45 protein-coding genes are annotated in these 49,400 nt (G+C 69.1%); 28 read left to right on the forward strand and 17 right to left on the reverse strand.

All coding sequences use genetic code 11. The annotated features are described in order from the left end of the window. From PMI14_RS30265 to PMI14_RS30280, 4 genes are all read left to right on the forward strand, one after another. The coding region (locus tag PMI14_RS30265) for a sensor histidine kinase (RefSeq protein WP_007860966.1) at positions 1–1,492 on the forward strand (1,492 nt) is incomplete at its 5' end. Next, positions 1,489–2,121, forward strand: a complete 633-nt coding sequence (locus PMI14_RS30270) for a response regulator transcription factor (protein WP_007860968.1) — start codon at positions 1,489–1,491, stop codon at positions 2,119–2,121. The genes PMI14_RS30265 and PMI14_RS30270, both read left to right, overlap by 4 nt. Positions 2,122–2,238: 117 nt before the next feature. Next, positions 2,239–2,730: a heme-binding protein gene (locus PMI14_RS30275; protein WP_007860970.1), complete on the forward strand. Its 492-nt coding sequence runs from the start codon at positions 2,239–2,241 to the stop codon at positions 2,728–2,730. A gap of 28 nt (positions 2,731–2,758) precedes the next feature. Further along, the gene (locus PMI14_RS30280; protein ID WP_007860971.1) at positions 2,759–3,475 is read left to right on the forward strand and encodes an ankyrin repeat domain-containing protein; all 717 of its coding nucleotides are present in this window, start codon (positions 2,759–2,761) and stop codon (positions 3,473–3,475) included. Here the strand turns inward: PMI14_RS30280 and dbpA are convergent. Next, a complete protein-coding gene (gene dbpA, locus PMI14_RS30285; RefSeq protein WP_007860972.1) occupies positions 3,465–4,868 on the reverse strand; it encodes an ATP-dependent RNA helicase DbpA in 1,404 nt (467 codons plus the stop codon). The genes PMI14_RS30280 and dbpA overlap by 11 nt on opposite strands. 123 nt (positions 4,869–4,991) lie before the next feature. Here dbpA and PMI14_RS30290 point away from each other — a divergent pair, with 123 nt between their 5' ends. The 4 genes from PMI14_RS30290 (at position 4,992) to PMI14_RS30305 (ending at position 10,806) form a co-directional block, all read left to right on the forward strand. After that, positions 4,992–7,073, forward strand: a complete 2,082-nt coding sequence (locus PMI14_RS30290; protein ID WP_007860973.1) for a bifunctional diguanylate cyclase/phosphodiesterase — start codon at positions 4,992–4,994, stop codon at positions 7,071–7,073. Between the two features lie 110 nt (positions 7,074–7,183). Next, a complete protein-coding gene (locus PMI14_RS30295; RefSeq protein WP_007860974.1) occupies positions 7,184–8,665 on the forward strand; it encodes an AMP nucleosidase in 1,482 nt (493 codons plus the stop codon). Positions 8,666–8,693: 28 nt separating this feature from the next. Continuing rightward, entirely contained in the window at positions 8,694–9,827 is a 1,134-nt protein-coding gene (locus PMI14_RS30300; RefSeq protein ID WP_007860975.1) for a GGDEF domain-containing protein, read from the forward strand. A 37-nt stretch (positions 9,828–9,864) separates the two neighbouring features. Beyond that, the gene (locus tag PMI14_RS30305; RefSeq protein WP_007860976.1) at positions 9,865–10,806 is read left to right on the forward strand and encodes an ATP-binding cassette domain-containing protein; all 942 of its coding nucleotides are present in this window, start codon (positions 9,865–9,867) and stop codon (positions 10,804–10,806) included. A gap of 154 nt (positions 10,807–10,960) precedes the next feature. Here PMI14_RS30305 and purT read toward each other — a convergent pair whose 3' ends face one another. Continuing rightward, on the reverse strand, positions 10,961–12,172 hold the full coding sequence (purT, locus tag PMI14_RS30310; RefSeq protein WP_007860978.1) for a formate-dependent phosphoribosylglycinamide formyltransferase: 1,212 nt from the start codon (positions 12,170–12,172) through the stop codon (positions 10,961–10,963). A gap of 117 nt (positions 12,173–12,289) precedes the next feature. Between purT and PMI14_RS30315 the strand changes: the two genes are divergently transcribed. From PMI14_RS30315 to PMI14_RS30350, 8 genes are all read left to right on the forward strand, one after another. Further along, positions 12,290–13,888: a sigma-54-dependent Fis family transcriptional regulator gene (locus PMI14_RS30315; RefSeq protein WP_007860987.1), complete on the forward strand. Its 1,599-nt coding sequence runs from the start codon at positions 12,290–12,292 to the stop codon at positions 13,886–13,888. A 233-nt stretch (positions 13,889–14,121) separates the two neighbouring features. Then, complete coding sequence (locus tag PMI14_RS30320; RefSeq protein ID WP_007860989.1) at positions 14,122–15,021, forward strand: sulfurtransferase; 900 nt, start codon at positions 14,122–14,124, stop codon at positions 15,019–15,021. Positions 15,022–15,093: 72 nt separating this feature from the next. After that, complete coding sequence (locus PMI14_RS30325) at positions 15,094–15,663, forward strand: OsmC family protein (RefSeq protein WP_007860992.1); 570 nt, start codon at positions 15,094–15,096, stop codon at positions 15,661–15,663. Positions 15,664–15,695: 32 nt separating this feature from the next. After that, positions 15,696–16,850, forward strand: a complete 1,155-nt coding sequence (locus tag PMI14_RS30330) for an acyl-CoA dehydrogenase family protein (protein ID WP_007860994.1) — start codon at positions 15,696–15,698, stop codon at positions 16,848–16,850. Continuing rightward, positions 16,847–18,133 (forward strand): FAD-dependent oxidoreductase, encoded by a 1,287-nt coding sequence (locus tag PMI14_RS30335; RefSeq protein ID WP_007860996.1) that lies wholly within the window; start codon positions 16,847–16,849, stop codon positions 18,131–18,133. Before PMI14_RS30330 ends, PMI14_RS30335 begins: the two co-directional genes overlap by 4 nt. Positions 18,134–18,275: 142 nt before the next feature. After that, positions 18,276–18,854 (forward strand): DUF3455 domain-containing protein, encoded by a 579-nt coding sequence (locus PMI14_RS30340; RefSeq protein ID WP_007860998.1) that lies wholly within the window; start codon positions 18,276–18,278, stop codon positions 18,852–18,854. A 156-nt stretch (positions 18,855–19,010) separates the two neighbouring features. Beyond that, positions 19,011–19,577: a sigma-70 family RNA polymerase sigma factor gene (locus tag PMI14_RS30345; protein WP_007861000.1), complete on the forward strand. Its 567-nt coding sequence runs from the start codon at positions 19,011–19,013 to the stop codon at positions 19,575–19,577. Then, positions 19,574–20,326: an anti-sigma factor domain-containing protein gene (locus PMI14_RS30350; RefSeq protein WP_007861001.1), complete on the forward strand. Its 753-nt coding sequence runs from the start codon at positions 19,574–19,576 to the stop codon at positions 20,324–20,326. The genes PMI14_RS30345 and PMI14_RS30350 overlap by 4 nt, the downstream gene beginning before the upstream one ends. A 24-nt stretch (positions 20,327–20,350) precedes the next feature. On the opposite strand, the gene cynS is transcribed toward PMI14_RS30350, so the two are convergent. The 6 genes from cynS to PMI14_RS30380 form a co-directional block, all read right to left on the reverse strand. Then, the gene (gene cynS, locus PMI14_RS30355; protein WP_007861003.1) at positions 20,351–20,794 is read right to left on the reverse strand and encodes a cyanase; all 444 of its coding nucleotides are present in this window, start codon (positions 20,792–20,794) and stop codon (positions 20,351–20,353) included. A 106-nt stretch (positions 20,795–20,900) separates the two neighbouring features. After that, a complete protein-coding gene (locus PMI14_RS30360) occupies positions 20,901–21,767 on the reverse strand; it encodes an ABC transporter ATP-binding protein (RefSeq protein WP_007861005.1) in 867 nt (288 codons plus the stop codon). Next, positions 21,757–22,626, reverse strand: coding sequence for a nitrate ABC transporter permease (gene ntrB / locus PMI14_RS30365; RefSeq protein WP_007861007.1), 870 nt, complete (start codon positions 22,624–22,626; stop codon positions 21,757–21,759). The genes PMI14_RS30360 and ntrB overlap by 11 nt, the downstream gene beginning before the upstream one ends. Position 22,627: 1 nt before the next feature. Beyond that, positions 22,628–24,031, reverse strand: coding sequence for a CmpA/NrtA family ABC transporter substrate-binding protein (locus PMI14_RS30370; RefSeq protein WP_007861010.1), 1,404 nt, complete (start codon positions 24,029–24,031; stop codon positions 22,628–22,630). 146 nt (positions 24,032–24,177) lie between these two features. Further along, the gene (locus PMI14_RS30375) at positions 24,178–24,864 is read right to left on the reverse strand and encodes a response regulator transcription factor (protein WP_007861012.1); all 687 of its coding nucleotides are present in this window, start codon (positions 24,862–24,864) and stop codon (positions 24,178–24,180) included. Next, positions 24,861–26,072, reverse strand: coding sequence for a PAS domain-containing sensor histidine kinase (locus tag PMI14_RS30380; protein WP_007861014.1), 1,212 nt, complete (start codon positions 26,070–26,072; stop codon positions 24,861–24,863). Before PMI14_RS30380 ends, PMI14_RS30375 begins: the two co-directional genes overlap by 4 nt. A 53-nt stretch (positions 26,073–26,125) precedes the next feature. Here PMI14_RS30380 and PMI14_RS30385 point away from each other — a divergent pair, with 53 nt between their 5' ends. Next, positions 26,126–26,971: an ABC transporter permease gene (locus PMI14_RS30385; RefSeq protein WP_052024550.1), complete on the forward strand. Its 846-nt coding sequence runs from the start codon at positions 26,126–26,128 to the stop codon at positions 26,969–26,971. A 9-nt stretch (positions 26,972–26,980) separates the two neighbouring features. Here PMI14_RS30385 and PMI14_RS30390 read toward each other — a convergent pair whose 3' ends face one another. From PMI14_RS30390 to PMI14_RS30400, 3 genes are all read right to left on the reverse strand, one after another. Continuing rightward, positions 26,981–27,313, reverse strand: a complete 333-nt coding sequence (locus PMI14_RS30390; protein WP_007861018.1) for an STAS domain-containing protein — start codon at positions 27,311–27,313, stop codon at positions 26,981–26,983. Positions 27,314–27,401: 88 nt separating this feature from the next. After that, positions 27,402–28,469: an ABC transporter substrate-binding protein gene (locus PMI14_RS30395; RefSeq protein WP_007861020.1), complete on the reverse strand. Its 1,068-nt coding sequence runs from the start codon at positions 28,467–28,469 to the stop codon at positions 27,402–27,404. 20 nt (positions 28,470–28,489) lie between these two features. After that, a complete protein-coding gene (locus tag PMI14_RS30400) occupies positions 28,490–31,108 on the reverse strand; it encodes an MFS transporter (RefSeq protein ID WP_007861022.1) in 2,619 nt (872 codons plus the stop codon). Positions 31,109–31,248: 140 nt separating this feature from the next. Between PMI14_RS30400 and PMI14_RS33855 the strand changes: the two genes are divergently transcribed. Further along, positions 31,249–31,986: a GNAT family N-acetyltransferase gene (locus tag PMI14_RS33855; protein ID WP_146187878.1), complete on the forward strand. Its 738-nt coding sequence runs from the start codon at positions 31,249–31,251 to the stop codon at positions 31,984–31,986. Here the strand turns inward: PMI14_RS33855 and PMI14_RS33860 are convergent. The 3 genes from PMI14_RS33860 to PMI14_RS30420 are packed head-to-tail and all read right to left on the reverse strand — an operon-like array spanning position 31,965 to position 36,797. Next, the gene (locus tag PMI14_RS33860) at positions 31,965–34,049 is read right to left on the reverse strand and encodes a PP2C family protein-serine/threonine phosphatase (RefSeq protein WP_007861030.1); all 2,085 of its coding nucleotides are present in this window, start codon (positions 34,047–34,049) and stop codon (positions 31,965–31,967) included. The two genes, PMI14_RS33855 and PMI14_RS33860, sit on opposite strands and share 22 nt — an antisense overlap. Then, positions 34,039–36,006: a hypothetical protein gene (locus PMI14_RS30415; RefSeq protein WP_007861032.1), complete on the reverse strand. Its 1,968-nt coding sequence runs from the start codon at positions 36,004–36,006 to the stop codon at positions 34,039–34,041. Before PMI14_RS30415 ends, PMI14_RS33860 begins: the two co-directional genes overlap by 11 nt. Continuing rightward, on the reverse strand, positions 36,003–36,797 hold the full coding sequence (locus PMI14_RS30420) for a hypothetical protein (protein WP_007861034.1): 795 nt from the start codon (positions 36,795–36,797) through the stop codon (positions 36,003–36,005). The genes PMI14_RS30415 and PMI14_RS30420 overlap by 4 nt, the downstream gene beginning before the upstream one ends. 95 nt (positions 36,798–36,892) lie before the next feature. Between PMI14_RS30420 and PMI14_RS35185 the strand changes: the two genes are divergently transcribed. Together PMI14_RS35185 and PMI14_RS30430 are read left to right on the forward strand one after the other, a co-directional pair. Beyond that, the gene (locus PMI14_RS35185; protein WP_007861036.1) at positions 36,893–37,339 is read left to right on the forward strand and encodes an ATP-binding protein; all 447 of its coding nucleotides are present in this window, start codon (positions 36,893–36,895) and stop codon (positions 37,337–37,339) included. 288 nt (positions 37,340–37,627) lie between these two features. Continuing rightward, complete coding sequence (locus PMI14_RS30430; RefSeq protein ID WP_007861040.1) at positions 37,628–38,383, forward strand: GGDEF domain-containing protein; 756 nt, start codon at positions 37,628–37,630, stop codon at positions 38,381–38,383. A gap of 48 nt (positions 38,384–38,431) precedes the next feature. Here the strand turns inward: PMI14_RS30430 and PMI14_RS30435 are convergent, their stop codons facing one another. Together PMI14_RS30435 and PMI14_RS30440 are read right to left on the reverse strand one after the other, a co-directional pair. Beyond that, a complete protein-coding gene (locus PMI14_RS30435; RefSeq protein WP_007861045.1) occupies positions 38,432–39,187 on the reverse strand; it encodes a hemerythrin domain-containing protein in 756 nt (251 codons plus the stop codon). A 178-nt stretch (positions 39,188–39,365) separates the two neighbouring features. Continuing rightward, entirely contained in the window at positions 39,366–40,955 is a 1,590-nt protein-coding gene (locus PMI14_RS30440) for a GMC family oxidoreductase (RefSeq protein WP_035206338.1), read from the reverse strand. 129 nt (positions 40,956–41,084) lie between these two features. Here PMI14_RS30440 and PMI14_RS30445 point away from each other — a divergent pair, with 129 nt between their 5' ends. The 8 genes from PMI14_RS30445 to PMI14_RS30480 all read left to right on the forward strand — a co-directional run bounded on the left by PMI14_RS30445 (position 41,085) and on the right by PMI14_RS30480 (position 47,088). After that, on the forward strand, positions 41,085–41,933 hold the full coding sequence (locus tag PMI14_RS30445) for a 3-hydroxybutyryl-CoA dehydrogenase (RefSeq protein WP_007861053.1): 849 nt from the start codon (positions 41,085–41,087) through the stop codon (positions 41,931–41,933). 83 nt (positions 41,934–42,016) lie between these two features. Next, positions 42,017–42,838, forward strand: coding sequence for a crotonase/enoyl-CoA hydratase family protein (locus PMI14_RS30450; RefSeq protein ID WP_035206339.1), 822 nt, complete (start codon positions 42,017–42,019; stop codon positions 42,836–42,838). Between the two features lie 179 nt (positions 42,839–43,017). Beyond that, the gene (locus PMI14_RS30455; RefSeq protein WP_007861056.1) at positions 43,018–43,485 is read left to right on the forward strand and encodes a MarR family winged helix-turn-helix transcriptional regulator; all 468 of its coding nucleotides are present in this window, start codon (positions 43,018–43,020) and stop codon (positions 43,483–43,485) included. A gap of 70 nt (positions 43,486–43,555) precedes the next feature. Then, positions 43,556–43,972 (forward strand): organic hydroperoxide resistance protein, encoded by a 417-nt coding sequence (locus PMI14_RS30460; protein WP_007861058.1) that lies wholly within the window; start codon positions 43,556–43,558, stop codon positions 43,970–43,972. A 3-nt stretch (positions 43,973–43,975) separates the two neighbouring features. Further along, on the forward strand, positions 43,976–44,356 hold the full coding sequence (locus PMI14_RS30465) for a DUF1304 domain-containing protein (RefSeq protein ID WP_007861059.1): 381 nt from the start codon (positions 43,976–43,978) through the stop codon (positions 44,354–44,356). A 136-nt stretch (positions 44,357–44,492) separates the two neighbouring features. Next, positions 44,493–45,578 carry a DUF2855 family protein gene (locus tag PMI14_RS30470; protein ID WP_007861061.1) on the forward strand — a complete coding sequence of 362 codons (1,086 nt, stop codon included), beginning with the start codon at positions 44,493–44,495 and terminating at the stop codon, positions 45,576–45,578. 33 nt (positions 45,579–45,611) lie between these two features. Continuing rightward, positions 45,612–46,643: a serine/threonine protein kinase gene (locus PMI14_RS30475; RefSeq protein ID WP_007861067.1), complete on the forward strand. Its 1,032-nt coding sequence runs from the start codon at positions 45,612–45,614 to the stop codon at positions 46,641–46,643. A gap of 139 nt (positions 46,644–46,782) precedes the next feature. After that, the gene (locus PMI14_RS30480; protein ID WP_007861069.1) at positions 46,783–47,088 is read left to right on the forward strand and encodes a hypothetical protein; all 306 of its coding nucleotides are present in this window, start codon (positions 46,783–46,785) and stop codon (positions 47,086–47,088) included. Between the two features lie 67 nt (positions 47,089–47,155). On the opposite strand, the gene htpG is transcribed toward PMI14_RS30480, so the two are convergent. Continuing rightward, the gene (gene htpG / locus PMI14_RS30485) at positions 47,156–49,132 is read right to left on the reverse strand and encodes a molecular chaperone HtpG (RefSeq protein WP_007861071.1); all 1,977 of its coding nucleotides are present in this window, start codon (positions 49,130–49,132) and stop codon (positions 47,156–47,158) included. Positions 49,133–49,400: the final 268 nt, after the last annotated feature.

The raw sequence follows: 49,400 nt of genomic DNA on the forward strand, positions 1-49,400 counted from the left end.
GGCCCCCGCCGGTGCCGGCTGGCTGGCGCATGCGCGCGTGGAGCAGTTGCGTGCGGCCTTCGACACCGACGCGCGCATCGTGCACCGGCTGCTGAGCCAGCGGGTGGTGCAGCACGATGCCGTGATGGCCACGCTGGCGCTGCTGCAGCCCCCGGTGCCCGGCGCCGTGGCCGACACGGCTGCCGCCTCGACCCTGCCGCGCCTGCCCTCGGTCTACCCCCAGATCCTGGCCGTGCTGCAGCGCCCGGCCGGCGGTGCCTGGCCTGCCGCGCAGAAAGCCGCACTGGATGCGGCCGAGGCCGCGTCGCGCCGCTCCGGCCGCGCCGAGATGGCCCTGGCCGACCTGGCCGCCGGCCGCTACCACCTGGTGCTGGCAGGCACGCCGGCCAGCTATGCCCTGCAGATCGACCTGGCGGCGACCGTGCCGCTGGAGGAATGGCCGATGAACCCGGTGACCAGCCCGGTGCGCGTGGCGCTGGACTGGGCCGGCCAGTCCTTCGTGGTGCAGCCGGGGCGCCGCCTGGACCGCATGGGCTGGCATTTCAACGTGCACAAGCTGCTGGCATCGCCGAGCCAGCCCCTGGACGTGGTGGCCGAACGCACCGTGACCCCGGCCGAGCTGCCCTGGTGGACCATGCTGGGCTGGTGCGTGCTCACGGCCGCCCTCTGGGCCGGTGCGCTGGCCTGGTGGCGCCAGCGCGTGGCGCGCCAGCGGGCCGAGGAGCTGCTGCGCCTGGGCCAGGTGGCCCGGCTCAACACCCTGGGCGAGCTGGCCGCCGGCATGGCGCACGAGCTCAACCAGCCCCTCACGGCCCTGCTGGCCAGCACCCAGGCCGCCAAGCGCCTGCTGGGCGAATCGCCGCCCGACCTGGACACCGCCTTCGACGCCATGGGCCGCGCCGTGGAACAGGCACGCCGCGCATCGGCCGTGGTGGGCCGGCTGCGCCGCCTGGTGGAGCGCCCCGACCTGGCCGGGCAGGCCCAGCCGCTGGCCCTGCCGGCCGCCGTGCAGGACGTGCTGCACCTGGTGGAGCCCGAGCTCAAGCAGCGCGGCGTGGCGCTGGACCTGGCCGCCGAACCCGACCTGCCCGCGGTGCTGGCAGAGCCCGTGGCCCTGCAGCAGATCGTGCACAACCTGGTGATGAATGCCCTGCAGGCCATGGAGCAGGTGCCGGCAGGCGAGCGCCGGCTGGAGCTGCACCTGGCCCGGCAGGACACGGGACAGGTGGCGCTGACCGTGCGCGACCATGGCCCGGGCATACCGGCCGAGGCGCGCGACCGCCTGTTCGAGCCCTTCTACACCACGCGCGAAGGCGGCCTGGGCCTGGGGCTCACGCTGTGCGAAAGCCTGGCCCAGGCCATGGGTGCACAGCTGTGGCTGGCGCCCGCGGCCGGCCGGGGCGCGGCCTTCGTGCTGGTGCTGCCGGTCACGGCGCAGGCGCCCGCGGCAGCGCACCCGGCTGCACCCATCCACACTCCCGTGCTTCCATGACCGACCATGCCACGCCCCTGTCCCCGCTGATCCACCTGGTGGACGACGATGCCGCCGTGCGCGAGGGACTGTCCCTGCTGATCGGCACCGTGGGCCTGCGCGTGCAGGCCTGGGCCGACCCGCTGGCCTTTGCCGCGGGCTTCGACCGTGCCGGCATCGGCGCCATCGTGCTCGACGTGCGCATGCCCGGCACCAGCGGGCTGGCCCTGCTGGAGCAGCTGCTGGCGCAGGGCGTGGACCAGCCGGTGATCATGCTCACCGGCCATGGCACGGTGGACATGTGCCGCCGCGCCTTCAAGACCGGGGCCGCCGAGTTCCTCGAAAAGCCGGTGGACGACGAGGTGCTGCTCGAAGCGCTGCAGAACGCCGTGCGCCAGCACGTGCGCTCACGCGAGCGCCACCAGGCCGACCAGCAGGCCCGCGAGCGCCACGCCCAGCTATCGGCACGCGAGCGGGAGGTGCTGGGCCTGATCGTCGAGGGCCTGACCAACAAGGAGATCGGCCGCGCGCTGGAACTCTCGCCGCGCACGGTGGAAACCCACCGCGCCAACCTGTTCGCCAAGCTCGGCATCGAGTCGCTGGCGCAGCTGATACGGCGCTACGCCGCGCTGGTGGACAGCGCTCCGTAGTTCTACGGAGGCGCGCGCGTAGCCGCACGAATGGTGCCGGCGGCCCGCATTTTTTACAGTTCTCCCACGGCCCGACACCCTGCCAGGCCGGCCTTCCACACCACCGGAGAACACACCATGCAACGCCACTTCAAGACCGCCGCCATCGCCCTCGCTTTCGTCGCCACCGCTGCCAGCGCCGAAGGCGTTCGCACCGAAAAGAACATCTCGCTGGACCTGGCCACGCAGATCGCCGCCCAGACCGTGGCCACCTGCACCGCCAACGGCTATGCCGTGACCGCCACCGTGGTGGACCGCGCCGGCACCGTGCGCGCCGTGTACCGCGCCGACAACGCCGGCCCACACACCCTGGAAGCCAGCCGCCTGAAGGCCTACACCTCGGCCTCGGCCAAGAACACCACGCTGGCCATGATGGAAGGTGCGCAGAAGAACCCCGCAGCCGCCAACCTGGTCAACATCCCCGGCTATCTGCTGCTGGGCGGCGGCGTGCCGGTGAAGGTGGGCAACGAAGTGATCGGCGCCGTGGGCGTGGGCGGTGCGCCCGGCGGCCACCTGGACGAACAATGCGCTGTGGCCGGCATCGCCAAGGTGCAGGACCAGCTCAAGTAAGCCTCAGGCAACCGACGGAGACAAAGCCATGGCCCACCGCACCGCCCCTTCTTTCGCGAGCACGGCGCGTGCGCTGTGCGCCATCGCCGCAACCCTGGCCTGCGCTGCGCTGCAGCAGGCCCAGGCCCAGGTGCCGCCCAGCCCGGCGGACGCCGCCGCCTACCAGGGGGTGCATGCGGCGGCGGCCCAAGGTGACAGTGCGGCCCTGCAGCGCCTGCTTGCAGGAGCCGGCGCCGCCCAGGTCAATGCCCGCGACGCCCATGGGCGCACGCCCCTGCACGTGGCCACCTTTGCCCGCCAGCGCGAGGCCATCCGCGTGCTGGCCAAGGCCGGCGCCGGGCTGGACCTGCTGGAGAACGACCGCTACGACGCCGTGACGATCGCCGCCGTGGCGGACGACGAGGACACCCTGGCCCTGCTGCTCTCGCTGGGCGCCAGTGCCAAACAGGTGACCAGCCGCTACGACGGCACGGCCCTGATCGCCGCCGCCCACCTGGGCCACGATGGCGTGGTGCGCCAGCTGATCGCGGCCGGCGCCCCGCTGGACCATGTGAACAACCTGCACTGGACGGCATTGATCGAGTCCATCGTGCTGGGCAACGGCGGGCCGCGCCACCAGGCCACGCTCAAGGCCCTCGTCAAGGCCGGCGCCAGCCAGGCACTGACCGACCGGCAGGGCAACACGCCGCTGCAACTGGCGCGCCAGCGGGGCTACGATGCCATGGTGCAAATGCTCAGTCGGTAACGAGCCTGGCCTTGACGGCCTTGCCCTTGACCCGGCCGCTGTTGAGGCGGTCTGCCGCCTGACGGGCGATGGCCCGGTCCACCGCCACGTAGGTGGAAAACTCGTTGACGTTGATCTTGCCGATCTGTTCGCGGGTGTAGCCCATGTCGCCGGTGAGCGCGCCCAGCACGTCGCCGGCGCGGATCTTTTCCTTGCGCCCACCGATGATCTGGATCGTGGCCATGGGCGGCACCAGGGGGCCGCTGCCCGTGGGAGTGAGCTCGGCCACCGGGTACCAGCGCGATTCGCGGCCTTGCAGCTGCTCGATCTTGCCCACGCTGCCCATCTCGTCCATGCTCGCCAGGTTCAGCGCCAGGCCCTCGGCATCACCGCGACCGGTGCGGCCGATGCGGTGGATGTGCACCTCGGGGTCGGGCGTCACGTCCACGTTGATCACGGCCGCCAGGTTGGCGATATCGAGGCCGCGCGCGGCCACGTCGGTGGCGACGAGCACCGAGCAGCTGCGGTTGGCGAACTGCACCAGCACCTGGTCACGCTCGCGCTGCTCGAGCTCGCCATAGAGCGCCAGGGCGCTGAAGCCCTGGGACTGCAGCACGGCCACCAGGTCGCGGCACTGCTGCTTGGTGTTGCAAAAGGCCAGCGAGGATTCGGGCCGGAAGTGGTCGAGGATCTGCGAGACGGCGTGCAGGCGTTCGGAGGTCTTGACTTCGTACCAGCGCTGCTCGATCTTGCCCTCGGCATGCTGTGCCTGCACCGTGATCTGCTCGGGCGCCTTCATGAACTGCTGGCTGAGCTTGGCGATTCCCTCGGGGTAGGTGGCCGAGAACAGCAGCGTCTGGCGCTCCTTGGGGCACTGGCGCGCCACGGTGGCGATGTCGTCGAAGAAACCCATGTCCAGCATGCGGTCGGCCTCGTCGAGCACCAGGGTGTTGAGCGCCTCCAGGGAGAGGTTCTGCCGCTCCAGGTGGTCCATCACCCGGCCGGGCGTGCCGACCACGATGTGGGCGCCGTGCTCCAGGCTCACGGTCTGGCCGCGCAGCGGCACGCCGCCGCACAGGGTCACGACCTTGATGTTCTCTTCGGCCCGCGCCAGGCGGCGGATTTCGGTGGTCACCTGGTCGGCCAACTCGCGCGTGGGGCACAGCACCAGCGCCTGCACGGCAAAGCGGCGCGGGTTGAGGTAGGCCAGCAGGGCCAGGGCGAAGGCGGCCGTCTTGCCGCTGCCGGTGCTGGCCTGGGCGATCAGGTCCTTGCCGAGCAGCGCGGGCGGCAGGCTGGCCGCCTGGATGGGGGTCATCTGGGTGTAGCCCAGCTGCTGCAGATTGGCCAGCGTGGCGGGGCTGAGGGCCAGCGCACTGAAATCGGTGGCGGCTTGGTTTTCTTTGGAGGTCATGGGGCGATTATCCGGGGAGGGCCGGAAATGCCCTATTTGATGCCGCTCAGCATAGGTGCAACTACCTGCGCCAGCGCCGGATGAATCGGCTATAACGAAGACAGTGCAGGAACCGGGTGGTACATGCCAGAAACGATCAACGCAGCCAGCACCGCCGAGCAAGGCCGCTCCAGCGACCTGCTGTTGCGCCTGATCGCGGACTCCGTGCCCGCGCTGATGGCCTATTTCGACCTGCCCGGCCTGCGCTGCCTCTTCGCCAACCAGGGCTACGCAGCCTACAACGGCCATTCCACCGAATCCATCCTGGGCCTCACGGTGCAGGAAGCCATCGGCGACAAGGCCTGGCAGGCCATACAGCCCCATGTGGAGCGCTCCAGCCGGGGCGAGCACGTCAAGTACGCGCGCGAGCAGACCCTGCCCAATGGCGAGTCGCGCATGATCGAGGTGAATCTCATTCCGCATTTCGAGGATGCGCAAAAGCTCCGGCAGGTCGGATCCTTCGTGCTGATCACCGACATCACCGAGCGCTGGCGTGCCGAACGCTCGGTGCGCGAGAGCGAAGAGCGCATGCGCAAGTTCACCGAGGCGACGGACGAAGCCATCGTGTTCCACCGCGACGGGCTGATCTCCGACGGCAACGAGGCGCTGTACCGGCTCACCGGCTACGCGCTGCACGAGGTGGTGGGCCTGTCCATCTTCAACTTCATCAGCCCCGAATGGCGCGCCGTGGCGCTCGACTACACACGCAGCGGCCGCGAGGACCCTTACGAGGTCACCATCCGCCACAAGGACGGCCACGCCATTCCGGTGGAGGTGGTGGGCAAGACCATGCCGTTCCACCATGCGGATTACCGCATCGTGGTGGTGCGCGACATCACGGCGCGCAAGCAGGCGCAGGAGCGCGAGGCCTTCAATGCCCTGCACGACTCACTCACGCAACTGCCCAACCGGCGCCACCTGATGGACCGGTTGTCCCAGGCGCTGGCCCGCCGCCAGGGCCGGTTGGCCGTGCTGTTCGTGAACCTGGACCATTTCAAGACCGTGAACGATTCGCTCGGACACCACGCGGGCGACCAGTTGCTGCGCGAGGTGGCCGACCGGCTGCGCCACTGCGTGGGAGAAGCCGACATGGTGGCCCGCCTGGGCAGCGACGAGTTCGTGCTGGTGCTCACCGGCATCCATGCGCCCGATGATGCGGCCCAGGTCGCCGACGCCGTGCTGCAGGCCATGCGCACCGTCTTCACGGTGGGCCACCTGCCGCTGACCATGTCGCCGTCCATCGGCATCAGCTTGTTCCCGGACGACGGGGCCAGCGGCGATGCGCTGCTGCGCTGTGCCGACGCGGCCATGCAGCAGGCCAAGGACAGTGGCCGCGGCAACCGGCAGTTCTACCAGCCCGGCATGGACCTGCGCGCCATGGAGGTGCTGCAGCAGGAGCGCCTACTGCGCGAGGCCATCGCGGACAACGCCTTCGTGCTGCACTACCAGCCGCAGATCTGCCTGAAGGACGGTGCGCTGCGGGGCTTCGAGGCCCTGGTGCGCTGGCGCCACCCGGTGCGCGGCCTGGTGGGGCCCAGCGACTTCATCACCTTTGCCGAGTCGCGCGGGCTGATCACACCGATCGGCCGCTGGGTGCTGCACGAGGCCTGCCGCCAGCTCAAGGCCTGGCAGGACGAGGGCCTGGCCCTGGTGCCGGTGGCCGTCAACCTGTCGGCGCTGGAATTCCGCCAGCGCGACGTGGCCGGCGAGATCGCCGCCGCCCTGGAGGCCACGGGCCTGGCGCCGCAGTACCTGGAGATCGAGTTGACCGAATCGGTGCTGATGCACCAGACCGGCCAGGTGCTTGGTACGCTGCAGGCCCTCAAGGACCTGGGCGTGGGCATTTCCATCGACGACTTCGGCACCGGCTACTCATCGCTGGCCTACCTCAAGCGCTACCCGATCGACAAGCTCAAGATCGACCGGTCCTTCGTGATGGACACCCCGGACAGTGCCGATGACGTGGCCATCGTCACCGCCATCGTGCAGATGGGCCGCAGCCTGCAGCTCCAAACCGTGGCCGAAGGGGTGGAGACCACCGAACAGATGGCGCTGCTGCGCAGCCTGGACTGCGACCTGGCCCAAGGGCACCTGATCTCGGTGCCCATGGACGCCCCCGCCATCCGCCAGTGGCTCCTTGCGCACTCCACGCGGACGGCGGCCTGAACGCCTGCCCGGCGCCGCCAAGGGCCGATCGGGAGGCTTTCCCATGAATTTCTGATGCGCGGCAAGCGGCTGTCATGCCAGCCACCCCGCCGCATGTGGACAATAGGGCCATGCCCCTCATTCCCGACTTCATCGCTCCGACCCGCCACACCGACCCCGCCGAGGCCCTGGCCCAGGTGCAGCGCATCTACCAGCAGCAGATCGGCCACCTGCGCGAGGCCATGCACCAGTTCGTGTCTGGCGAGACGCCGGGGGGGCATGTGCGCGCCTTCTACCCCTTCGTGCGCATCCACACCGCCACGGTGGCGCGTGCCGATACCAAGCTGGCCTACGGCTTCGTGGAAGGCCCCGGCCGCTACGAAACCACGCTGACCCGCCCGGACCTGTTCGGCGACTACTACGCCGAGCAGTTCCGCCTGCTGCGCAAGAGCCACAACGTGGAACTGGAGGTGGGCACCAGCGCCCAGCCCATCCCGATCCACTTCTCGTTCGCCGAGCACGACCACATCGAGGGCACGCTGACACAGGAGCGCCGCATGCTGATGCGCGACGTGTTCGACCTGCCCGACCTGGCGGCCATGGACGACGGCATCGCCAATGGCACCTGGGCGCCGCGCGCGGGCGAGGCACAACCGCTGTCGCTGTTCACCGCGCCGCGCGTGGACTACTCGCTGCACCGCCTGCGCCACTACACGGGCACGGCACCCGAGTGGTTCCAAAACTTCGTGCTGTTCACCAACTACCAGTTCTACATCGACGAGTTCGTGCGCCTGGGCCATGCCGAGATGGCCAAGCCCGACAGCGAGTACGTGGCCTTCATCGAACCCGGCAACGTGATCACGCGCCGCACCGGCCTGCCGGCCGCCGAGGCCGACGCCCTGGGCGTGGCCCCGCCGCGCCTGCCGCAGATGCCCGCCTACCACCTGGTGCGCAAGGACCGCAGCGGCATCACCATGGTCAACATCGGCGTGGGCCCGGCCAATGCCAAGACCATCACCGACCACATCGCCGTGCTGCGCCCGCATGCCTGGATGATGCTGGGCCACTGCGCGGGCCTGCGCAACAGCCAACAACTGGGCGACTACGTGCTGGCGCATGCCTACGTGCGCGAGGACCATGTGCTCGACGAGGAACTGCCGCTGTGGGTGCCCATCCCGGCGCTGGCCGAGATCCAGGTGGCGCTGGAGCAGGCCGTGGCCGACGTCACGCAGATCGCCGAGGCGGACTTGAAGCGCATCATGCGCACCGGCACGGTGGCCAGCACCGACAACCGCAACTGGGAGCTTCTGCCCGACAACATGCCCCAGCGCCGCTTCAGCCAAAGCCGCGCCGTGGCGCTGGACATGGAAAGCGCCACCATCGCGGCCAACGGTTTCCGCTTCCGCGTGCCCTACGGCACCCTGCTGTGCGTGAGCGACAAGCCGCTGCACGGCGAGATCAAGCTGCCCGGCATGGCCAACCACTTCTACCGCGAGCGGGTGGACCAGCATCTGCGCATCGGCATGCGCGCCATCGAGATCCTGCGCGAAGGCGGCATCCACCGCCTGCACAGCCGCAAGCTGCGCAGCTTTGCCGAGGTGGCGTTCCAGTAAATCTCCCCTGCCGCAGGGCGGCACCCCCATGCCACTGGACTTTTTGACACTGATGGCGGTGATGGCCGCCAACCTGTTCATGATCTCGGCCACCCTGCCGCTGATCATGGGCCCCGGGGTGAGCCCCGCGGCCCGCCATGTGCAGGCCAGCATGCTGCTGCAGGCCACGGCCTGGGCCGCCATCATCGCAGCGGGCTCGTGGTGGGACCAGGCCCTGTCCACCGTGTCGGTGACCTGCAACGCGCTGGCGCAGTGGATGCTGTACCGCGCTCTGCGCGAATGGCTGGGCGAGCGCCCCTTGAAGTCCTTGCTGCTGGTGCTGGTGGTGATCACCCCGCTGGGCTATGCGCTCGCGTTTGGCAACTATGCCTGGCGCGTGGGCTGGGCCAACCTGCTGATGGCGGCCATCCTGCTCATCGTGGCGCGCGCCACGCTCTACCCCGCGCACTACGCCGACCCACGCTGGCGGCGCCTGCTGATGGCCTGCCTGGTCACCTCTGCAGCCTTCACGCTGGCGCGCGGCCTGCTGGGCGCCTTCACGGACCAGTACCCGAGCTTTCGCACCCCGCACCCCGTGAACCTGGCCGCCGCCGTGGCCACCAACGTGAGCCTGGTGCTGGGTACCGTGGCGGTGCTGGTGGCCTGGCGCTCCGAGGCGGAGCAGAAGCTGCGCGCGCTGGCCATGACCGATGGGCTCACCGGCGTGCTCAACCGGCGCGGCTTCACCAAGCAGGCCGAGAACATGCTTTCCCACGCCTGGCGCCACCACCTGCCGCTGACGGCGCTGGTGCTGGACCTGGACTACTTCAAGCAGATCAACGACACCCACGGCCATGAGACCGGCGACCGCGCCCTGAAACTCTTCGCCCGTCTGCTGGAGGAAACCTGCCGCACCGGTGACCTCGTCGGGCGCCTGGGGGGCGAGGAGTTCGGCGTGCTGCTGCTGCACAACAGCGCGCCCGCGGGCATCGCCTTCGACCGCCGCCTGCGCACGCGCCTGCAGGATGCCAGTGCCGCCGAACTGGGCTTCACGCTCGACTACAGCGCCGGCATGGCCGTGCTGCTGCCCGCCGAAACCCGCTTGCCCGACCTGATGGCGCGGGCCGATGCCGCGCTCTACCTGGCCAAGGCCCAGGGCCGCGGCCGCATGGTCGAGGCATGAGCGCACCCCGGATTCCGGTATCGCACACAATCGGTGCATGACGGATCTATTCGAAGTGCGCGATCTGCGCAAAAGCTATGGCGAGACCACGGTGGTCAACGACGTCTCGTTCGCGATCGCCCCCGGCGAATGCCTGGGCGTGATCGGCCCCAACGGGGCGGGCAAGACCACCACCATCCGCATGTGCCTGGGCCTGACCAACCCCGACAGCGGCAGCGTGCGCTTCTTCCCCACCGCAGGCGCGGCCCCTCTGCACATGCCACACGATGCCCTGGCCATCAAGGCGCAGATCGGGGTGGTGACGCAGTTCGACACGCTGGACCCCGATTTCACCTGCTACGAGAACCTGCGCGTGTTCGGCCGCTACTTCGGCATCAAGGGCCCGGCCATGGACGAGCGCGTGCCCCGGCTGCTGGAGTTCGCTGCCCTCACGCACAAGGCCAACGCCAAGCCGGGTGAATTGTCGGGCGGCATGAAGCGGCGCCTGAGTCTGGCGCGCGCACTGGTCAACGACCCGCGCCTCTTGCTGCTGGACGAACCGACCACGGGCCTCGACCCCCAGGCCCGCCACCTGATGTGGGAACGCCTGCAACTGCTGCTGCAGCAGGGCAAGTCCATCCTGCTGACCACCCACTTCATGGACGAGGCCGAACGCCTGTGCTCGCGCCTGCTGGTGCTCGACCACGGCAGGAAGATCGCCGAAGGCCGCCCGCGTGAACTCATCGCCCAGCACCTGGAGCCCGACGTGGTGGAGGTCTTCGGCGTGGGCGCCGTGGCCCTGGCAGAAGACGCTGCGCTGCGCACCCTGGCGGCGCGCGTGGAGGTCAGCGGCGAAACCGTGTTCTTCTACACCCAGAACGCCCAGCCGCTGCTGCACGCGCTGGGCGCGCACCCGCACCTGCGCACCCTGCACCGGCCGGCGAACCTGGAAGACCTGTTCCTCAAGCTCACAGGGCGCCAGATCCGCGAGGACGGTTGAGCTAGTTTTCCCCGTTGCATGAGGTGCTGCACATCGGAGAAAACTGGCGCGGCTAAGGCCAGTGCCCCCGTGCAAGGGCCGCCCCGCTGCACCGGGGGCGTCCCCCTCCCGCATTGCACAGCAATGCGAGAGAGGGGTGAAGGCGCGAAGCGACTCAGGGGGTGTTCACTTTCCGTGGCTTGACCTTGCTGGCGGCGAGCTTGGCGTTGTCGCGCGCGGTGTGCACGTCGGCCGCACGTGCCAGGGCCACGCCCATGCGGCGCTTGGTGAAGCTCTCGGGCTTGCCGAAGAGGCGCAGGTCGGTGTCCGGCACACGCAGGGCGTCCTCCACGCCATCGAAGACGATGCCCACCGCGTCCACACCGCCATAGATCACGGCACTGGCGCCGGGGTTGCGCAGGCTGGTGTCCACCGGCAGGCCCAGGATGGCGCGGGCGTGCAGTTCGAACTCGCTCTGGTTCTGGGTGCACAGGGTCACCAGGCCGGTATCGTGCGGGCGTGGGCTCACTTCGCTGAACCAGACGTCCTGGCCCTTGACGAACAATTCCACCCCGAACAGGCCCTGGCCGCCCAGGTTGTCGGTCACGGCCTTGGCGATCTGGCGCGACTTTTCGAGCGCCGCCGGGTGCATGGGGTGGGGCTGCCAGCTTTCGACATAGTCACCGCTCACCTGCACGTGGCCGATGGGGTCGCAGAAGTGGGTCTCGATCTGGCCGTCGGCGCCCACGGCACGCACGGTGAGCTGGGTGATTTCGTAGTCGAAGTCGATGAAGCCCTCGACGATCACGCGGCCATGGCTCACGCGGCCACCGGCCATGGCGTAGTCCCAGGCGGTCTTCACGTCGTCCGGGCCGTCGATCTTGCTCTGGCCCTTGCCCGAGCTGCTCATCACCGGCTTGACGATGCAGGGGTAGCCGATGCCGGCGTCGATGGCAACCTGCAGCTCTTCGAGCGAGTTGCAGAATTGGTAAGGGCTGGTGGGCAGGGCCAGGGTTTCGGCGGCCAGCACGCGGATGCCTTCGCGGTCCATGGTCAGGCGCGCGGCGCGGGCGGTGGGGATCACGCGCACGGTGCCGGCGGCTTCCAGCTCTTCGAGCATGGGGGTGGCGATGGCTTCGATCTCGGGCACCACCAGGTGGGGGCGCTCGGCCTCGATCAGCGCCTTGAGCTGGGCCGGGTCGCTCATGGTGATGGTGCGGCGGTGGTGGGCCACCTGCTGGCCCGGGGCGTTGTCGTAACGGTCGACCGCGATGGTCTCCACGCCCAGGCGCTGCAGCGCGATCAGCACCTCCTTGCCGAGCTCGCCCGAGCCCAGCAGCATGACTTTGGTGGCATGGGGGGACAGGGGGGTTCCGAAGGTGGTCATGGCGGTGCTTTCGACAGAAGGTAGAAGGGGATGGGGCGATGCGGGCCGGCCCGTGGGTGCCAACTTTAATGCACCCGGAGGCGGCCCGCGTGGCGCAGAACTTGCAATACCGGGGACATGACCGTCCCGCCCTCCCCCGGCAACCCGCGCAGCCAGCCCGACTGGCACGCGCAGGAGCTGCTGCTGATGCGCGAGGTGATGCGCCTGATCGGCCGCAGCCTGGCACCCGGGCTGGTGCTGCGCGAAATGCTGCACCTGATGAGCGAGCTGCTGGGCCTGAACCGCGGGCGCATCGTGCTGGTGGACGCCACCGGGGCCGGCGCGCCGCGCACGGCATCCATCCAGCATGCCTACGGCCTGACCCAGGCCGAGGTGCAGCGCGGGCGCTATGCCTGGGGCGAAGGCATCACCGGGCGGGTACTGGCCTCGGGCCAGCCGGCCATCGTGCAGGACATCGATGCCGAGCCCCTGTTCCTGGCCCGCGCCGTGGAACGCAGCCAACTGCCGCCCGAGACAGTCGCCTTCATCGCCCTGCCCATCGAGCTCCACCATGCGCCGATCGGCGTGCTGGCCTGCCACCGCATCCGCAGCCGCCAGCGCCACCTCAACGACGACCTGGCCGTGCTGCGCGTGCTGGCCACGCTGGTAGGGCAGCTGCTGCAGCTCGAAGCCCTGGTGGCCGAGCAGACGCGCCAGCTGGAGGCGCGCAATGCCGTGCTGGCCAACGCGCTCAACACCAAGAGCGCACGCTACGGCCTGATCGGCAATTCGCCCTCGTTGCTGCAGGCGCTGGGCGAACTCGAACGCGTCTCCCAGACCCAGGCCACGGTGCTGCTGCTGGGCGAGTCGGGCACGGGCAAGGAGCTGTTCGCGCGCGCCGTGCACCTGGCCAGCGGCCGGCGCGACCGGCCCTTCATCAAGGTCAACTGTTCGGCGATTCCCGATGCGCTGTTCGAGTCCGAGCTGTTCGGCTACGAGCGCGGCGCCTTCACCGGTGCCAGCACGGCGCGCGCGGGCTGGTTCGAGCAGGCCGACGGCGGCAGCATCTTCCTCGACGAGATCGGCGAACTGCCGCTGGCCATGCAGTCCAAGCTCCTGCGCACCCTGCAGGAGGGCACGCTGGTGCGCCTGGGCGGCCAGCGCGAGGTGAAGGTCAACGTGCGCCTGGTGGCGGCCACCAACCGCGACCTGGCGCGCGAAGTGGAGGCCGGGCAGTTCCGCCAGGACCTGTACTACCGGCTCAACGTGATCCCGATCCGCCTGCCCTCGCTGGCCGAGCGGCGCGAAGACGTGCGCGCATTGGCGCTGCACTTCGTGAGCCGCGCCAACCAGGCCCACCAGCGCAACGTCAACCTGGCGGTGGACGCCCTGGCGCGGCTGGAAGCCCAGCCTTGGCCCGGCAACATCCGCGAGCTGGGCAACGTGATCGAGCGGCTGGTGCTGCTGGCCGAAGGCACGCTGGTGACCGGCGCGGAGCTGGACCGCTTCCTGCCCGGCACCACTGTGACAGCAGCCATGCCCGCGCCAGCGGCGCCGCCACGCCCGCCCGGCGAGCCTCCCCTGGTGCGCGACTACGTCCCGGCCCATTCCCACACCGCACAGGCCTTGCAGGCCGCCCTGGCCGAGCACCACGGTAACCAGTCGCGCGCCGCCCAGGGCCTGGGGCTCACCCTGCGCCAGTTCAGCTACCGGCTGCGCAAGGCCGGCCTGCGCTGAGCCTGCGGCGGCCCCGCACTGTGTCGACAATTTGTCGACACAGTGTTCAGTGGGGGTGAAACATCCTGGATTGCAGGACCCCAAAAATCGGCATCTTGCTATCTATTGAATAGCATCAAAACAAGCATTCAAAGTCTTCCTGGAAGATCGTCACTCCAATCGGGGCTGCTGGCACGGCTGTTGCGGTAAGGGACGCAGGCCATCCTGCCCACCACCGCCTCGAAAGGTTTCCCATGAGCACCGATTCCGACGCCGTCCTGATCTCGCCCACCCAGCTGCAGGCCCTGCAGGCCGCAGAGCCCGTCGTGCTGATCGACACCCGCGACGCCGACACCTATGCCCTGGGCCATATCCCGGGCGCGGTGAACCTGCGCGAGACCTTCACCTACCTGGCCACCTCCAGCCCCGAGGGGCTGCAGGAGCTCAAGGACACCTTTGCCGCGCACCTGGGGGCCATTGGCCTGTCGGGCGCCGAGACGGCCGTGTTCTACGAAGACGCACTCAACAGCGGCTACGGCCAGTCCTGCCGCGGCTACTACCTGCTGACCTGGCTCGGCTATCCCAGGGTCAAGGTGCTGAACGGCGGCTATTCGGCCTGGAAGGCGGCCGAGCTGCCCGTCTCCACCGAGGCCGTGGTGCCCACGCCCGCCCTCTTCCCGACCAGCCTGGCCACGGCCGACGTGATGCTGACCAAGGACGACGTGGCCGATGCCCTGGGCACGGACACCGTGCTGCTGGATGTGCGCGACGTGGACGAGTGGATCGGCGAGAGCTCCAGCCCCTACGGCCGCGACTTCGCGCCGCGCAAGGGACGCCTGCCGGGCGCCAAGTGGGTGGAGTGGTACCGCTTCATGAAGCCCTCGCCCCAGGGCCCGGTCTTCAAGTCGCCCGACGAGGTGCGCGCCGAATGCGCCACTGCTGGCATCGCGCCGAGCGACACGGTGTACCTCTACTGCTTCAAGGGCGCACGCGCGTCCAACACCTTCCTGGCCTTGAAGCAGGCCGGCTTTGCCGATGTGCGCATGTACTTCGGCTCCTGGAACGAGTGGTCGCGCGACGACAAGCTGCCCATCGAGAGCGGCCTGCCCCTGCTGCGCATGGCCAGAAAGCCCGCACTGGCCCTGGCGGCCTGACCACCGGCCGGTGCAGCTGCACCGGCTCTCCCCCCTTCGGTTCTTTCATTCATCACGCCTCCAAGGAAAACCATGTCCACCGACCTGCTGGAACCCACCCCCCCCGTCACCACCATCCACACCGCGCTGCGCCCCATCGACCGCGACGGCCTCATGGCCTTTGCCGAGAAGGGCCGCAACAACCCCGCCAGCCGCGGCACCAACAAGGTCCACACGGTGATGGAAGGCCAGTACCGCTCGCTGAGCACGGTGGGCAAGCACACGCCCGTGGTGGTGGACGAGCCGTTGCACCTGTTCGGCCAGGACACGGCACCCGCCCCTGGCGAGATCGTGCTCTCGGGCCTGGGCGGCTGCCTGGCCGTGGGCATCACCGCCGTGGCCACCTGGAAGCAGGTCAAGCTGAGCAAGATCGAGGTCTTCATGGAAGGCGACATCGGCAACCCCGCCGCCTGGGGCGCCGGCGGCGCACTGCAGAAGCTGCCGCCCGAGATGGGCTTCCAGGCGATCCGCGTCAAGGTGCTGATCGAAGGCGATGCGCCGCGCGAGGTGCTCGACGAGATCGTGCAGCACGCCAATTTCTACTCGCCCGTGGCCAACAGCATGCGCAACCCGATTCCCTTCGAAATCAGCCTGATGGACTGACCCCTCCCCCGCGTCGCCAAGGACACCGCCCCATGAAACCCGTCGACCTCCCTCCCCAACTCCATCTGGAAGGCGCCCTGCAGGGCGACGCCTTGATCGCCGCCGTGCGCACCATCGCCCAGGGCCCGCTGGCCGCGCAAGCCGAGGCCATCGACCGCGTGGGCTACTACCCGCGCGCCGAGCTGCAGCAACTGGGTGCCGTGGGCGCCATGGGGTTGCACCTGGACAGCACGGCCGGCCCGGCGGACTATGGCCTGGCCATCCGCGCCATGGCCGAGGTCTCGCGCGTCTGCGGCGCCACCGGCTTCATGCTCTGGTGCCAGGCGGTGTGCGGGCTGTACCTGCAGCAGTCGGGCAACCCGGCCCTGGTGGGCGAGGTGCTGCAGCGCCATGCCAGCGGAGCGGGCCTGGGCGGCACGGCGCTCTCCAACCCCATGAAGAGCTACGCCCAGATCGAAAGCCTGCTGCTCAAGGCCACGCCGGTGGAAGGCGGCTACCTCGTGAACGGCACCCTGCCCTGGGTCAGCAACCTGGGGCCGGACCACTACTGCGGCGCCGTGGCGGCCGTCGTGCAACCCGAAGGCAACGCGCCGCGCGAGCTGATGTTCCTGCTGCGCTGCGATGCCCCGGGCGTGGAAATGCGCGAGTGCCCGAGCTTCTCGGGCATGGAGGGCACGGGTACCTATGCGCTTCGGCTCAAGGACCACTTCGTCGGGGCGGAGCACACCATCGCCGACCCGACACGCCCGTATATCGCGCGCATCCGCGCGGCCTTCGTCATGCTGCAATGCGGCATGGCCGTGGGCATCACCCAGGGGGCCATCGACTCGATGTGGGCGGTGGAGGCCCAGCTCGGCCACGTGAACCAGTTCCTCGAAGACCGGCCCGATGCGCTGCAGGCCGAGCTCGACGCGCTGACCGCACGCGTGATGCGCCTGGCCGAAACGCCCTTCGATACCCGCACCGAATTCTTCATCGACGTGCTGGACGCGCGTGCCCATGGCGCCGAACTGTGCCTGCGCGCCGCCCAGTCGGCCCTGATGCACCAGGGCGCGCGCGGCTACCTCATGAGCTCAGAGGTGCAGCGCCGCGTGCGCGAATCGCACTTCGTGGCCATCGTCACGCCGGCCATCAAGCACCTGCGCAAGGAAATCGCGCGCCTGTCGACCGAGGAGATGCCGGCATGAGCGCCGCCGCCATCACCCATTCCACGCTGGCCGACGACCCCTGGCTGCAGTACATCTGCCACGCCTGCGGCTACATCTACGACGAGGAACAGGGCGATCCCGACGGTGGCCTGCCGCCCGGCACGCGCTTCGCCGACATTCCCGACGACTGGGCCTGCCCGCTGTGCGGCGTGACCAAAGGCGACTTCGAGCCCTGCCTGGCGCCCAGCATGGAGGCACTGAAAGCCCAGGCGCGCAGCGGCATGGCGGGTGCACCCACCGCCGCACGCCACACCCGGCCCGGCGTGGTCATCGTCGGCGCCGGCCGTGCCGGCTGGCAGGTGGCCGAGGCGCTGCGGGCGCTGGACGCACAGCGCACCATCACGTTGGTGACCGACTGCAGCGGCGACCTGTACGACAAGCCCCAGTTGTCCATCGCCATGGCCAGGCACCTGCCCGCCGAACAACTGGTGCGCGAGACCGGCCCTGCCGCCGCGGCACGCCTTGGCGTGCGCCTGCTGGCGCACACGCATGCCGTGCGCATCGATACATTCCCCAGCACCGCCGGGGGCACGCTGCGCACCACGCGCGGCCCGCTGCGCTACCAGCACCTGGTGCTGGCCCATGGCGCACGCGCCGCCCTGCCCCCGGGGCTTCCGGCCGCGCTGTGCTGGCGCATCAACCACCTGCAGGCCTACCAGCGCCTGCGCGCGGCCCTGGGCCATACGCCGCGCCGCGTGCTCATCGTGGGTGCCGGCCTCATCGGCTGCGAGCTGGCCAACGACCTGGCGCTGGGTGGCCACAGCATCACGCTGCTGGACACCGAAGCCCTGCCGCTGGCGCGCTGCGCGGGCGAGGCCCGCGCCAGCGAGCTGCTGGCGGCATGGGGCCCATTGCCCATCAGCTTTGTTGGCGGCGTGCGCGTGGCCTCGCTCGAGGCCACGGCGGTGCCCAGCCCCGACGGCGCCCTGCAACTGTCCACCACCGATGGCAGGCAATTCACGGCCGACCAGGTGATCGTGGCTGCCGGCTTGCAGACCCCGCCGCGCCTGGCGCACAGTGCCGGTCTGGACTGGGACAATGGCATCGCCGTAACGCCACGGCAGCTGCAGACCAGCGTGCCGGGAATCCACGCCCTGGGCGACTGCATCACCATCGGCGGGCAGGCCAGCCGCTTCATCGAGCCGATTGCGCGGCAGGCACGCACCATCGCGGCAGCGATTGCGGGGGTGGACGACGTGCCTTACGAAACCCGGCAAGCGTCCATCCGGGTCAAGACCAGCTCCTGGCCCATGAGCCTTTGACCGGCAAATCCGGGCAGAGGAAAAGTTTTCAGAAATTTTTTCGCTTGCGTGCATCCAAACGGCGTTCTCGCGGGTAGTACCTGCAGCAGCCCAATTTTTTGTGGCTGCTGCCCGTTCAACCCATTGGAAGAAGAGGAACGCCATGACGACCACCCAAGCAACGATCTCCCGCCCCATCCCCCTCGCCGGCGCCATTGCCGCCGCAGCCCTGCTGACGGCCTGCGGCTCGATGATGGGCTCCGGCAGCGGGCCCATGTTCTCGCAGGACAGCCTGCCCGACACCGTGAAGGTGCCCGGCGGCAACAAGGTTGCCATGGAAACCGTGGGCGTGGGTGAGATCACCTACGAATGCCGCGACAAGGCCAACGCCCCCGGCCAGACCGAGTGGTTCTTCGTCGGCCCCAAGGCGGTGCTCAACGACCGCGGTGGCAAGCAGGTCGGCACCTACTACGGCCCGCCCGCGACCTGGGAGTCGAAGGATGGCTCCAAGCTGACCGCCACCCAGGTCGCAGTCGCTCCGGCCGGTGCCGGCAACATCCCCTACCAGCTGGTCAAGGCCAACCCGGCCATGGGATCGGGCGCCATGACGGGCGTGACCTACATCCAGCGCGTGGCCTTGAAGGGCGGTGCCGCCCCCGCGGCCGCCTGCAGCGCGGCCAACAAGGGCGAGCGCCAGATCGTGAAGTACCAGGCCGACTACATCTTCTGGAAGGCCGCGTAAGCGCCTCTCCCTGCAGCGTGATGAGCGCAATCCCTTGGACTCCTGGGGATTGCGCGTGGGTGCATGGCCTGGTGGGCTAGGATGCATCCACGCCCTGGGTGCGCGCACTGCGCCGCACGCAGCCATTCGACGACCGTGCCGAGCCCTTCGCAACCCGTGCCTGAAACCCCTGGCGATTTTGACTACGAAGCGGCCCTGGCCGCCTGCGCCGCCGGCGACCGCCAGGCCATGCGCCGGCTGTACGAGCACGAAGGCCCGCGCATGCTGGGCGTGGCGCTGCGCATCGTGCGCCAGCGGGCCCTGGCCGAGGACATCGTGCACGACGCCTGCGTGAACATCTGGAGCCGGGCCACGGGCTACGACGCGGCGCGCGGCAGCGCGCGCGGCTGGATCTACAGCGTGGTACGCCACCTGGCGCTCAACGCCGTGCGCAACGCGCGCCGCCACGTCGACATCGATGAAGAAACCACCCACACCCTGGAGGCCGACATGTCCGTGCAGGCCTTCCATGATGCCGCCAGCAGCTTCGAGCTGAACACCAGCCTGGGCCGCCTGCAGCACTGCCTGGAGGCGCTGGAGCCAGCGCGCCGCAACTGCGTGCTGCACGCCTACGTGGAAGGCTGCTCGCACGGTGAGATCGCAGAGCGCCTGGGCGCGCCGCTGGGCACCGTGAAGGCCTGGATCCGGCGCAGCCTGAGCTCGCTGCGGGAGTGCATGGCATGAGCACGCCCTTTCCCGCAGACCCGCACGACGACCTGCAGGTGCTGGCCGGCGAGTACGTGCTGGGCACGCTGCCGGCCGCCGAGCGCCTGGCCGTGTCACAGCGCCTGGCCACCGAACCTGCACTGCAGCAGGCGGTGAACGACTGGGAGGAACGGCTGCTGCCGCTGACCCAGCTGGCCGAGCCCGTGCCGCTGCCCATGCACCTGGCTGCGCGCATCGAGGCATCGCTGCAGGGCACGCGCCAGCAGGCCGGGGCGCCGACCGCGCCCGCGGCAATGCCCGCGCGCAGCAGCTCCGGGGGCTGGTGGAACCACCTGGGCCTGTGGCGCGCGCTCGCAGGCTCCGGATTCGCCATGGCGGCCGTGCTGGCCGCGGTGCTGGTCACGCGCACCGCACCGGTGGCAGCGCCACCGAAATTCATGGTGGTGCTGGTGGCGCCGCAGGACAAGGCGCCCGGCTGGGTGGTGCAGGCCAGCTCAACCCGGCAGATCAGCCTGATCCCGCTGGGCGTGGCCGAGGTGCCGGCCGACAAGGCGCTCGAGTTCTGGACCAAGGCCGACGACTGGAATGGCCCCGTCTCGCTGGGCCTGGTCCAACCCGGCCAGCCGCTGCAGATTCAGCTCGACAAGCTGCCGCCGCTGCAGCCCAACCAGCTCTTCGAGCTGACCCTGGAGCCGCCCACGGGCTCGCCCATCGGCAAGCCCACGGGGCCCATCCAGTTCATCGGCCGGGCGGTCCAGGTGCTCTGACCCTGCCCCGCGCACTGCCGGGGCTCAGTACTGCTTGTAGGGCAGGAACTTGCCCGAGAGGACCACATTCACGCGGTCGCCCTTGGGGTCGGCCTGGCGCTGGATGTCCATGCTGAAGTCGATGGCGCTCATGATGCCGTCGCCGAACTCCTCGTGGATCAGTTCCTTGATGGTCGTGCCGTAGACGCTCACGATCTCGTACCAGCGGTAGATCAGCGGGTCGGTGGGCACGGGCGTGGGCAGCGAGCCCTTGTAGGGCACGACCTGCAGCCACTTCTGCTCTTCGGCCGTGAGGCTGAAGATCTTGCCCAGCACCTTCGCCTGCTCGGGCGATGCGGTCATCTGGCCCAGGCACAGGGCGGTGGTCCATTCCTTGGATTGACCGACCTTCTTGGCAATGGCATCCCATTGCAGTCCTTTCGAGACCTTGGTGCTGATGATCTTTTCGGTGACGTCGTTGCGGTTCATGTTGGCTCCTTTGGGTTGGGACGTTGGAACAGGGGCAGAAATCCAGGGCATGGCACTCCCCGGCCGCCCGTGCAGGCGGCCCGACAGGGCGGTCCCTGGCAGGGGATCAGTGGGCCTTGGCCCGGGTCACCAGGAAGTCCACGATGTGGTTGCGCAGCGCGTAGTAGCCATCCAGGTGGTGCAGGCTGCTGCGCGTGCGTTCGCGCGGCAGCGGGTTCACCACCACCTCGGCGATGCCGCCGGCGCGGTAGCCCGCGGGCGACTCGTTGCCGTTGCTCATGAGCAGGATGCGGTCGGCCAGCAGGATGGCCTCGTCCACGTCGTGGGTGATCATGAACACCGTCTGCTGCGTCTGGCGCACGATGGCCATCAGCTCGTCCTGGATGGTGCCGCGCGTGAGCGCGTCGAGCGCGCCGAAGGGCTCGTCGAGCAGCAGCATCTTGGGCTGGATGGAGAAGGCGCGCGCAATGCCCACGCGCTGCTTCATGCCGCCCGACAGCTGCGAGGGCTTCTTGTCGATGGCCGGCGACAGGCCCACCAGGGCAACGAACTTCTCCACATGCGCATCGACTTGGGGCCTCTTCCAGTCGGGCCAGCGCGACTTGACCGCGAAGGCGATGTTCTGGCGCACCGTGAGCCAGGGCATGAGCGCATGGCTCTGGAACACCACGCCCCGGTCCAGGCTGGGGCCGGCCACCTCGCGCCCGTCCATGATGACGGTGCCCGAGGTGGCCGTGTCCAGGCCCGCCAGCACGTTGAGGATGGTGGTCTTGCCGCAGCCCGAGTGGCCGATGATGCAGACGAACTCGCCCTTGTCGAGCGTGAACGACACGTCGGCGAACACCGGCTTGGCCGGCATGTAGGCCTTGCTCAGCCGGTCGATCTGGAGGAAGCCTTGGGTCACGGAAGAGGCCTTTCGTTGCGGTGCGTCAGGGGCGGATGCAGCGGGGCGCTGGGCGACATCACTCCACATAGGTCACCACCTTCTGCAACTGGCCGAAGGCCAGGTCCAGGAGCATGCCGACCACGCCGATTACCAGGATGGCGAAGATCACGTTGGTCAGCGACAGGTTGTTCCACTCGTTCCAGACGAAGTAGCCGATTCCTGTGCCGCCCACCAGCATCTCGGCGGCCACGATCACCAGCCAGGCGATGCCCATGCTGATGCGCATGCCCGTGAGGATGGTCGGCGCCGCGGCCGGCAGGATCACCAGGAAGGCCTTGCGCAGCGGGTTGACCTGCAGCGTGGCCGAGACGTTGAGCCATTCGCGCTTGACCGAGGCCACGCCGAAAGCCGTGTTCACCAGCATCGGCCAGACCGAGCAGATGAAGATCACGAAGATGCCCGAGATCGACGAGTCCTTGATGGTGTAGAGCGCCAGCGGCATCCACGCCAGCGGGCTGATGGGCTTGAGCACCTGGATGAACGGGTCGAAGGCGCGGCGCAGCAGCGGCGACATGCCGATGATGAAGCCCAGCGGTATCGCCACCAGGCAGGCCAGGCCGAAGCCCAGCGCCACGCGGCCCAGCGAATGCGCCAGCTGGATGGCGATGCCCTTGTCGTTGGGCCCGTTGTCGTAGAACGGGTTGGAGACATGGCCCCACACCGTGGCACCCATCTCGCCAAGCGAGGGAAAGCCGCTGCTCTTGGTGGCGGCGCCTGGGTCCTTGCCCATCATCCTGGCGTATTCGATCTGCTCCGCCGTCATGCCGGCCGTGCTGTTGGCCGGGCCAGACGAGGCCGTGGCCGCGTACCAGATGCCCAGCACCGCCAGGAAGATCAGCACGGACAGCAGGCCCGCGCGCAGGTTGAGACTCTTGGACGGGGACATCTCAGGCCACCTTGCGGATGGGGAAGCTTTTTGCGTACTCCGCCGCCTTGGCGGCATCGAACTCGCGGCCCATGATCTTGAACTTGGGGTACGCGCCCTCGGGCACCTTCTGGTCCAGCGCCTTCATCTGCTTCTTGGCGTCGGTGATCAGGAAGACCTTCTCGGCGATCTGCTTGTAGTCCACGTCGCCCTTGACGTAGCCCCAGCGCTGCATCTGCGTGAGCATCCACACGGCCATGCTCTGCCAGGGCATGGGGTCGAAGTCGGCGCGGTCGGGCACGTTCTGGATCTTGCCCAGGCCATCGGCGAACTTGCCGGTGAGCACCTGGGTCAGCACGGCCTCGGGCTGGTTCAGGTAGGCCTGGGGCGCGATCACCTTGGCGATGAGCTCGCGGTTGGCCGGATCGCGCGCCATGGCAGCCGAGGTGAGCACCGCGCGGTACAGCGCGGCGAAGGTGTTGGGGTTCTTCTGGATGAATTCGGTGCTGGTGCCGAAGGCGCAGCAGGGGTGGCCGTTCCACAGCTCCTTGGTGAGCAGGTGGATGAAGCCGACTTCCTCGAACACGGCGCGCTGGTTGAACGGATCGGGGCCCAGGAAGCCGTCGATGTTGCCGGCGCGCAGGTTGGCCACCATCTCGGCCGGCGGCACCACACGCAGCTGCACGTCGGTGTCGGGGTTGAGCCCCGCCTCGGCCAGGTAGTAGCGCAGCAGGAAGTTGTGCATGCTGTACTCGAAGGGGATGGCGAACTTGAAGCCTTTCCAGTTCTTCGGGTCGCGGTTGTCCTTGTGCTTCAGGCTGAGCGTGATGGCCTGGCCGTTCACATTCTGGATGGTGGCCACGTTCATCGGCGTGGCGTTGGACCCCAGGCCCATCGAGATCGCCAGCGGCATGGGCGACAGGAAGTGCGTGGCGTCGTACTCCTTGTTGATCATCTTGTCGCGGATCAGCGCCCAGCCCGCCGTCTTGGTGACCTCCACGTTCAGGCCCTGCTTGCTGTAGAAGCCCAGCGGGTGGGCCATGATCAGCGGCGTGGCGCAGGTGATCGGGATGAAGCCGATCTTGAGATTGGTCTTCTCCAGCGCGCCTTTCTCCTGCGCCATGGCCTGCATGCTGGCCACTGGCAGCACGCTGGCGATGGCCGCCATGGCCGTGCCCTTGCCCACGGCCTTGATGAAGCGCCGGCGCACCGCATCCTGCGGGAACAGCGCCTTGACCAGCGTCGCCTCGATGAACTCGTTGCTGTAGGCCTCGAACTCGCTGCTGAGGCTGCGCTGGCGCAAGGTGGCGGCTGCGGCATCGGCAGACACCTCGGCATGGTGGTCAGCGGCCGTATGGTCGCGGCCGCAGCTGCACTTGAGCATCAACGGGCGGTCGGCATCGAAAGGCGAGAAGAATTCGGACATGGCACACCTCGGAGAAGTTGATGCCAGCCGCTACGCAAGGCACGGGCCAGTTGCCGCCCCCGGCGGCCTGCTGTCATGAATTCGCGGGTGCCGTGTCTACAGCGTGTAGGGCCAGCACTACAAACCGAGCGTGCAATGCCCGGAAATCACGGTGCTGGCGTGCCGCGCGCCAGCAGCGCCAGCTCCACGTCGTTGCGCGCGCCGGTCTTTTCGAGGATGCGGGCGCGGTAGGTGCTCACCGTGTTGGGCGCGAGCTTGAGCTGCGCACCAATTTCGCCCACGCTTTGCCCCGCCGTGAGCAGTCGGAACACCTGGTGCTCCCGGTACGATAGCGCGTCCACCCCGGCTGGCGTGCCTTGCTGGGCAGCGCGCACCACCCCGGTGCGCTCCACCGCACCGGCCAGCGCCTGGGCCGTGGCTTCCGTGAGGTAACGGCCGCCCGCCGCCACCTTGCGCACGGCAGCCACCATGTCGTCGGGATCGGCGCTCTTGTGCAGGTAGCCGGCCGCGCCCATCTGGATGCAGCGCACCGCGTACTGCCGCTCGGGGTAGGTGCTGAGCATCAGCACCGGCAGCACCGGCCATGCCTTGCGCAGGGCCTGCAGCACCTCCAGGCCATCCAAGCCGGGCATGGCGATGTCGAGCAGCACCAGGTCGACACCGGCCGCACCACCGAGCGCGGCCACCTGGTCGAGCACCTCCTGGCCGTTGGTGGCCTCGGCCGTGACCACGATGTCGGGCAGGCCGTTGGCCGGGTCGCCCAGCACCTGCTTCAAGCCCTCGCGCACGATGCGGTGGTCGTCGCCGATCAGCACGCGCACAGGGACACTCATGGCAGGGCCTCCAGGGGGATGCGCAGTTGCAGGCACGAGCCTTCGCCCGGCTCGCTGGTGATGTCGAGGTGCCCGCCGAGCTGCCGCGCACGCTCGCGCATGCCCATGACGCCGTAGGCCGTGGGCGCTTCCAGCGCCTGGCGCGTGGCGCCCACCCCGTCGTCCTGCACGCGCAGATGCAATTGCTGCCCCCGGGTATCGATGCGGATCGCGATGGCGCTGGCCTGGGCATGGCGCCCCACGTTGCTCAGCATCTCCTGGAAGATGCGGAACACCGCGATGGCGGCCGGCTCGGGCAGGTGCAGCGATCCGGGCAGGTCCATCTGCCAGTCGAGCTGCAGTTCTGCCGACTGTACGAATTCCTGCGCCTGCCATTCGAGCGCCGCCCACAGACCCTGGTGATCGAGGATGCTGGGGCGCAGGTCGGTGATGATGCGGCCCACGTTGTCCACCGCGTTCTCGATCAGGCGGCTCATGTTCTGGCACTTGCAGCGCATCTGCTGGCGCATGTCGCCCGCAGCCTCGGGGCTGCGCCCGCCCTGCTCGCCCAGGCGCTTGTGCAGCCAGTTGACGTCCATCTTGAGGGCCACGAGCAGGCTGCCCAGCTCGTCGTGCACCTCGCGTGCGATGCGCGTGCGCTCGTCCTCGCGCACCTGCTCGGAGTAGGCCGAGAGCTCGCGCAGCTGGCCCAGGGCCTGCGACAGCTCCTGCGTGCGCGCGGCGACGCGGCGCTCGAGTTCGTCGTTGGCGCGGGCCAGCTCGTCGTGCGCGCGCTGCAGTTCGCCAGCCGCGCGCCGGCGCTCGGTGATGTCCACGAAGGTGACCACGGCGCCCTGGACCTGGCCGGCCTCGACGATGGGGTGGCTCGAATACTCCACGGCGAAGGCCGAGCCGTCGGCACGCCAGAAGACCTCGCTGTCCACCCGGCATGGCAAGCCGCTGCGAAAGGCATTGAAGATGGGGCAGTCGCTGTCGGCATAGAGGCTGCCGTCGGGGTGGGAGTGGTGCGTCAGGGCATGCATGTTGCGGCCCATCACCTGCGCCGTGGCCAGCCCCAGCATGCGGGCACCGGCCTGGTTGATGAAGACACAGTCGCCCGCCAGGTCGATGCCGAACACCCCCTCGCCCGTGGATTCGAGCAGCAGGCCCAGCCGCTCGCGCCACAGCGCAGGGGCTGTGGCGGGCAGGTGCAGCAGGTTGGCAGACATGCGCCAAGGCGCAAGCAATGGCCATGCCCGGCAAGCCGCAGCACAATAGGGGCATGCAAACCGCTCCCCCCTCGCCCCAGGCGCCGCCACCCACTCCGTCCGTATGGATGCCCCCTTCGCTGTCGGCGCGCTGGTGGCCGGTGTTCCTGCGCAACCTGCTGGTCTGGCGCAAGCTGGCCATCCCCAGCCTGGTGGGCAACATCGCCGAGCCGCTGATGTGGCTGGTGGCCTTCGGCTACGGCATGGGGGCGCTGGTGGGCCAGGTGAACGTGGCCGCCGAAGGCGGCGCGACCAAGGTGCCCTACATCCTGTTCCTGGCCAGCGGCTCGATCTGCATGAGCGCCATGAACGCGGCGAGTTTCGAGGCGCTGTACTCGGCCTTCTCGCGCATGCACGTGCAAAAGACCTGGGACGGCATCATGAATGCGCCCGTGCGTCTCGATGACGTGGTGCTGGCAGAGATGCTCTGGGCCGCCTTCAAGGCGCTGTTCACCGTGACCGCCATCCTCGGGGTGATGCTGGCCCTGGGCATCAGCCACAGCCCCAAGCTGCTGGTGGCCTGGCCCGTTCTGCTGGGCGTGGGCATCATGTTCTCGAGCATCGCGCTGATCTTCAACGCGCTGGCCAAGGGCTACGATTTCTTCACGTACTACTTCACGCTGGTGCTCACGCCAATGATGTTCCTCTCGGGCGTGTTCTTCCCGCGCGAGCAGTTGCCGCCCATCGTGCGCACCATCTCCGACTGGCTGCCGCTGACCAATGCGGTCGAGCTGGTGCGCCCGCTGTTCATGGACCAGTGGCCGGCCCACCCCTGGCGCCATGGCCTGGTGCTGGTGGTGACCACGGTGGCGGCCTTCTGGGTGGCGCTGGCGCTCACGCGCCGGCGCTTTCGCAGCTAGGGTCGTCGATCAGACCTTGGCCAGGCCTTCGTCCAGGGTGCTGGTGACGGCGAACAGGGTCAGGAAGCCGCTCATGTCGAACACCTCGCGCACCATGGCGCTCAGGCCGACCAGCACCAGCTTGCCCTTGCTGGCACGCAGCTTCTTGCCAGCGAGCAGCACCACGCGCAGGCCGGCGGAACTGATGTAGTCCAGTGCAGAGAGATCGAACACCACGCGCTGCGTGCCCGCTTCGAGCTGCTCGGTGACCACGCGTTCGAGTTCGGGCGAGCTGCTGCTGTCGAGGCGGCCGCGCGGGCGCAGGATCAAGATGTCGTCGCGGCGCTCCTGTTCGAGGTTCATGGGCGCAATCCTTTGAATCGTGGCTGTAAGAAAGAAGTCTTCGGACTCCGGCTCGGCGCATTGTAGGGGCCGCACTGCGGCGCGGGTTTCAGTTCGCAGCGGCCTGCTTGGGCACGTTAATCACTTCGGCCACGTTCAGCAGCAGCATGGGCGGATACAGGTCCAGTGCCTGCACGGTGCGCATGTTGATCAGCAGCGAGAAGCGCTGCAGCGTCGAGGCCGCAATCGACTGGGGCGGCTTCTTCTCGACCAGGATCTGGCGCGCCATAGAGCCGGCGTAGCGGCCGATGTTGGACCCATTGGAAAACAGCCCGAACAGGCAGCCCGACTGGCGCACGATGCTCTCGGTCGCGCAGAAGGTCGGCAGCTTGTTCTGCAGCGCAGCGGTGGTGACGGCGTCGCGGTGCGTGAAGGCCAGGAAGGTGATGGGGCCGACGTACAGGAAGTCGGCCTTACGCTCGGCCAGGGTCTGGATCTGCGGCGCGATCTGCGCGGGGTCGGGGCCGCCCTGGGGCAGCAGCGGCAGGCTGGCTTCGACCACCTCGAAGTTCTGCGTGCGCGCCAGCTCCTTGAGGCGGTCGCGGATCAGGCCGGAGTTGGGCTCGGCCGGATTGTGCAGATAGCCCAGGCGCGTGAACGGGCGGTAGGCCCGGATAGCGTTGAGCTGCACCGGCAGCGGCGCCACGTGGCTCACCCCCGTGACGTTGCGGCCATGGTCCTCGAGCGTGCGCAGCAGGCCCGCGCCCACCGGGTCGGTCACCTCGGTGAAGACGATCGGCAGGTCACGGATCGCGTCGTCCTGGCCTGCCTTGTCGTGCCGGCCCGCCAGGGCGAGGGTGGTGGGCGTGCCCCAGGCGTAGACCAGGTCCGGGTGTGCAGCGCGCACCTTGGCGCGCAGCTCGGGAATGTCTTCGCTGCGGCCCGAGAAGCGGATGTTCACGTACTGCACGGGCACATCCTGGCGTTGCAGGTAGCCGGTGAAGCCGGCCTCGATGTTCTGCTCATCGCGCGGCAGCACCACGGCGATGGTGAAGCGCTTGGTGGCGGCCGCCACGCCGGCGGCGGCGGCGTTGGCGGCGCTCTGGGCGACGGCGGCCGAGGTGCCCAGCAGGGCACTGGCGGCCCCGGCGGCGAGGAGGATGCGGCGCAGGTTCATCGGAGTTCTCCAGGAAGTCATCAGGCCGCCGCGGCGGGCTGGATGCGGGGGTTGCGCAGGCCGGCGGCCAGGCTCAGGGTCGTCACCGACAGCAGCAGGCCCACGGCCACTGCGGCGCCGGCATAACCGAAGGCGGTCACGGCGACCGCCGTGACAAAGGGCGCGACGATGCTGCCGCCGCGCTCGATCAGCCGGAAAGCGGCCAGCGCCTGCTCGGGCGTGGCGCTCGCACGGCTGGCATCCACGCCCTCGAACGCCTCGGTGGTCAGCGCGATCTGCGGTGAGGACTGCAGCGCCTGGCCCAGGCCCAGCAGGGCACAGCAGGCGGCCATGCCCCAGACGCCGCCCAGGGCCGGCAGCGACAGGCAGGCCAGCACACTGAACACGCCGCCCGCCACGATGAAGGGCTTGCGCTGCCCGAGCAGGTCCGACCAGTGCGCCACCAGCGAAGCGGAGAGCGCAAAGCACAGGAAATACAGCAGCAGCACCCGGCCCGCGACCGCAGGCGGCTGCTGCAGCTCGCTCATGTACAGGGGCACCACCACCGAGAGAATGGTCACGGCCACCAGGCGGCCCGGCAAGGCCGCGCCCAGGATCACCCAGATGGCGCGCGGCTCGCGCAGCACCGCCATGTAGCCGCGCCAGCCGCCGGTGGTGGCCAGGCCGCGCTGGGCTGCGGCGCTGCCCTCGGGCACGGGCAGCGACAGGCGCAGGGCGGCGAGCAGGGCGCCGACCATGCACAGCGCACAGGCCAGGAAACCGATGCCGTCACCAGCGCGCGCAGCGATCATGCCGCCGAAGGGCGGACCGACGATGCCCGCCGCCACGATGGCTGCAGCCACTTCGGCCAGGCCCCGCGCGCGCTGCTGCGGTGGCGTGATGCGCACGATGGCCGTCTGCACCAGGATCAGCGCCAGCCCATAGGCCCCGCCCCCCAGGGCGCGCAGGCCGATCAGGGTCCAGGCATCGGTCGCCCAGGCGGTGGCCGCCAGGGCCAGCGTGCCGGCCAGGGCCGACAGCATCAGGCTCCAGCGCAGGTCGAAGCGCCGCGCCAGCGCTGGCCCGGCGGGCTGGGCCAGGGCCAGCGTGGCCATGAAGGCGGCGACCGGCAATCCGGCCACCATGGTGGGCGACAGGGCGGCATCGATGGGCCGCACCTCGCTGGCAAACACGGTAAAGAAGGGGCGCAGCAGCTCTTCGGACAGGGCGACCAGGAACACCGTCAGGCGCAGCAGGGTGAGCTGTGCGCCCACCTGGGGCGCTTCGGCCGTGGCGCCCTCGCTGCGCGCGGCGCGGATCAGCTGGGCCCGGCAATCGGCGGCATCGCGGTCATGGGCCTGGGCACTTTCCTTGTCGACGCTGTGGCGCTTTTGCCAGCGGCGCTGCAGCCCTTGCCACACCCGGGCCTGCACATAGGCGGCCAGCGGGAACAGCAGCGAGCGGCGCCACAGGCCGCGCGAGAGTTCGCGCACCAGCACGGCGGCGATCACCAGGGCCAGCACCAGGTCGATCAGCATGCCCGCGAGCTGCCGGTCCACGAAGTCGGCCGGGTAGCCGACGACCACCGCCCCGTCGCCAGCAGTGAGCGTGCGGCGCGGAAAGTCGGCCGCGCTGTCGCGTGCATGCGCAGGCACGTCGCCGCCCCAGGTGGAATTTTGGGTCTGGCCACCGGGTGGCTGCAGCGCCAGGTAGCTCAGCTCGGGCGCTTCGACCAGCTGCTGCCGGAACAGTTCGTCCACCCCATTCATCGCGTTCCAGGGCACGCCGAGCGACAGCGCTCGGGCGACCTGGCCCGACAGCGCGCGGCCCGCGGCGTCGGCGTTCTCCTGGATCTGCGCCGTGACGGCTGGACGCGCTGCCTCGCGCGCGATCCAGAGCATGGCGGCGGGTGCCACCACCGCGCTGAAGACCACGGCCAGCCACAGCTGCCTGGCGGAACTGGGGGCGGCAGATGCCGCATCCCCCTGGCCGATGCCACGCATCGAGGTCATGATGCGGATGCTCCAGCGCAGCAGCAGCCACCAGGTGATCACCAGGGCGAGCAGCATCAGCGGCAAGGCGCGCAGCACCATGTCGAGCGCGACGCCCCGCGCCTGGGCGCGCACCTCGGCCGGGTCGAACGCCCCCCACAGGGTGGCGGCCGGCGCGCCGGTGGAGTCGAAAATGGCCGCACCGATCCATGCATAGCGGCCGGTGTTGCGCACCACAGGGGCATGGCCCGGCCCGGCGTCGATCACGGCCTGCCGCCAGCGCGGCGCGATGGTGGAATGCAGCGCCGCGTCCCCCGAACGCAGCACGGCCTCGCCACGGTCGGTGTCGATGAACACCCCGCGCAACGGACTGCCCGCCGCCCCCAGGCGCGTGACCCGTTCGGGCAACACGGTCTGGTCGGCCACCGAGACGCCGAAGCGCAGCCCGGACTCGGCCTCGTCGGCCACCTGGCGCAGCAGGCGCACGGTGCGGTCCTGCGCGAGCTGGGTCAACAGCTGCTCGGTCCGCCAGGCGATCAGCACCAGGGACAGGCCGAACAGCACCAGCGCGAAGATCGAGGCGAACATCAGCGATTCGCGCCGCAGGCGTTGCTGCAGTGCAGCAACGTCGATCTCATTGCCAGCCGTGGCGTTGGTCGTGTCGGTCATGGAAGTGCTTCCTCGGTAAACGGATTTCGTCGAATGTCATGCAGCTGTTCTATAGTCGGGCATTCTTACGATCTCTTTCAACCTTTTCGACCCGTTGCGCACCGTGTGTGTGCGCCACCCCGTCCATCGTGCTCAGTTCCTTGCCCCAGCTCCCGCCCATCCTGCTGCCCGAAGCAGGGCTGGGCAACGTGCCCCATGCACGCACCCGCTTGCTGGAGGCGCAGGACTTCGATGCCTGGGTGGCTTTGCGCGAGACCGTTCTGGCCACGCTGCCCGACCCTGACTTCTACGTGCGCGAGGACGACGAGAAGGACTTCTTCCAGGCCCACATGTACCCGGGCGGTGAACTCATCGGTGTGTTCGTGGACGGCGCGCTGGTCGCCTATGCCATGGTCGAGTTGCCGGGCGAACACGAGGCCCACAACCTGGGTCACGTGATCGGCCTGGACCCGGCGCAGCAGGGCATGGTGGCGCACCTGTCGAGCTGCATGGTGCTGCCGCAGTGGCGTGGCCGCCAGCTGCAGCGCACGCTGCTGTCGGCGCGCCTGGGCCTGGCACAGGCCCATGGACGTCCCTTGTGCATGGCCATGGTGTCCCTGCGCAACCACCGCAGCCGCCACAACATGCTGCGCCAGGGCCTGCGTGTCGTCTGGACCGGCACGATCGACGGCCTGCAGCGCCACGTGGCCATGATCGACCTGGAACAGGGCATGGACTTTGCCACCGAAGGCGAATTGCTGCTGCCGAGCCTGGACTACGAGGCGCTGCGCGCCGCGGCGCTGGCCGGCTACGCCTGCGTGGGCGAGGTGCGCGCACCCGACGGCGCGGTGTCGTTGCGCTATGCGCGCCATCTTGCTCACAACCGCCGCCCCCGGTAGGTCAATGCCACCACGGTGATGTCGTCGGCCTGGGCGGCGCCGTCCTCGAAGCCGCGCACGGCGCGCACGATCTGGTCGGGGATCCGCGCCGTGACCACGCCGCGGGGATCGCTGCCGATGGCGGCCATGGCGGCCAGCAGGGCGTCGTCCCCAAAAAGGGCATTCTCTGCATTCGTGGCCTCGGTCACGCCGTCGGTGTAGAGCACCACGGTTTCCCCGGGCGCCAGCATGACCTCGCCCTCGATGTATTCCTGCCCTTCCATCACCGCCAGCGCCATGTTCCTGCCGCGCGGGAACAGCGCGGCTCCGTCGCCGGTCAGGCGCACCGGCGGGTTGTGGCCCGCATTCACGTAGACCAGCCGCCCGGTGGGCAGGTGCAGCACGCTGTAGAACACGGTGACGAACATCATCTGGTCGTTCTCGGCGCACAGCTGGTCGTTGAGGGCGCGGATGGTGGCGCCGGGCTCGCGCAGGAACAGCGCGTTGCTCTTGAGCAGGGTGCGCGAGATCGCCATGAAGAATGCCGCCGGCACGCCCTTGCCCGACACGTCGGCCACGACCACGGCCAGGTGCTCGTCGTCGATCGGGAAGTAGTCGTAGAAGTCGCCCCCAATTTCCTTGGCCGCGATCATGGTGGCCGCGATGTCGACCTCGTCCACATCGGGCGCCGAGCGCGGCAGGATGGACAGCTGCATCTGGCGCGCAATCTCCAGCTCCTGCTGCAGGCTGGCCAGGGTGGCCTGGGTCTGCACCGCCGCCTGCAGCTCGCGCAGCAGCTTGAGCAGGCGGTTTTGCTGGTTGGTCACCAGGCCGGACATGCGGCCCAGGATACCGGCGAGCTCGGCCAGGTGGTTGGTAGGCGCAGCCCCGGCATCGGTCGCGGCGGGGCCGGCCTGCGCCTCGGAGCTCGAACCGAGCGCCACGAGGATCTCCTCGCGCGAGGTGGGATCCAGGCTGTCGGCCAGGGTGCGCAGCTGGCCGCGGATCAGGCGTTCCTGCTGCTGCCGGGTGCGGATGCGCTCCTGGCGCAGGGTCTCGAGGTTGAGCAGTTCCGAGCGGATGGCCACCACGCCGCGGGCGATCTCGCCGGACTCGTCCTCGGCGTCTTCCTCCCCCTGGTCCAGCGAGGCGTCGGTGGCGCCGCGCGCCAGCGCGTTGAGCACACCGACCGAGCGCGACAGCGGCTCCATCGCATGCCGCAGGTAGACCACGAGGCCTGCCGCCAACAGCGCGGCGAACACCAGCGCCGCAGCCAGCGTGGTGCGTGAGAACAGCCGGTCGGCGTAGTGCGCGGCGCTCACGTCCTGCATCCAGACCAGGGCGCCGACGATGCGCGCATCCGGGTTGCGCACGGGCTGGCTGACGATGCGCAGGGCGCGCGCCTGAGCGTCCGGGCCTGCCTGCTGCACGGTGACCGCCTGGTTGGAGCGCACGGGGATCGGGGTGTCGGTGGCGGCCAGCACGCCCGCCCGGGTGCCCACGGATTCGGCGCCGCGCATGTTGGCCAGGAAAAGGTCACCGCCCAGGTAGGTGGCCAGCTCGGACAGCTTGGGCGCGACGTCCTGGCCCACGGCCAGCGCGCCGCCGTCAAAGCCGCGCACCACCACCCACTGGTACTGGCGCACCGCCACCTGGCTGAGCCCGCGCACGGCGCCGCCCTGGCCACTGGCCGTGGCCACCCAACGGACTTCGGCGATCGGCTGTGGATCGATGCCGGGCTCGGTGGTGGCCACCAGTGTGCCCTGGCGGTCGAAGACATCGATGCGCACGCCCGGAGCGCGCCGCGTCGCGGCCGCCAGCAGGGCGTCGAGGCGGGCCGAGGCGCCCTGCGCCGCCAGGTCGCGCAGGGCGGCGTCCTGCAGCAGTTGCTGGGCCAGCACGTCCTGGCGGTCCAGGTTTTCGTTCTGCAGCTTGTCCCAGGCGATGCGCTGGTTCTGCAGCAGCACTTCGTCGTAGCGCTGCGACCAGCGCTGGTCGCTGAGCCAGCCGATCGCGGCGAAGGCCGCGACCAGCAGGGCCATGGCGGCCAGCAGGATGGCGATCAGCCGGTGCCTAAGGTGCATGCTGCCCTCCGGCGCGGTCCGCATCCGCGGCGGCGCGCAGGCCGCGCCCGCCGCACACCAGCAGCAGCAACACGGCCACGAGCAATGGCCAGCCGCCGTGCAGGGGAACGCCCAGGGCGCCGCTGCCACACACGGCGCCGACGCCCATCGCAGCCCATTGGACCGTTGACAGCGCGGGCAGCCGGCACTCGCCCTCGGCCGCGCGCGCCAGACGGCCCAGCGCACTGCCTGCCAGCAGGGCGGCCAGCGCCAGCACCGCGTCCTGAAGGGAGCGCCCCACGGACAACCAATCCGAGGCGATGGCCAAGGCCAGCAGGGCGGCTGCGGTGGCCATGGCCGCCAACACGCCCGAGGACGGCATGCGCCTGCGCAGGAACAACCCGGCGGCCATGCCCAGCCCCAGCATTGGCGCCCAGAGGGCGGGTTGCCCCAGCGCGTGTGTGGCCAGCGCCAGGCCCAGCAGCAGGCCGGCGGCGCAGGACTGGCCCAGCGCCCTGGCGCCGTCGGCATTGGGCCGGGGTGTCTCGATCAGGGGGTCGGCGTGCACACCCGTGCGGCTGCGCCAGGGGCTGCGCGGTCCGTTCCAGCGCACGACGAAAAAGCCCGCGCAGGCTGCGGGCAGCAGCAGCGCATAGGCGCCCTGCAGCGTGCCCAGGGCATCCAGCGCCAGGCTGCCCAGCGCCGGGCCCAGCCAGACGGCGGTGATGGTCCAGGCGCTCCAGGTCGCGGCGCGCCAGCGTGGCCGGGCATAGGCGTATTCGGGCCGGGTGCTCGGCACCTGTTCGACGGCCTGGCAGGCGGCCAGCACGGCGCCCACCACCAGGCCGTGCCAGGCTCCCGCCGCCATGGCCAGGGTCCAGGGCCGGCTCGCCGGCAGGCCACCGGCGCAGGCCATGGCCGTGGCAAGCAGCGCGATGCAGGCGGGCAGCACCACGGTGGGCGCGGGCCAGCGGCGCCAGCGCGTCACGCACCAGGCCGCCGTGCCCGCCACGAAAAAGGCGGCCAGGCTGGCGGCAGGGGCCGGTGCCAGGCCCTGCCACTGCCAGGGGGTTTCGCCTTGCAGGTGCAGGCTGCGCAGCCACAGCGTCTGCAGCGCCAGCGCGCTCAAGGCCACGAGCAGGGCGATCCAGAACGCCTGCGCCTCGGCGGCGACCACCCGCACCTGGGCGATGCCGTGCTCTGCGAAGCGGTCGTCGGCCTCGGCCTTGGCCAGCAACTGGTCCAGGCGTTCGCGCCGCAGGTGCTGGGGTTCCGTCTGGCGCAGCGAGGCGATCAGGCGGCGCACACGCACCAGCCCCTCGTGCACTCCGCGCACTGCGTGGCCGAGCTGCTGCACCCGCAGGTCGAACCCGCGCCGTTGCGGCAGGACCACGGCCTGGTCGTAGCGCCCCTGTGCGATGGCGCGGCGCGCACGCCAGGCGGCATGGTTGCGCAACTCGATGCCCTGGGCCTGTGAAAAACGTGCGGCCAGATAGGCCAGCAGGGCCAGCAGCCCGATGGCCGGCAGCAGCAAGGCGGCCGTGGCGCGGGTGAAGGTGGCCGCACCGCTGTCGCGCAAGGCCAGGCGCAGGATGGCGACGGGAGCGCCGCGGACCTGCACCGGCGCCTCGGCCGTGGCACCGGCTTCGCCGGCGTCGCGCGTGGTCTGCCAGAGCACCTTGCCATCGGGCAGCACCAACGCCAAGGCCTGGATGTCGGACTGCGAAGCCATGCGCTGCTGGAACAGCGCCTCGACACCCACCAGGCTGCGCAGCGGGATGCCGGATTCGACGGCATGGGTGATGCGCAGGCTCAGCGACTGCGCCATCAGCTGCGAACGCGTGCGGTCGCTTGAGGCCCGCATGTCGCGCAGCTGGTCATAGGTGGAGATGGCCAGGATGCTGGCCGCCAGCAGCAACAGCACCAGGGCCGCGATGCCCAGGCGGGTGGCGGGTGCGAAAGGACGGCGCGCGCTCATTCGGTGCGCTCGCTTTCGTCCAGGCGCACCAGGCAATCGTCCATGCGCTGGCGCACCTGGGCGCTGTGCGCCAGTGCCCGCATCTGGGCGCGCTGGCACTCGGCGCGCAACCGGGCCGACTGCGGCTGCAAGGCCCAGAGCGTGGCCAGCCAGCCCAGCAGGCCGGCAGTGGCCAGCACCAGCACCGCCATGGCGCCCAGCGTGAGCGTGTGCCCATCGGGCTGCCACACGGCAAGCCGAAAGCGCACGGGCTGGGTGGCATACGTGGCGCTGATGTGGCCCACGACCTCGCCAAAGGCGTTGTGCAGGGGAAAGCCCATGATGGCCTCTCCAGGGAGCGCTGCGCTCCATATCCGGTCCTGGCGCGCACCGGTCTCGGCCGCCCGGGCCGCACGGGGCTGCAGCGCCTCGCCGATGGCACCCCGGTCGGTGCTGAACAGGGCAATGCCCGCGCGGTCCACCACGTCGATGGCGTACAGCTGGGTGTCACTGGCCAGGGCCCGCTCCAGCCGGGGCTGGATGCCGCGGTGGTCGGGCAGGTCGAAGCCCAGCGCCAGGTCGCCCTCGATGGCATCCTGCAGCTCCACCAGCGTCAATGACAGGCGCGAGCGCTGGATCTGCGCCTCTTCCTGTGCGCGCACGTCCAGCAGCAGGCTGGCGATCAGTGCGATGCCGGCCAGCACGATCAACAGCCACAGCCCGCCGAGCTCCCACAGCGCGGCGAGCGTGGGCTTGGCCGCCACGGCGGTGCTGGCAGTCTGTGGCGATGGGGGCGAGGAAAGCGTTGGCATGGTCCGGCTCATGCCACAATGCTTTGGCGACCCACCGGACCGCGGCGCAGACGGCGCCCGCAGGTGCAGCCCCAGGTTTCAGCGCGCAGACACCTATGAATCCACCGCTCGAATGGCAGCAGACCCTGTACGGCACCGTAGCCGAGCTTCCCGCTTTCTTCGAGCGGCTGGAGGCCTGGGCCGACGACAACGGCGTGCCGATGCCCCTGGCTTCGTCCTTCGGGCTGATGCTCGACGAGTTGCTGACCAATGTGGCCATGCATGGCTACGAGGGACAGGGCGGCCTGGTGGAGGTGAGTTTGCGCTTCGATGCGCCGGCCCGCCTGCAGGCCGTGTTGCGCGACCATGGGCGGGCATTCGACCCCACCACCTTGGCGGCACCCGACGTGGGGGCCTCGCTCGATGATCGGGACATGGGTGGCCTGGGCGTGCATTTCGTGCAGAGGTTGGCGGATCGGTTCGAGTATCGGCGCGACGGTGAGGTCAACGAGGTCACCGTGTCGCGCTGCCTGCCAGCCGCAGGGGCGGCGCAAGCGCATTGAATTGTTAACAAAGTGTGCAAGCGTATCATTGTGCCCGCCGCGCGGCTGTCGTTTGTTCGCCTCGCCCCGGGCTTTTTCTGATCCCGCAGAGGCCTTTTTCGGCTGCGCCGGGCCCGGCACCCAGGGCTGCGGCCGGTCGCTGTCGGGCGGCGGCCCCGTGGTGCCGACACCCGCCCTGCCCCGACCAGGGACGCTGGCCCTGGCGGTGCTGCGCGGCCGGCCACGGACTGGCAGGCGCCTGCGGCACCCACTGAACATGCGGCCTGCCGCAAATGAGGAGAACACCCTGTGACCCCTGCCGAGACCGACGACCTCTTCCTGCAGCGCCTGTGCGACGTCATGCAGCGCATCGCCCAGCAGGGTGACCTGCGCGCCATCGGGCCGCTCATGGACATGACGGGCGAGCGGCCCGAGGAAAGCGTGCAGGCCCGGCTGGCCGAGGCCTTCGCCCACATGGTGGTCAAGCTGGAGGCGCGCGAGTTCGAGCTCGAGTGCCGCATTTCCGACCTGGACCAGACCCGCCGCGAGCTGGAGGCCGCCAACCTGGACCCGCTGACCGGCCTGCCCAACCGCATGATCGCGCGCGACCGGTTGCGCCAGGCGCTGACCGATGCCAACACGCGCCAGGGGCTGCTCACGGTGCTGTTCCTGGACCTGGACAAGTTCAAGCAGGTCAACGACACCATGGGCCATGCCGCTGGCGACGAGCTGCTGTGCCTGGTGACGCAGCGCCTGCGCGGCTGCCTGCGCGATGGCGACACGCTGGCACGCCTGGGCGGAGACGAGTTCCTGTGCGTGCTGCCCGGTGCCAGCGCCGACGACGCGCAGGGCGTGGCCAACCGCATGGTGGCGGCGCTGACAGACCGCTTCCAGCTCGCCGTCGGCGGCGCGGACATCGGCACCAGCATTGGCCTGTCGCATTTCCCCGACCATGGGCGTGGCGTGGACGAACTGATCGCCCATGCCGACGCCGGCCTGTACGAGGCCAAGCGCAACGGCCGCAACCGCTGGTGCTACGCGCCGGCCGGTGCCACCGCGGCCTGAGCCTGCCCAGCCCAGCCCTGCGCGGCGGCGGCGCCTCGGGGCGGTGCCTCAGTACGGTGGCGCCGTCTCGGCCGACAGGTCCAGGCTGCGCATTAGCTTGATCCATTCGTACGGTGTGAGGTGGGGCTTGACGCTGTCGAGCACCGCCGCGAACACCGGTGCCGGCGCATGGGCGCGCATGTCGGCCAGCATCGCGGTGCGCTCGGGCGGCGACATGAAGGGCACCAGCCAGCGCAGGATGGCCATCATTTCCTCGGGCGGGATGGAGGCCACCAGCGCGTTGTGCACTTCCACCAGCTCCGCATCGCTGTAGTGCGCCCAGAGCACGCCGTTGTGCGTGGTCTCCTCGGCGTGCATGTGCTCGAAGTTGTGGGCGATGAACAGCGCCAGCTGGCGGTACAGCGCCTGGGTGGCCACGGGCCGCGCCGCGGGCGCGCAGCCCAGCAGCTGCGTGACGCCGGCGGCCAGCGCGGTGATGGCTGCCTCGTGCTCGCCATGCTCGCCTTCGAGCACGCGGGCCGCACCCGGGGCGCGGGCCTCGATGGCCGTGTGCACGAAGGCGTTTTCATGCTGCAGGTGCGAACGGCACAGGTCCAGCAGGTCCATCACGCGCTCGCAATGGCTGGCAAATTCGTCGTCGTCCGTCACATCCATGCGGCCCAGGGCCAGCAGGGTGTGGGCCATGACGGCGCGCAAGGCCTTGTGGATGCCGGCATACATGTCCATGCGCGGCGCGCCAAGGGATGCCGAGGGATCGGCATGGGCCGAGATCAGGGCCGAGATTTCGCGGGGGTCGATGTTCATCGCTTTGCTCTTCTTTCATGCTGCCCTTGCGGGCCGTTGCCACACCGTCTCTTGCGGTGTTCGGCCGGGTGCACCATGCACCCGCAGCCGATGAAAGAAGTCTAGGAAAGCGCGGCGTTTTCGCCTGTGAAGAACTTCCGCTTTTCGCGCCCCGCGGCCGGCCCCTGCGTGACATCCATCACGCTGCGGCGCGCAGCATGTCGACGGCCTTCTCGGCGATCATCACCGTGGGTGCGTTGGTGTTGCCGCTCACGATGCGCGGCATGATGGAGGCGTCCACCACGCGCAGGCCCTGCAGGCCGTGCACGCGCAACTGCGCATCCACCACGTCGAGCGGACCCGGCCCCATGCGGCAGGTGCCCACGGGGTGGTAGATGGTGTCGGCGTACTGGCGGATGAACTGCTCGATCTGCGCGGGGGTCTGCGCGCCGGCCGATGCGGGCAGTTCGCGCGCACCGAAACGCGCCAGCGCCGGCTGGGCCAGGATCTCGCGCAGGCGCTGGAAGCCGCGCACCATGCGCTGCATGTCGTCAGCGTCTTCGAGGAAGCGCGGGTCCACCAGCGGCAGGGCCATCGGGTCCTTGGTGGCCAGCGCCACCGAGCCCCGGCTGCGCGGCTGCAGCAGGCACACATGGGCCGAATAGCCATGGCCCAGCACGGTCTTGCGGCCATGGTCCACGAGCTTGCCGATCACGAAGTGCAGCTGCAGGTCGGGCGCGGCCTCGGCCGGATCGCTCTTGATGAAGCCGCCGGCCTCGGCAAAATTGGTGGTCAGCATGCCGGTGCGGCTGCGCCGCCATTCGAGCACGCCGAGCAGTTGGCTCCACATGCCCGAGGGCGAGATGCCGAACAGGTCCTTGAGCGCTGGCGCATTGAACACCTGCACCAGGTCCGGGTGGTCATGCAGGTGCTGGCCCACGCCCGGCAGGTCGTGCAGCACCGCAATGCCGTGGCGCTGCAGGTGCGCGGCTGGGCCCACGCCCGAGAGCATGAGCAACTGCGGCGACAGCAGTGCACCCGCGCTGAGCAGCACCTCGCGGCCGGCACGCACCTCGTGCAGCGCACCGCCCTGGTGGTATTCCACACCCACGGCGCGCTGGCCCTCGAACAGGATGCGCGTGGCGTGCGCGCCGGTGATCACCTGCAGGTTGCTGCGCGAGAGGTACGGCGTGAGGTAGCCCTTGGCCGCGCTGTGGCGCTCGCCATTCTTATGCGTCACCTGGTACATGCCCACGCCTTCCTGCGAGGCGCCGTTGAAGTCGGTGTTGTGCGGGTGGCCGGCCTGCACGCCGGCCTCGTTGAAGAACTGGCTGAAGCGGTTGGGCGAGCGCAGATCGGCCACGTTCAAGGGTCCACCCTCCCCATGCCAGGCATCGGCGCCGCGCTCGTTGTTCTCGGCCTTGAGGAAATAGGGCTTGACGTCTTCCCAGCCCCAACCCGGGTTGCCCTGTTCGGCCCAATGGTCGTAGTCGGCGTGCTGGCCGCGGATGTAGACCATGGCGTTGATCGAGCTCGATCCGCCCAGCACCTTGCCGCGCGGCTGGTAGCCCTGGCGGCCGTTGAGCGCGGCCTGCGGCGTGGTGTTCTGGCCCCAGCCGTTGAGCTCGAACTTGGCCATCACGGCCAGGCCCGCCGGACAGTGGATGAGCACGCTCTTGTCGGCGGGCCCGGCTTCGAGCAGGCACACGCGCACGGCGGGGTCTTCGGTGAGCCGGCCGGCCAGCACGGAGCCGGCCGAGCCGCCCCCGATCACGATGTAGTCGAACAACATGTTTTTTGTCTCCAGGCCATGCGCAGAGCCTTTGCCGCGCACGGACCCGATGGACCATAACCGAACGGGCGTGCGATTCGGCTTACCATGCTGCCCGTCTGTTTCACTTTGAAGAGAGCTCTCTATATGACGATTCAAACGGTTGGCATCATCGGCGCGGGCACCATGGGCAACGGCATTGCGCAGGCCTGTGCGGTCTCGGGCATCGACGTGGTGATGGTGGACATCTCCGATGCCGCAGTGCAAAAGGGCCTGGCCACCGTGGCCGGCAGCCTGGACCGCCTGATCAAGAAGGACAAGATCACGGCCGCCGACAAGGATGCAGCGCTGGCGCGCATCAAGGTCTCCACGAGCTACGACGACCTCAAGGCCGCCCAGTTGGTGATCGAGGCCGCCACCGAGAACTACGAGCTCAAGCTCAAGATCCTGAAGCAGGTGGATGCGCTGGTGGCGCCCGAGGTGCTGATCGCGTCGAACACCTCCTCGATCTCCATCACCAAGCTGGCGGCCGCCACCTCGCGCGCCGACCGCTTCATCGGCATGCACTTCTTCAACCCCGTTCCCATGATGGCGCTGGTGGAGATCATCCGCGGCCTGCAGACCAGCGATGCCACGCACGACGCCGTGAAGGCCCTGGCCGAGGCCCTGGGCAAGAGCCCCATCACCGTGAAGAACGCGCCCGGCTTCGTGGTGAACCGCATCCTGGTGCCCATGATCAACGAGGCCTTCTTCGTGCTGGCCGAAGGCCTGGCAACGCCCGAGGACATCGACGCCGGCATGAAGCTCGGCTGCAACCAGCCCATCGGCCCGCTGGCGCTGGCCGACATGATCGGCCTGGACGTGTGCCTGGCCGTGATGGACGTCTACCTCACCGAGTTCGGCGACAGCAAGTACCGCCCCTGCCCGCTGCTCAAGGAAATGGTGGCCGCCGGCCGCCTGGGCCGCAAGACCGGCCAGGGTGTCTACACCTACTGACGACCCCAGGCGCGCTGTCCCCCCGGGGACGGCGCGCCCATCGCGTTGGGTTTTCAATCATGGGCAAGGAGACATTTGCGCCCATGACCAGCAGCATCACCCCCACCACGCCCCCGGCCGAAGGCTGTATCGACACCCAGGTGCTCGGCCACATCCTGCTGATCGGCATCAACCGCCCGGCCAAGCGCAACGGCTGGACGCCGCCCATGTTCCGCCAACTGGCCGAGGCCTATACCCGGCTGGACGATGACCCCGAGCTGCGTGTGGGCGTGCTGCACGCCTTTGGCGACCACTTCACGGCCGGCCTGGACCTGCCGGCGGTGAGCGCCTACATGCAGCGCGGCGAGAAGGCCATCCCCGAAGGCATGGTGGAGCCGCACGACTACGGCCTGCCCGGCTACCGTCGCCGCACCAAACCCATGGTGGTGGCGGTCAAGGGCATCTGCTTCACGGTGGGCATCGAGCTCATGCTGGGCGCCGACATCGTGGTCGCGGCCGACGACTGCCGCTTTGCGCAGATGGAGGTGCAGCGCGGCATCATGGCCACGGGCGGCGCCACGCTGCGCATGGCCGAGCGCGCCGGCACCGGCAACGCCCTGCTGCACCTGCTGACCGCCGACGAGTTCGGCAGCGCCGAGGCCCTGCGCCTGAACTTCGTGCAGAAAGTGGTGCCCGCAGCGCAGGTGCTCGACGAGGCCCTGTCCATCGCCCGGCGCATCGAGGCCCAGGCCCCGATGGCCGTGGTGGCCACCCGGCTCAACGTGCTCAAGGCCATCGAGCAGGGCCAGGCGGCCGCGGTGGCCGAATTCATCCCCGTGCAGAAGCAACTGGCCAACAGCGAGGATGCGGCCGAGGGCGTGCGCGCCTTCGTGGAACGCCGCCCTGCCCGCTTCACGGGCCGCTGACGGCAAGCCTGGCAACGCTGGCCCGTCGTTGCCACCCCTTGCTTGCGCACGCACGCGCTCCATGCGTGAATAGCACCTTTGGCCAGAACGCGCAGCACGCACCCCTGAAAACAGACTCAGCAACAAAAGATTACACAATTCAATTGCACGCAATTTAATTCCGGCGCACAATTCATCCCATGGCACGCAGCAACCCTTCCACCCACACCCCCAGCCCAGCCTTGCTGCGCCTGGACAACCAGGTGTGCTTCGCGCTGTACTCCGCCTCGCTGGCCATGACCAAGCTGTACAAGCCGCTGCTCGAAACCGTGGGTCTGACCTACCCCCAGTACCTGGTGATGCTGGTGCTGTGGGAGCAGGACGGCGTGACCGTCTCCGAACTCGGCGAGCGCCTGTTCCTCGACTCGGGCACGCTTACCCCGCTGCTCAAGCGCCTGGAAACCTCGGGCCTGATTGCCCGCATCCGCGACGCCCAGGACGAACGCCGCGTGCGCATCAGCCTCACGGCCCCGGGCCGGGCGCTGCGCGACAAGGCCGAGGCGATTCCACCCTGCGTGCTCGAAAGCAGCCAGTGCACCCTGCCCGAGCTGACCGCCCTGACCGGGCAGCTCAAGACCTTCCGCGACCGGATCCAACCGCCGCGCTGACCCTTTTTTGTTCAGTTCCCACCCCGTCCGCATTCAGGACATTCATTCACCCACTGCAAAGGAAGACACCATGACGCAACTCGAAAAAGTCCTCTACACCGCCAAGGCCCACGTAACCGGTGGCCGTGATGGCGCCGCCAAGACCGACGACGGCCGGCTGGATGTCAAGCTGTCCTCGCCCGGCACCTCCGGCACCGGCACCAACCCCGAGCAGCTGTTCGCCTCGGGCTACGCCGCCTGCTTCATCGGCGCCATGAAGGCCGTCGGCGGCAAGATCGGCATCCCCGTGCCGCAGGACGTCTCCATCGACGCCGAAGTCGACCTGGGCCCCATCCCGAACGCCTATGGCATCGCCGCCCGCCTGAAGATCAGCCTGCCCGGCCTGGACACCGCCACGGCCCAGAAGCTGGTGGACGCAGCCCACCAGGTCTGCCCCTACTCCAACGCCACGCGCGGCAACATCGACGTGACCATCACGCTGGCGTAAGCCATGGGCCGGCTGCTGCTCCCCCGCATCGCGGTGGCCCTGGTGGCCATCGAGCATGCCTACATCCTGGTGCTGGAGATGTTTTTCTGGAACAAGCCCCTGGGCCTGAAGACCTTCAACCTGACCCAGGAGCTGGCCGATGCCACCACGGTGCTGGCAGCCAACCAGGGCCTGTACAACGGCTTCCTGGCGGCCGGCCTCTTCTGGGGCTTGTTCACCGGCAACCGCCTGTTCAAGATCTTCTTCCTGGTGTGTGTGATCGTGGCCGGCGTCTTCGGCGCCGCCACAGCCGTGCCCAAGATCTTCTACACGCAAGCCCTGCCCGCCATCATCGCGCTGGGACTGGTGCTGGCACTGGACAAGTCGCAGGCACGCAAGGCCTGAGCGCCACCCGAGGCATCCCCTGAACGGCCCGCCGGCCCACGCCGGCGGGCCGTTTTGCATGCTGCATTGCAGCGACCTGTCGCACAGGTTCCCGCAGCCGCTTGAGGACGCCCGCCGATTGGTTTAGCGTGCGGCCATGAGCACCACCACCCTCCTCGTACGCCAGGACGCCCTGGCCCATACCGCCCTGCGCACCACCCAGGATGTTCCGCTGGCCGATGGCCAGGTGCGCGTGCGCGTCGAACGCTTTGCGCTCACGGCCAACAACATCACCTATGCCGCATTGGGCGGCATGCTCAACTACTGGCAGTTCTTTCCTTCGGACGAGACCGGCTGGGGCATCGTGCCCGTGTGGGGTTTCGGCTCGGTCGTGCAGTCGCTGCACCCCGGGGTGGCCGTGGGCGAGCGGCTCTACGGCTACTGGCCCATGTCCACCCACGCCGTGCTCACGCCCGCGCGGCTGACCGAGGCCGGCTTCTACGACGGCGCGGCCCACCGCGCCAGCCTGCATGCCGTGTACAACCAGTACGTGCGTACCGGCACCGACCCGTTCTACACCCCCGACACCGAGGACATACAGGCCCTGCTGCGCCCGCTGTTCATCACCTCGTGGCTGATCGACGACTTCATGGACGACCAGCAGTTCTTCGGGGCCCGGCGCCTGCTGCTGTCCAGCGCATCGAGCAAGACGGCCTATGGCACGGCCTTCCAGCTCGCGCAGCGGGACGGCCTGGAGGTGATCGGCCTGACCTCGCCCGGCAACGTGGCCTTTTGCGAAAGCCTGGGCTGTTACGACCGGGTGGTAGCCTACGATGCGCTGGAGCAGATCGATGCCGCCACGCCCTGCATCTACATCGATTTCGCGGGCAGCGTGGCCGTGCGCGAAGCCATCCACCAGCGCTTTTCCGCCCTGGCCTACAGTTGCGCCGTGGGTGCCAGCCATGTGAACGACCTGGGCGGCGCCGGCCAGTTGCCCGGGCCGCGCCCGACCATGTTCTTCGCCCCCGCCCAGATCAAGAAACGCCGCGACGACTGGGGCGCACAGGTGCTCAACGAGCGGCTGGTCGCTGCCTGGCACGCCTTTTCCACCGCCGTGCAGGCACCGCCCTTGTCCTGGCTGCAGGTGCAGCAGCACCAGGGCCCGGAGGCCGTGGAAACACTGTTCGCGGCCGTGCTGGCCGGCGGCGGCGATCCGCGCACAGGGCACATGGCGGGCCTTTGACTGGCGCCGGCACGGGGCGGGGGACAATGGGGCATGAACCGACTGCCCCCGACCGACACCGCCGCCGCCGCCAGCGCCTCCGACCAGCACCCCTATGCGCGCCTGACGCCGGACCAGGTGCTCGATGCGCTGGCCAGCGTGGGCCTGTATGGCGATGGCCGGCTCATGGCCCTGTCGTCCTATGAAAACCGCGTCTACCAGGTTTCGCTCGAGGATGGTCAGCGCGTCGTGGCCAAGTTCTACCGCCCCGGCCGCTGGAGCGAAGCACAGATTCTCGAAGAGCACGCCTTTGCGGCCGAGCTGATGGCGGCCGAGGTGCCAGCCGTGGGGCCGATGGCGCTGAACGGCAGCACGCTGCATGCCCATGAGGGTTTTGCCTTTTCCGTGAGCCCCTGGCGCGGCGGGCGTGGTCCCGAACTCGACGATTTCGACGTGCTTGAATGGATCGGCCGCTTTCTTGCGCGCATCCACACCGTGGGCGCCGCCCAGCCCTTCGTGCACCGGCCGGCGCTGGACCTGCAGGGTTTTGGCACCGCCTCGCGCGAGTGGCTGCTGGGCCACGACATGATCCCGCTGGACATGCAGTCGGCCTGGCAGGAACAGTGCGACAAGGCGCTTTCGCTGGTCGCCGCCAGCGGCCTCGCGGATGCCAGGTCCATCCGCCTGCATGGCGACTGCCACCCCGGCAACATCCTCTGGACACCGACCGACCTGCCCGGTGGCGGCCCGCACTTCGTAGACCTGGACGATGCGCGCATGGGCCCGGCCGTGCAGGACCTGTGGATGCTGCTGTCCGGCGACCGGCGCCAGCGCACGCAGCAGCTGGGCGCCCTGGTGGAAGGCTACGAGCAGTTCCGCAGCTTCGACCGGCGCGAACTGGCCCTGGTCGAGCCCCTGCGCACGCTGCGGCTCATCCACTACAGCGCCTGGCTGGCGCGCCGTTGGCAAGACCCGATCTTTCCGGTCAATTTCCCCTGGTTCGGCAGCAGCGACTACTGGCGCGGCCAGGTGGACATGCTGATCGAGCAGTGCGAGGCCATGGGCGAGGAGCCGCTCTACGCCTGACAAAGCCCTCTTCGCCCACGCGGTCGGGGCCGGGCACGGCCGCCCGCCTCCCGGCGGCCGAAAGCGCCATCGGCGCTTGGGGCACGGCCGGGCCTCGTATATGCTTTGCCATCTTCGCTATCGCACACTGGCCTGAACCATGAAAGACCTGTTTCGGAACCTTCTCTCGATCCGCCAGCAACGCCGGCCGGCCCCCGTGGGCAGCGTGCCCGCGGTGGGCGTCGCCATCATTCGCGGGGACATCAAGATGAATGTCACCGAACCCATTTCCCGTGACCTGTGGAGCTGGATGGTGCTGTCGGGCTGGCGCAACGTGCCGGTCAAGAACGACCGCCGCCAATACGTCGAGCTGCCCGACGGTTTGCTCAAGCAGCTGATCGATGCGGCGCCGACCGAGCGCGACGCCGTCCATGCGCGCATCATGGCCAAGGCGAAGGAAGAGTGACGACACCTCCGTTCGCCGGGGCGCTGCGCCTCGGTGCAGCCACCCCGGGCGGCCGCACACGCAGGCGTCAGGCCAGCAAGGCGTTGACGCGCTTGACGTAGGCTGCCGGATCGGCCGGCAGGCCACCTTCGGCCAGCAAGGCCTGGTCGAACAGGATGTGCGCCAGGTCATGGAAGTGCACGCTGCCCTCGAGTTTCTTGACCAGGGCATGCTCGGCATTCACCTCCAGCACGGGCTTGGACTCGGGCGCCTGCTGGCCGGCCTGCTTGAGCATGCGCGCCAGCTGGGTGCTCATGCCGTCGTCCTGCACCACCAGGCAGGCCGGTGAGTCGACCAGGCGGGTGGTCACGCGCACGTCCTCGGCCTTGTCCTTCAAGGCCTCCTTGAGCTTGGCCAGCAGCGGCTTGAAGGCCTCGGCAGCCTCCTCGGCGGCCTTCTTCTCGGCCTCGTCCTGCAGCGAGCCCAGGTCCACGGCGCCCTTGGCCACGCTCTGCAGCGGGGTGCCGTCGAACTCGTTGAGGTAGTTCAGCGCCCATTCGTCAACGCGGTCGGTCATGAGCAGCACTTCGATGCCCTTCTTCTTGAAGACTTCGAGCTGCGGGCTGTTCTTGGCCGCGGCCAGGGTGTCGGCCGTGATGTAGTAAATGGCCTCCTGGCCTTCCTTCATGCGTGCCTTGTAGTCGGTAAAGCTGACCGTGGCCGTGTCGCTGGTGGTGCTGGCAAAGCGCAGCAGCTTGGCCAGGCGTTCGCGGTTGCCGAAATCCTCGCCCAGGCCTTCCTTGAGCACCGAGCCGAACTCGGCGTAGAAGGCCGTGTACTTGCCCTCCTTGGCCTTGTCGTCGGCATCGACCACGTCGGTCACACCTTCGTCACCAGCAACCGCTTCGTGCCGGTCGTGCTTGGCCAGGTCTTCCAGCATGGACAGCACGCGCTTGGTCGAGCCCTCGCGGATGGAGCGCACGTCGCGGCTTTCCTGCAGCAATTCGCGGCTCACGTTGAGCGGCAGGTCGGCCGAGTCGATCACCCCCTTGACGAAGCGCAGGTAGGTCGGCATCAGCGCCTCGGCGTCGTCCATGATGAAGACGCGCTTGACGTAGAGCTTCACGCCGGCCTTCTTGTCGCGGTTCCACAGGTCGAACGGAGCCTTGGCGGGGATGTACAGCAGCTGCGTGTACTCGGTGTTGCCTTCCACGCGGTTGTGCGCCCAGGTCAGCGGGGCCTCGTGGTCGTGGCTGATGGCCTTGTAGAACTCCTGGTACTGCTCTTCGCTGATGTCCTTCTTGGGCCGGGTCCACAGGGCGCTGGCCTTGTTGATGGTTTCCCACTCGCCGGTCTTGACCATGCCGCCGGGCTGGCGGCCGCCGTTCTCGTCCGCCGGGTTGATCAGCTCGCCGTCCTTCCACTCTTCCTTTTCCATCAGGATGGGCAGGCTGATGTGGTCGGAGTACTTGGCGATGACCGACTTGAGCTTCCAGGCGTTGAGGTACTCCTCGGCCTCTTCGCGCAGGTGCAGGATGATGCTGGTGCCGCGCGCGGCCCGGGTGATGGCCTCGACCTCGAAGTCGCCCGTGCCGCCGCTGGTCCAGCGCACACCCTCTTCGGCCGGCACGCCGGCGCGGCGCGATTCCACGGTGATCTTGTCGGCCACGATGAAGCCGGAGTAAAAGCCCACGCCGAACTGGCCGATGAGCTGGGCGTCGGCCTTCTGGTCGCCCGAGAGCTTGCCCATGAAGTCCTTGGTGCCGCTCTTGGCGATGGTACCCAGGTGGTCGATGGCCTCCTGCGCCGTCATGCCGATGCCGTTGTCGGTGATGGTCAGGGTCTTGGCGGCCTGGTCGAAGCTCACGCGCACCTCGAGGTTGGGTGCGTCTTCGTACAGGGCGTTGTTGTTCAGGGCTTCGAAGCGCAGCTTGTCGCAGGCGTCCGAGGCATTGGAGATCAGCTCGCGCAGGAAGATTTCCTGGTTGGAGTACAGCGAGTGGGTGACCAGGTGCAGAAGCTGGGCCACTTCGGCCTGGAACGACAGGGTTTGTTTGTTGCTCATGGTGTCTTGGAGTTGCTTTGGATCGGTCTGGGGAACGGCATCGGCACCCCAGGCCTGGGTGCAAAGGACGTTCGCGGGTGCTCAGCTCGGGGCGCTTGCGCCGATTTCAAGGTCCGCACTCGGTGGGTGCCAGCCGCTGCGTGCCGGCACGCCGACGGCACACCCATGAGCTTACCGTGCATTGTTGACAATTGAGGGCCCGTTGACGCTGGTAATACCCATTTGACCGCCATAAGATGCGCCCCGTGCAGCGGCGGGGGGCCGCCAG

Origin of the sequence: Acidovorax sp. CF316 (assembly GCF_000276605.1) — a bacterium.
In the GTDB taxonomy this organism is placed as follows: Bacteria; Pseudomonadota; Gammaproteobacteria; order Burkholderiales; family Burkholderiaceae_C; genus Acidovorax.

Coding starts and splice junctions, on each gene's coding strand:
- PMI14_RS30350 (WP_007861001.1), top strand. CDS start 19,574: ATGAGCACGCCCTTTCCCGCAGACCCGCACGACGACCTGCAGGTGCTG.
- PMI14_RS30335 (WP_007860996.1), top strand. CDS start 16,847: ATGAGCGCCGCCGCCATCACCCATTCCACGCTGGCCGACGACCCCTGG.
- PMI14_RS30445 (WP_007861053.1), top strand. CDS start 41,085: ATGACGATTCAAACGGTTGGCATCATCGGCGCGGGCACCATGGGCAAC.
- PMI14_RS30305 (WP_007860976.1), top strand. CDS start 9,865: ATGACGGATCTATTCGAAGTGCGCGATCTGCGCAAAAGCTATGGCGAG.
- PMI14_RS30370 (WP_007861010.1), bottom strand. CDS start 24,031: ATGTCCGAATTCTTCTCGCCTTTCGATGCCGACCGCCCGTTGATGCTC.
- PMI14_RS30415 (WP_007861032.1), bottom strand. CDS start 36,006: ATGAGCGCGCGCCGTCCTTTCGCACCCGCCACCCGCCTGGGCATCGCG.
- PMI14_RS30450 (WP_035206339.1), top strand. CDS start 42,017: ATGACCAGCAGCATCACCCCCACCACGCCCCCGGCCGAAGGCTGTATC.
- PMI14_RS30275 (WP_007860970.1), top strand. CDS start 2,239: ATGCAACGCCACTTCAAGACCGCCGCCATCGCCCTCGCTTTCGTCGCC.
- PMI14_RS30420 (WP_007861034.1), bottom strand. CDS start 36,797: ATGCCAACGCTTTCCTCGCCCCCATCGCCACAGACTGCCAGCACCGCC.
- PMI14_RS30435 (WP_007861045.1), bottom strand. CDS start 39,187: ATGAACATCGACCCCCGCGAAATCTCGGCCCTGATCTCGGCCCATGCC.
- PMI14_RS30325 (WP_007860992.1), top strand. CDS start 15,094: ATGTCCACCGACCTGCTGGAACCCACCCCCCCCGTCACCACCATCCAC.
- PMI14_RS30360 (WP_007861005.1), bottom strand. CDS start 21,767: ATGTGGAGTGATGTCGCCCAGCGCCCCGCTGCATCCGCCCCTGACGCA.
- PMI14_RS30280 (WP_007860971.1), top strand. CDS start 2,759: ATGGCCCACCGCACCGCCCCTTCTTTCGCGAGCACGGCGCGTGCGCTG.
- PMI14_RS30390 (WP_007861018.1), bottom strand. CDS start 27,313: ATGAACCTCGAACAGGAGCGCCGCGACGACATCTTGATCCTGCGCCCG.
- PMI14_RS30330 (WP_007860994.1), top strand. CDS start 15,696: ATGAAACCCGTCGACCTCCCTCCCCAACTCCATCTGGAAGGCGCCCTG.
- PMI14_RS30290 (WP_007860973.1), top strand. CDS start 4,992: ATGCCAGAAACGATCAACGCAGCCAGCACCGCCGAGCAAGGCCGCTCC.
- ntrB (WP_007861007.1), bottom strand. CDS start 22,626: ATGTCCCCGTCCAAGAGTCTCAACCTGCGCGCGGGCCTGCTGTCCGTG.
- PMI14_RS30455 (WP_007861056.1), top strand. CDS start 43,018: ATGGCACGCAGCAACCCTTCCACCCACACCCCCAGCCCAGCCTTGCTG.
- PMI14_RS30470 (WP_007861061.1), top strand. CDS start 44,493: ATGAGCACCACCACCCTCCTCGTACGCCAGGACGCCCTGGCCCATACC.
- cynS (WP_007861003.1), bottom strand. CDS start 20,794: ATGAACCGCAACGACGTCACCGAAAAGATCATCAGCACCAAGGTCTCG.
- htpG (WP_007861071.1), bottom strand. CDS start 49,132: ATGAGCAACAAACAAACCCTGTCGTTCCAGGCCGAAGTGGCCCAGCTT.
- dbpA (WP_007860972.1), bottom strand. CDS start 4,868: ATGACCTCCAAAGAAAACCAAGCCGCCACCGATTTCAGTGCGCTGGCC.
- PMI14_RS30395 (WP_007861020.1), bottom strand. CDS start 28,469: ATGAACCTGCGCCGCATCCTCCTCGCCGCCGGGGCCGCCAGTGCCCTG.
- PMI14_RS30300 (WP_007860975.1), top strand. CDS start 8,694: ATGCCACTGGACTTTTTGACACTGATGGCGGTGATGGCCGCCAACCTG.
- PMI14_RS30270 (WP_007860968.1), top strand. CDS start 1,489: ATGACCGACCATGCCACGCCCCTGTCCCCGCTGATCCACCTGGTGGAC.
- PMI14_RS30340 (WP_007860998.1), top strand. CDS start 18,276: ATGACGACCACCCAAGCAACGATCTCCCGCCCCATCCCCCTCGCCGGC.
- purT (WP_007860978.1), bottom strand. CDS start 12,172: ATGACCACCTTCGGAACCCCCCTGTCCCCCCATGCCACCAAAGTCATG.
- PMI14_RS30380 (WP_007861014.1), bottom strand. CDS start 26,072: ATGTCTGCCAACCTGCTGCACCTGCCCGCCACAGCCCCTGCGCTGTGG.
- PMI14_RS30480 (WP_007861069.1), top strand. CDS start 46,783: ATGAAAGACCTGTTTCGGAACCTTCTCTCGATCCGCCAGCAACGCCGG.
- PMI14_RS30315 (WP_007860987.1), top strand. CDS start 12,290: ATGACCGTCCCGCCCTCCCCCGGCAACCCGCGCAGCCAGCCCGACTGG.
- PMI14_RS30460 (WP_007861058.1), top strand. CDS start 43,556: ATGACGCAACTCGAAAAAGTCCTCTACACCGCCAAGGCCCACGTAACC.
- PMI14_RS30400 (WP_007861022.1), bottom strand. CDS start 31,108: ATGACCGACACGACCAACGCCACGGCTGGCAATGAGATCGACGTTGCT.
- PMI14_RS30465 (WP_007861059.1), top strand. CDS start 43,976: ATGGGCCGGCTGCTGCTCCCCCGCATCGCGGTGGCCCTGGTGGCCATC.
- PMI14_RS33860 (WP_007861030.1), bottom strand. CDS start 34,049: ATGCACCTTAGGCACCGGCTGATCGCCATCCTGCTGGCCGCCATGGCC.
- PMI14_RS30295 (WP_007860974.1), top strand. CDS start 7,184: ATGCCCCTCATTCCCGACTTCATCGCTCCGACCCGCCACACCGACCCC.
- PMI14_RS35185 (WP_007861036.1), top strand. CDS start 36,893: ATGAATCCACCGCTCGAATGGCAGCAGACCCTGTACGGCACCGTAGCC.
- PMI14_RS30320 (WP_007860989.1), top strand. CDS start 14,122: ATGAGCACCGATTCCGACGCCGTCCTGATCTCGCCCACCCAGCTGCAG.
- PMI14_RS30375 (WP_007861012.1), bottom strand. CDS start 24,864: ATGAGTGTCCCTGTGCGCGTGCTGATCGGCGACGACCACCGCATCGTG.
- PMI14_RS30475 (WP_007861067.1), top strand. CDS start 45,612: ATGAACCGACTGCCCCCGACCGACACCGCCGCCGCCGCCAGCGCCTCC.
- PMI14_RS30385 (WP_052024550.1), top strand. CDS start 26,126: ATGCAAACCGCTCCCCCCTCGCCCCAGGCGCCGCCACCCACTCCGTCC.